Origin of the sequence: Streptomyces sp. NPDC001828, assembly GCF_042892175.1 — a bacterium.
Classification (GTDB): Bacteria; Actinomycetota; Actinomycetes; order Streptomycetales; family Streptomycetaceae; genus Streptomyces.
The window spans coordinates 341,255-396,079 of record NZ_JBIATV010000008.1 but is presented as its reverse complement, the minus strand read 5'-3'; the positions used below and the strand labels follow the sequence as shown (position 1 = coordinate 396,079).

At 69.9% G+C, this 54,825-nt stretch carries 59 protein-coding genes and 1 pseudogene (2 of these 60 only partly in view); 24 read left to right on the top strand and 36 right to left on the bottom strand.

Annotated elements, in window-relative coordinates; all coding sequences use genetic code 11:
- Window positions 1-902, top strand: partial view of an aromatic acid exporter family protein gene (locus ACFYZA_RS23980; RefSeq protein ID WP_388492677.1) — the 3' portion only. The gene continues 259 nt to the left of window position 1, outside the view; 902 of the gene's 1,161 nt are visible here — the last part of the coding sequence; the start codon falls outside the window, past its left edge; it ends in the stop codon at window positions 900-902.
- 249 nt (window positions 903-1,151) lie between these two features.
- Here ACFYZA_RS23980 and ACFYZA_RS23975 read toward each other — a convergent pair whose 3' ends face one another.
- Entirely contained in the window at window positions 1,152-1,802 is a 651-nt protein-coding gene (locus ACFYZA_RS23975; RefSeq protein WP_388492675.1) for a type III effector protein, read from the bottom strand.
- Between the two features lie 128 nt (window positions 1,803-1,930).
- On the opposite strand from ACFYZA_RS23975, the gene ACFYZA_RS23970 reads away from it, so the two are divergent.
- The 3 genes from ACFYZA_RS23970 to ACFYZA_RS23960 all read left to right on the top strand — a co-directional run bounded on the left by ACFYZA_RS23970 (window position 1,931) and on the right by ACFYZA_RS23960 (window position 3,435).
- Window positions 1,931-2,365 (top strand): Hsp20/alpha crystallin family protein, encoded by a 435-nt coding sequence (locus tag ACFYZA_RS23970; RefSeq protein ID WP_388492673.1) that lies wholly within the window; start codon window positions 1,931-1,933, stop codon window positions 2,363-2,365.
- 139 nt (window positions 2,366-2,504) lie between these two features.
- The gene (locus ACFYZA_RS23965) at window positions 2,505-2,900 is read left to right on the top strand and encodes a DUF2267 domain-containing protein (protein WP_388492671.1); all 396 of its coding nucleotides are present in this window, start codon (window positions 2,505-2,507) and stop codon (window positions 2,898-2,900) included.
- Between the two features lie 103 nt (window positions 2,901-3,003).
- On the top strand, window positions 3,004-3,435 hold the full coding sequence (locus ACFYZA_RS23960; protein ID WP_388492669.1) for a DUF2267 domain-containing protein: 432 nt from the start codon (window positions 3,004-3,006) through the stop codon (window positions 3,433-3,435).
- 280 nt (window positions 3,436-3,715) lie between these two features.
- Here the strand turns inward: ACFYZA_RS23960 and ACFYZA_RS23955 are convergent, their stop codons facing one another.
- The 5 genes from ACFYZA_RS23955 to ACFYZA_RS23935 form a co-directional block, all read right to left on the bottom strand.
- Window positions 3,716-4,114 carry a molybdopterin-binding protein gene (locus ACFYZA_RS23955; protein WP_388492716.1) on the bottom strand — a complete coding sequence of 133 codons (399 nt, stop codon included), beginning with the start codon at window positions 4,112-4,114 and terminating at the stop codon, window positions 3,716-3,718.
- A 142-nt stretch (window positions 4,115-4,256) separates the two neighbouring features.
- The gene (locus ACFYZA_RS23950; protein WP_388492667.1) at window positions 4,257-4,976 is read right to left on the bottom strand and encodes a glycosyltransferase; all 720 of its coding nucleotides are present in this window, start codon (window positions 4,974-4,976) and stop codon (window positions 4,257-4,259) included.
- The gene (locus ACFYZA_RS23945; protein ID WP_388492715.1) at window positions 4,973-5,560 is read right to left on the bottom strand and encodes a class I SAM-dependent methyltransferase; all 588 of its coding nucleotides are present in this window, start codon (window positions 5,558-5,560) and stop codon (window positions 4,973-4,975) included. Before ACFYZA_RS23945 ends, ACFYZA_RS23950 begins: the two co-directional genes overlap by 4 nt.
- 35 nt (window positions 5,561-5,595) lie before the next feature.
- On the bottom strand, window positions 5,596-6,360 hold the full coding sequence (locus tag ACFYZA_RS23940; protein WP_388492665.1) for a PIG-L deacetylase family protein: 765 nt from the start codon (window positions 6,358-6,360) through the stop codon (window positions 5,596-5,598).
- Window positions 6,357-7,400, bottom strand: coding sequence for an acyl-CoA dehydrogenase (locus ACFYZA_RS23935; RefSeq protein WP_388492663.1), 1,044 nt, complete (start codon window positions 7,398-7,400; stop codon window positions 6,357-6,359). The genes ACFYZA_RS23940 and ACFYZA_RS23935 overlap by 4 nt, the downstream gene beginning before the upstream one ends.
- Before the next feature lie 437 nt (window positions 7,401-7,837).
- Here ACFYZA_RS23935 and ACFYZA_RS23930 point away from each other — a divergent pair, with 437 nt between their 5' ends.
- On the top strand, window positions 7,838-8,791 hold the full coding sequence (locus ACFYZA_RS23930; protein WP_388492661.1) for an SDR family NAD(P)-dependent oxidoreductase: 954 nt from the start codon (window positions 7,838-7,840) through the stop codon (window positions 8,789-8,791).
- A gap of 154 nt (window positions 8,792-8,945) precedes the next feature.
- Here ACFYZA_RS23930 and ACFYZA_RS23925 read toward each other — a convergent pair whose 3' ends face one another.
- From ACFYZA_RS23925 to ACFYZA_RS23910, 4 genes are all read right to left on the bottom strand, one after another.
- Window positions 8,946-9,449 (bottom strand): STAS domain-containing protein, encoded by a 504-nt coding sequence (locus ACFYZA_RS23925; protein ID WP_388492659.1) that lies wholly within the window; start codon window positions 9,447-9,449, stop codon window positions 8,946-8,948.
- A 374-nt stretch (window positions 9,450-9,823) separates the two neighbouring features.
- The gene (locus ACFYZA_RS23920) at window positions 9,824-10,024 is read right to left on the bottom strand and encodes a transposase family protein (RefSeq protein ID WP_388492713.1); all 201 of its coding nucleotides are present in this window, start codon (window positions 10,022-10,024) and stop codon (window positions 9,824-9,826) included.
- 365 nt (window positions 10,025-10,389) lie between these two features.
- Entirely contained in the window at window positions 10,390-10,797 is a 408-nt protein-coding gene (locus ACFYZA_RS23915) for an acyl-CoA thioesterase (protein WP_388492657.1), read from the bottom strand.
- A 105-nt stretch (window positions 10,798-10,902) separates the two neighbouring features.
- Window positions 10,903-12,339 (bottom strand): helix-turn-helix domain-containing protein, encoded by a 1,437-nt coding sequence (locus ACFYZA_RS23910; RefSeq protein ID WP_388492656.1) that lies wholly within the window; start codon window positions 12,337-12,339, stop codon window positions 10,903-10,905.
- 846 nt (window positions 12,340-13,185) lie between these two features.
- On the opposite strand from ACFYZA_RS23910, the gene ACFYZA_RS23905 reads away from it, so the two are divergent.
- The 3 genes from ACFYZA_RS23905 to ACFYZA_RS23895 are packed head-to-tail and all read left to right on the top strand — an operon-like array spanning window position 13,186 to window position 15,418.
- Window positions 13,186-13,698, top strand: a complete 513-nt coding sequence (locus ACFYZA_RS23905; RefSeq protein WP_388492654.1) for a hypothetical protein — start codon at window positions 13,186-13,188, stop codon at window positions 13,696-13,698.
- A complete protein-coding gene (locus tag ACFYZA_RS23900; protein WP_388492652.1) occupies window positions 13,685-14,965 on the top strand; it encodes an MAB_1171c family putative transporter in 1,281 nt (426 codons plus the stop codon). The genes ACFYZA_RS23905 and ACFYZA_RS23900 overlap by 14 nt, the downstream gene beginning before the upstream one ends.
- Before the next feature lie 6 nt (window positions 14,966-14,971).
- Window positions 14,972-15,418, top strand: a complete 447-nt coding sequence (locus ACFYZA_RS23895; protein WP_388492650.1) for an NUDIX domain-containing protein — start codon at window positions 14,972-14,974, stop codon at window positions 15,416-15,418.
- A gap of 63 nt (window positions 15,419-15,481) precedes the next feature.
- Here the strand turns inward: ACFYZA_RS23895 and ACFYZA_RS23890 are convergent, their stop codons facing one another.
- Window positions 15,482-16,387, bottom strand: coding sequence for a helix-turn-helix domain-containing protein (locus tag ACFYZA_RS23890; protein WP_388492648.1), 906 nt, complete (start codon window positions 16,385-16,387; stop codon window positions 15,482-15,484).
- A gap of 626 nt (window positions 16,388-17,013) precedes the next feature.
- Here ACFYZA_RS23890 and ACFYZA_RS23885 point away from each other — a divergent pair.
- From ACFYZA_RS23885 to ACFYZA_RS23845, 9 genes are all read left to right on the top strand, one after another.
- Complete coding sequence (locus tag ACFYZA_RS23885; protein ID WP_388492646.1) at window positions 17,014-17,904, top strand: helix-turn-helix domain-containing protein; 891 nt, start codon at window positions 17,014-17,016, stop codon at window positions 17,902-17,904.
- Window positions 17,905-17,906: 2 nt separating this feature from the next.
- Window positions 17,907-18,623 (top strand): hypothetical protein, encoded by a 717-nt coding sequence (locus ACFYZA_RS23880; RefSeq protein WP_388492644.1) that lies wholly within the window; start codon window positions 17,907-17,909, stop codon window positions 18,621-18,623.
- A gap of 163 nt (window positions 18,624-18,786) precedes the next feature.
- Window positions 18,787-19,416, top strand: coding sequence for a WhiB family transcriptional regulator (locus tag ACFYZA_RS23875; RefSeq protein ID WP_388492642.1), 630 nt, complete (start codon window positions 18,787-18,789; stop codon window positions 19,414-19,416).
- The gene (locus ACFYZA_RS23870) at window positions 19,413-21,053 is read left to right on the top strand and encodes a hypothetical protein (protein ID WP_388492641.1); all 1,641 of its coding nucleotides are present in this window, start codon (window positions 19,413-19,415) and stop codon (window positions 21,051-21,053) included. Before ACFYZA_RS23875 ends, ACFYZA_RS23870 begins: the two co-directional genes overlap by 4 nt.
- Window positions 21,050-21,241 (top strand): hypothetical protein, encoded by a 192-nt coding sequence (locus ACFYZA_RS23865; protein ID WP_388492639.1) that lies wholly within the window; start codon window positions 21,050-21,052, stop codon window positions 21,239-21,241. The genes ACFYZA_RS23870 and ACFYZA_RS23865 overlap by 4 nt, the downstream gene beginning before the upstream one ends.
- A 35-nt stretch (window positions 21,242-21,276) precedes the next feature.
- Entirely contained in the window at window positions 21,277-21,939 is a 663-nt protein-coding gene (locus ACFYZA_RS23860; protein ID WP_388492712.1) for a MobC family plasmid mobilization relaxosome protein, read from the top strand.
- 15 nt (window positions 21,940-21,954) lie between these two features.
- The gene (locus tag ACFYZA_RS23855) at window positions 21,955-23,688 is read left to right on the top strand and encodes a relaxase/mobilization nuclease domain-containing protein (RefSeq protein ID WP_388492637.1); all 1,734 of its coding nucleotides are present in this window, start codon (window positions 21,955-21,957) and stop codon (window positions 23,686-23,688) included.
- A gap of 434 nt (window positions 23,689-24,122) precedes the next feature.
- The gene (locus tag ACFYZA_RS23850; RefSeq protein ID WP_388492635.1) at window positions 24,123-24,566 is read left to right on the top strand and encodes a hypothetical protein; all 444 of its coding nucleotides are present in this window, start codon (window positions 24,123-24,125) and stop codon (window positions 24,564-24,566) included.
- Between the two features lie 531 nt (window positions 24,567-25,097).
- Window positions 25,098-25,355 (top strand): hypothetical protein, encoded by a 258-nt coding sequence (locus ACFYZA_RS23845; protein ID WP_388492634.1) that lies wholly within the window; start codon window positions 25,098-25,100, stop codon window positions 25,353-25,355.
- Window positions 25,356-25,966: 611 nt separating this feature from the next.
- On the opposite strand, the gene ACFYZA_RS23840 is transcribed toward ACFYZA_RS23845, so the two are convergent.
- From ACFYZA_RS23840 to ACFYZA_RS23830, 3 genes are all read right to left on the bottom strand, one after another.
- The gene (locus ACFYZA_RS23840) at window positions 25,967-26,788 is read right to left on the bottom strand and encodes a DUF317 domain-containing protein (protein WP_388492632.1); all 822 of its coding nucleotides are present in this window, start codon (window positions 26,786-26,788) and stop codon (window positions 25,967-25,969) included.
- Window positions 26,789-26,803: 15 nt separating this feature from the next.
- Entirely contained in the window at window positions 26,804-27,094 is a 291-nt protein-coding gene (locus tag ACFYZA_RS23835; RefSeq protein ID WP_388492630.1) for a hypothetical protein, read from the bottom strand.
- A 99-nt stretch (window positions 27,095-27,193) separates the two neighbouring features.
- Window positions 27,194-27,547 (bottom strand): DUF317 domain-containing protein, encoded by a 354-nt coding sequence (locus tag ACFYZA_RS23830; RefSeq protein WP_388492629.1) that lies wholly within the window; start codon window positions 27,545-27,547, stop codon window positions 27,194-27,196.
- Between the two features lie 336 nt (window positions 27,548-27,883).
- On the opposite strand from ACFYZA_RS23830, the gene ACFYZA_RS23825 reads away from it, so the two are divergent.
- From ACFYZA_RS23825 to ACFYZA_RS23815, 3 genes are all read left to right on the top strand, one after another.
- Window positions 27,884-28,852, top strand: a complete 969-nt coding sequence (locus ACFYZA_RS23825) for an AraC family transcriptional regulator (RefSeq protein ID WP_388492627.1) — start codon at window positions 27,884-27,886, stop codon at window positions 28,850-28,852.
- A gap of 281 nt (window positions 28,853-29,133) precedes the next feature.
- Window positions 29,134-31,470: a cytochrome P450 gene (locus ACFYZA_RS23820; RefSeq protein ID WP_388492626.1), complete on the top strand. Its 2,337-nt coding sequence runs from the start codon at window positions 29,134-29,136 to the stop codon at window positions 31,468-31,470.
- Window positions 31,471-31,544: 74 nt separating this feature from the next.
- Window positions 31,545-31,850: a hypothetical protein gene (locus tag ACFYZA_RS23815; protein WP_388492624.1), complete on the top strand. Its 306-nt coding sequence runs from the start codon at window positions 31,545-31,547 to the stop codon at window positions 31,848-31,850.
- A gap of 1 nt (window position 31,851) precedes the next feature.
- Here the strand turns inward: ACFYZA_RS23815 and ACFYZA_RS23810 are convergent, their stop codons facing one another.
- On the bottom strand, window positions 31,852-32,208 hold the full coding sequence (locus tag ACFYZA_RS23810) for a nuclear transport factor 2 family protein (RefSeq protein ID WP_388492622.1): 357 nt from the start codon (window positions 32,206-32,208) through the stop codon (window positions 31,852-31,854).
- A gap of 35 nt (window positions 32,209-32,243) precedes the next feature.
- Window positions 32,244-32,996 (bottom strand): SDR family oxidoreductase, encoded by a 753-nt coding sequence (locus ACFYZA_RS23805; RefSeq protein ID WP_388492620.1) that lies wholly within the window; start codon window positions 32,994-32,996, stop codon window positions 32,244-32,246.
- Between the two features lie 142 nt (window positions 32,997-33,138).
- Between ACFYZA_RS23805 and ACFYZA_RS23800 the strand changes: the two genes are divergently transcribed.
- Entirely contained in the window at window positions 33,139-33,981 is an 843-nt protein-coding gene (locus ACFYZA_RS23800) for a helix-turn-helix domain-containing protein (protein WP_388492619.1), read from the top strand.
- 32 nt (window positions 33,982-34,013) lie between these two features.
- The gene (locus ACFYZA_RS23795) at window positions 34,014-34,631 is read left to right on the top strand and encodes a TetR/AcrR family transcriptional regulator (protein ID WP_388492617.1); all 618 of its coding nucleotides are present in this window, start codon (window positions 34,014-34,016) and stop codon (window positions 34,629-34,631) included.
- 48 nt (window positions 34,632-34,679) lie between these two features.
- Here the strand turns inward: ACFYZA_RS23795 and ACFYZA_RS23790 are convergent, their stop codons facing one another.
- Complete coding sequence (locus tag ACFYZA_RS23790; RefSeq protein WP_388492616.1) at window positions 34,680-35,570, bottom strand: helix-turn-helix transcriptional regulator; 891 nt, start codon at window positions 35,568-35,570, stop codon at window positions 34,680-34,682.
- 182 nt (window positions 35,571-35,752) lie between these two features.
- On the opposite strand from ACFYZA_RS23790, the gene ACFYZA_RS23785 reads away from it, so the two are divergent.
- Window positions 35,753-36,676 carry an alpha/beta hydrolase gene (locus tag ACFYZA_RS23785; protein ID WP_388492615.1) on the top strand — a complete coding sequence of 308 codons (924 nt, stop codon included), beginning with the start codon at window positions 35,753-35,755 and terminating at the stop codon, window positions 36,674-36,676.
- Between the two features lie 309 nt (window positions 36,677-36,985).
- Here the strand turns inward: ACFYZA_RS23785 and ACFYZA_RS23780 are convergent, their stop codons facing one another.
- From ACFYZA_RS23780 to ACFYZA_RS23690, 19 genes and pseudogenes are all read right to left on the bottom strand, one after another.
- Window positions 36,986-37,483: a VOC family protein gene (locus tag ACFYZA_RS23780; RefSeq protein WP_388492614.1), complete on the bottom strand. Its 498-nt coding sequence runs from the start codon at window positions 37,481-37,483 to the stop codon at window positions 36,986-36,988.
- Between the two features lie 2 nt (window positions 37,484-37,485).
- Window positions 37,486-38,760 (bottom strand): amidohydrolase family protein, encoded by a 1,275-nt coding sequence (locus ACFYZA_RS23775; RefSeq protein ID WP_388492612.1) that lies wholly within the window; start codon window positions 38,758-38,760, stop codon window positions 37,486-37,488.
- 66 nt (window positions 38,761-38,826) lie between these two features.
- A complete protein-coding gene (locus tag ACFYZA_RS23770) occupies window positions 38,827-40,293 on the bottom strand; it encodes an FAD-dependent monooxygenase (RefSeq protein ID WP_388492611.1) in 1,467 nt (488 codons plus the stop codon).
- 738 nt (window positions 40,294-41,031) lie between these two features.
- Entirely contained in the window at window positions 41,032-42,015 is a 984-nt protein-coding gene (locus ACFYZA_RS23765; protein WP_388492609.1) for a SpaA isopeptide-forming pilin-related protein, read from the bottom strand.
- Between the two features lie 60 nt (window positions 42,016-42,075).
- Window positions 42,076-42,387: a hypothetical protein gene (locus tag ACFYZA_RS23760; RefSeq protein ID WP_388492607.1), complete on the bottom strand. Its 312-nt coding sequence runs from the start codon at window positions 42,385-42,387 to the stop codon at window positions 42,076-42,078.
- A gap of 189 nt (window positions 42,388-42,576) precedes the next feature.
- Window positions 42,577-43,066: pseudogene (locus ACFYZA_RS23755) on the bottom strand (hypothetical protein).
- A gap of 30 nt (window positions 43,067-43,096) precedes the next feature.
- Complete coding sequence (locus ACFYZA_RS23750) at window positions 43,097-43,969, bottom strand: DUF317 domain-containing protein (protein WP_388492606.1); 873 nt, start codon at window positions 43,967-43,969, stop codon at window positions 43,097-43,099.
- On the bottom strand, window positions 43,966-45,195 hold the full coding sequence (locus tag ACFYZA_RS23745) for an ATP-grasp domain-containing protein (protein ID WP_388492605.1): 1,230 nt from the start codon (window positions 45,193-45,195) through the stop codon (window positions 43,966-43,968). Before ACFYZA_RS23745 ends, ACFYZA_RS23750 begins: the two co-directional genes overlap by 4 nt.
- Before the next feature lie 265 nt (window positions 45,196-45,460).
- Window positions 45,461-46,696: an MFS transporter gene (locus tag ACFYZA_RS23740; RefSeq protein ID WP_388492604.1), complete on the bottom strand. Its 1,236-nt coding sequence runs from the start codon at window positions 46,694-46,696 to the stop codon at window positions 45,461-45,463.
- The gene (locus ACFYZA_RS23735) at window positions 46,693-47,211 is read right to left on the bottom strand and encodes a regulator (RefSeq protein ID WP_388492603.1); all 519 of its coding nucleotides are present in this window, start codon (window positions 47,209-47,211) and stop codon (window positions 46,693-46,695) included. Before ACFYZA_RS23735 ends, ACFYZA_RS23740 begins: the two co-directional genes overlap by 4 nt.
- Window positions 47,208-48,050 carry a winged helix-turn-helix transcriptional regulator gene (locus ACFYZA_RS23730; protein ID WP_388492602.1) on the bottom strand — a complete coding sequence of 281 codons (843 nt, stop codon included), beginning with the start codon at window positions 48,048-48,050 and terminating at the stop codon, window positions 47,208-47,210. The genes ACFYZA_RS23735 and ACFYZA_RS23730 overlap by 4 nt, the downstream gene beginning before the upstream one ends.
- A gap of 43 nt (window positions 48,051-48,093) precedes the next feature.
- Window positions 48,094-48,507, bottom strand: coding sequence for a hypothetical protein (locus ACFYZA_RS23725; protein ID WP_388492601.1), 414 nt, complete (start codon window positions 48,505-48,507; stop codon window positions 48,094-48,096).
- Between the two features lie 10 nt (window positions 48,508-48,517).
- A complete protein-coding gene (locus tag ACFYZA_RS23720) occupies window positions 48,518-48,961 on the bottom strand; it encodes a hypothetical protein (RefSeq protein WP_388492599.1) in 444 nt (147 codons plus the stop codon).
- Window positions 48,958-49,440, bottom strand: coding sequence for a hypothetical protein (locus ACFYZA_RS23715; protein WP_388492597.1), 483 nt, complete (start codon window positions 49,438-49,440; stop codon window positions 48,958-48,960). The genes ACFYZA_RS23720 and ACFYZA_RS23715 overlap by 4 nt, the downstream gene beginning before the upstream one ends.
- Before the next feature lie 449 nt (window positions 49,441-49,889).
- The gene (locus tag ACFYZA_RS23710; protein ID WP_388492596.1) at window positions 49,890-50,630 is read right to left on the bottom strand and encodes a hypothetical protein; all 741 of its coding nucleotides are present in this window, start codon (window positions 50,628-50,630) and stop codon (window positions 49,890-49,892) included.
- Between the two features lie 19 nt (window positions 50,631-50,649).
- Complete coding sequence (locus tag ACFYZA_RS23705; protein WP_388492595.1) at window positions 50,650-51,348, bottom strand: hypothetical protein; 699 nt, start codon at window positions 51,346-51,348, stop codon at window positions 50,650-50,652.
- Window positions 51,349-51,367: 19 nt separating this feature from the next.
- Complete coding sequence (locus ACFYZA_RS23700) at window positions 51,368-51,853, bottom strand: hypothetical protein (protein ID WP_388492594.1); 486 nt, start codon at window positions 51,851-51,853, stop codon at window positions 51,368-51,370.
- Window positions 51,850-52,401 (bottom strand): DUF4913 domain-containing protein, encoded by a 552-nt coding sequence (locus ACFYZA_RS23695; RefSeq protein WP_388492711.1) that lies wholly within the window; start codon window positions 52,399-52,401, stop codon window positions 51,850-51,852. Before ACFYZA_RS23695 ends, ACFYZA_RS23700 begins: the two co-directional genes overlap by 4 nt.
- Before the next feature lie 237 nt (window positions 52,402-52,638).
- Entirely contained in the window at window positions 52,639-53,394 is a 756-nt protein-coding gene (locus ACFYZA_RS23690; RefSeq protein ID WP_388492593.1) for a DNA-methyltransferase, read from the bottom strand.
- Between the two features lie 509 nt (window positions 53,395-53,903).
- On the opposite strand from ACFYZA_RS23690, the gene ACFYZA_RS23685 reads away from it, so the two are divergent.
- Window positions 53,904-54,825, top strand: the 5' portion of a protein-coding gene (locus tag ACFYZA_RS23685) for a C40 family peptidase (RefSeq protein WP_388492592.1). Its footprint extends 197 nt past the window's final position; only the first 922 of its 1,119 coding nucleotides appear in the window; its start codon is at window positions 53,904-53,906; the stop codon falls past the right edge of the window.

Here is a 54,825-nt window from a genome sequence, read left to right as displayed (position 1 = left end):
TCACGTCCGGCACCCTCATCGCCGCGGCGGCGGTGTCGGTGACACACAGCACCACGGCCGCGATCGCGCTGGCGCTGCCCCTCACCACGCTGCTGGGGAACTACACGCGCTTCGGCGAACAGGGGCTCTACGCCTCCAGCACCGCCCTGTTCGTCCTCACCTACGGCACCTACAGCGCCACCGACATCGGACACCGGCTTATGGAGAGCCTGCTCGGAGCGGTGGTCGGGATCGTCGTGAACGCCCTGGTCCTGCCGCCGGTGCATCTGCGCGGGGTCCGCGACGTGCTACCCGGGCCGCCGCGGCAAGCCGCCCGGCTGGCCCGGCTGATGGCCGACGACCTGGAGGCCGGCCACGGCTCCGACCACGCACAGCAGTGGAAGGCGCAGTCCGACCGCCTCACCCAGGCACTCGCCGATCTGCGTAGTGCCCGTAGCTGGACCCAGGAGAGCCTGCGGTTCAACCCTGGGCACCGCCTGCGCCGCCCGCCCGGCGCCCTTCCCGCTCCCGCCTGGGATACAAGCTGGGAGCGGATCGCGCACCACTTGAGCTCGCTGGCCGGACTGCTCGCCGAAGGCACCCGTGATGAGCCGGCCCTCGCCGCTCCCCCGACCGACGTACCCGCCCGCGCAGCTCAGCTGCTGCGCGCGGTCGCCGACGTGTGCGACGGAAACGTACTGAACCTCACCGAGCCTTGGCACGAACAGGACGACGGAATTGAGGAGGCGACACAGCGGGCCCGTGACGCGCTGGAGCAGCTGAAGCTCTTCCTCCTGGCCCAGGACGACCGCGAGACCGAGGCCGTCGTCGGCGCCCTGGTCGCCCGTGCCCAACAGCTCATCCACGACCTCAGCCACCTGAATCAGCCCAGTACGAGCACAGAGACCTCTCTGAGGCAATAAGCGCAGGTAGATACGGGGTCCGCTCGGGAGCGCAGTGGGCACCCACGCACGTTGGCGGACGCTGCTGCAAGCCGGGCCGAGCGCAGAACCGGAGCTACACTTGAGGCCCTGCTACGCGCCCGGCAGCGCGGTCCCTGCGAGCATCCGGCGAACGGACACCGCGCAGGGCAGCCCTCCTACCGTGCGTCGGAGCCCCGGCTGGCATAGCGCTCGTGCTTCTGGCCCCGGTGCCTGCGTGCGATCCCTGATTCAGTGTGGTCCGTTGCCGGCCCAGCGGAGTTGGTCGGCGTGGTCGGTGATGGTGGTGACGCGGGCCGCGAGGTCCGGGTGGTCGGCTTCCAGGTGTATGCGCGTGTCGGCGAGCGGGGCGACGAGGAGGGCCGCGTCGTTTTCGGCGAGCGTGTCGTTGAGCTTGGCCAGCGAGGTGCGGGCGCGGGCGGGGAGATCCGTCAGTGCGCTGATCTGGCCTGCCAGTTGGCGCAGTTCACCGGCGTTGGTCCGGGCCCAGGCGGTGACGGTGCGATCGGCAGCTCGGCGGTCGCGGGTGGCCTGTACCCGCTGCTCGCCGGTCTCGCCGGGGGCTCCCGGACGTACGCGCAGGTAGCGGCGCTCGGCGGCCTGGCGGCTGGCGACGCCCAGCGGGCCGGCGAGATCGGCCCAGCTGGAGCCCGCGGCTCGGGCCGCTTCGATCAGGCCTGGCTCCCACCCGGCGAGCTGGTCCCGCAGTTCCCGCAGCATGAGCAGAGCGGCCAGCGCCTGCTCAGCGCTGGCCCGCCCACCCTTCGACGGCGGCCCCGTCTGGGGAGTCTGGGCGGTGTGCACGGCTTCGTTGATCGTGTTCAGCGCTGCTTCCGCGGCGAAGAACGAGGTGGGGTCGCGGGGCTCCGAGGAGACACTCACGAGGGCTCCTTCCGGTCGTCACTGTTTGGATGACATCGGAACTTGTCATCGTTTCGATGACATGTTACAACGGAGGCAGACCAAGCGCATTGGCAGTCACTGCCAGACCAATTGGAGGTGTTTTCGCGATGTTGATGCGCACCGACCCGTTCCGCGAACTCGACCGTCTCGCCCAGCAGCTCACGGGCACGACCGGCACGTGGTCCAGGCCCTCGGCGATGCCGATGGACGCCTACCGCGAAGGCGAGGAGTACGTGATCGCCCTCGACCTGCCCGGCGTCGCGAAGGACGCGATCGACATCGACGTCGAGCGGAACATGCTCACCGTCAGGGCCGAGCGCCGCCCCGCCGTGAAGGCAGACGACGTACAGATGGAGCTCTCCGAGCGGCCGCTGGGTGTCTTCTCCCGCCAGCTGGTGCTCGCCGACACCCTCGACACCGAGCGCATCACCGCCGACTACGAGGCGGGCGTGCTGACCCTGCGGATCCCCATCGCCGAGCGCGCCAAGCCCCGCAAGATCACCATCGGCGGACAGGCCGAGCACAAGCAGATCAGCGGCTGACAAGCCCGCCTTCGGCCGAACCTACGACGGGGGACGGGCCCGCTCCCTCAGGTCCCGTTCCCCCACACAGGAACTCGCTCCCCGCATTTCTCCGTGTCCCGAATCCCGTCCCTCGCATCACGACGCAAAGGGGGAAGTGATGACCATGCGTTGGGAAGCGTTCCTCACCCAGGTGCAGGAGCGCGGCGAGTACACCACACCCCAGGAAGCCGAGCGCGCTGCGCGTACGGTGCTGGCGCTGCTGGGCGCGCATCTGGTGGGTGAGGTCCGGGCCGAGCTTGCCGCCCGGCTCCCCGAGACCTTCGCCCTGATTCTCCTCAACCCGCTGCGGGCCACCGAGCCCCTCCCGCCGGAGCGCTTCCTACGGGCGACCGCCGCGTGGATCGAGGGAGCCACCGAACACACCGCGACCTGGGACGTCAGCGCCGTCCTGAGCGTGACCGCCGACGCGGCAGGCGAAGACCTGACGAACCGCGTCCTGCTCCAACTTCCCCCGGGCTACGACCTCCTCTTCGGCCGCCCCCAGCACACGTAGGGCGCCGATCAGGCACCCCCCCCCTGACCCTGCGCCAGACCGGCTGCCGCCCCCAGCCGGTTCTGCCGCCCCTCCCCTGCAAGCGAAAGGCAACCGCTTTCCGATGTTCTCGCTGCGTGAACCCGCCGCCCAGACCGGCATGACCTTTCACCAGATGACCGAGAGAATCCGCTACGAAGGCGCCTACCCCACCCGGGAACAGGCAGAAGACGTCACGCGAGCGGTACTGGGCGCACTCGGCCGTCAGCTCACCGGCGCTGAACGCGTCGAGCTCGCAGCCCGCCTTCCCGTCGAAGCCGCCCTCGACCTCACCTCCCAGATCCCCGACGCCCAACGGCTCACCGGATGGAGTTTCGTCAAAGACCTCGCGACCCGCAGCGGCGGCACACTTGCGACAGCCCGCTGGGACACGGGGACGGTCCTGCGCATCGTCGGACACCTCGCCGGCCCCGACCTCCTGGACCGCATCCTCACCCAGCTCCCCTCCGGATACGCCCTGCTATTCGGCCGCGCCGAACTCACCCAGGCCGCCTAGCAGACGTCAAGCCCAGGCAGATAACAGGGCCAGGGCCAGGAAACGGCATCGTGCAGCTGCCCGGTGCTGAGAATCCCACCCCTCAGTGCAGACCGCGGTTCCGTTGGCCTCTGTCCTACAGTGCCCGAATCCTTGCCGCTGCCTCCGCGACCACGACTGCGGAATGGATAAATCTACATAGAAATACACGTGCGCAGCCCGCCCCAAGGCCTGGCACCACCTGGGGAAAGCTCGTGGCCTCCGGCGGCTGAGGGGGGCCACAGCGTACGGGGCAGACAGGTCAGGTGCGGTCAACGTGGACGCTGGTGGACTTCACCCGGGCGGTTGCCTCCATCCCGACCTGAAGGCCCAATTCCTCGACCGCCTCGCGGGTCAGCAGCGACACGAGCCGGTGCGGGCCGGACTGGATCTCCACCTGGGCGTCGATCGCACCGAGCTTTACCCCGGTCACGATGCCGGGAAAGGCGTTGCGCGTCGAGGTGGTGGACGGCTCGTCGTCGCGAGCGGCGTTCTCCTGAGCCAGTTGCACACAGAACGCGGCCAGGCCGACCCCGTCGACCACCCGACGGGTCCCGTCGTGATGCGTGGGGAAGCGTCCGGCATCCGCCCACCGGCGCGCGGTATCGGTGCTGACGCCGAGAAGGACCGCAGCTTGACCGATCGTGTATGAGGTACTCACAGCGGCCACCGTAGCCTCCCCGCGCCGCGCCTTGCCTGTGTCCCGTCGCTCCATCGCATGGGCCCGTACGGCGCGGTGAACAGTCTGTCTTTCCCCGGTGAGTGCCGGCCTTCTTGCCCTGAGGGCGTGGTGAGGCCTGCCGTTATTCGACGGCGGTCTGGCCGTGAGTGCGCAGGGCCAGGCTGGTCAGGTGGTCCGCGAATCCGCCGTGCGCGCGGCCTTTCAGGCGCGGCGAGGTGCGAACCGGGCAGGCGTCGGTGGCGAGAACGCGGTGCCCTGCCTGTCGCAGAGCGGCGATCAGGGCGTGGTCCTCGCCGACGCCGAGGGGTGGAAAGCCGCCGGCAGCGAGGTAGGCGGCCGCGGTGAGGCCGAGGTTGGCGCCGTGGACGTGCGGGTGGTCCCATGTGCCGCGGTGCGGCTTGCTGGTCTCGTACCCGATCTGGTGGACGGGTGTGAGGGGTGAGGCGGGTGGCAGTGCGACGGTGCCGACCACGGCTTCCCAGCCTTCCCGGGCGCGGGCCAGTTGGTGGGCGAGCCAGTTCGCCGGGACCTCGCTGTCGGCGTCGGTGGTGGCGATCCACACGTGGCCGGGGGGCGTGTCCAGTTCGCGCAGGGCGTGGGTCACTCCGGCGGCACGGGCGCGTCCCGGGTTGCGGCAGGACACGGCGACCACTTCGGCGCGGGCTTCGCGTGCGAGGCGGGCGGTGCGGTCTGTGCACGCATCGGCGACGACGACGGTGAGGACGCGGACCTGGTGCAGGCCCGGGTGCCGGCCCGCGGTGCGGACTGCCTTGAGAGCGGCCGGCAGCAGGGTTTCCTCGTTGCAGGCGGGGATGATGACGGCGACGGCCCGGATGCTCACGCCAGGCCCTCCCGCTCGGCGGGTGTGGGCGGCCTGCTGCCATCCGGCCGCAGGCGCTGATGGATCTGCAGGACGAAGTCGTTCTCACGGTGATCGGCCAGCAGATGCATCCCCGGCAACCGGGACAGGGTTTCGGCGATGCCGCTCCCGGTGGAGAGGTGCTCGTCGACAGGGTGGTTCCAGTGCACGGTGGCCAGGGTGCCGCCGGGCTCCAGGGCTGTGACCGTGTGTTCCAGCACGCTGTCCAGTGTGGCGGCGTCGAGGTAGTAGAGCAGTTCGGAGAGCACGATCAGGTCGAAGGTGCCCTCGGGCCACTGTGCGGGAATGGTCATCTGCTGGACGGTCACCTGGCGAAACTCTCTGGTGCGCTGCTGCGCGGTGCTGACGGCGTCGGCGACGCGGTCGCAGGCGAGCACCGTGTCGCAGCGGGTCGCCAGCCTTCGGGTGAGTTCCCCTACGGAGCAGGCGGGTTCGAAGGCTCTGCGGTAGTGCTCCTGCGGCAGGGCCGCAACGGTCAGGTCGTATTTGCGCCGCTCGTACCAGCGCTCCGCGAGATGCCAGGGGTCGGCTGTATGGCGGTACATGTCGTCGAAGTACGCCGCGGGCGTCGAGTCTGCGGTCACGTGAAGAACACCTCGATGTCGCGCAAATGGTGGGCGAGTTCGTCGGGAGGCAGGACCGCGGCATCGGCCTCGCCCGGGCCCAGCGGATGGATCTGGGAGACGAAGCAGCCCACTGACTTCCGTTTGAGCTCCGGGATACGGTCCGCCAAAGCGACCGCCACGGCACGGTCCCATGGCACGCGGACATCGTCCGGCCGGGCCCAGTGCCACATCCACACCGGATACATCCAGCAGTCCACGGCCGCGGCTCGGGCCGCGGCCAGTGCGGCCCGGCCGGCGGCCTCGTGATCGCTGTGCACGTCACCGGTCCAGGGCGCCAGACACAGCCGCGCCCCCTTGAGGAGCGGCTCGATCGCTGCCGCGACCTCGTCCTCGTGGGCACCGACCCGGGTGTCGGCGACCTGGAGGCGGACCACGTCCGCGTCGGGTGCGCCGAGGGTCGTCAGCGCCTCGCGCAGTTCCTTGGCCCGGATGGCGGCCAGCTGGGCGGGGGTGACGCGGCTGCTGTGAGGGTGGGACGCTTCGCCGTCGGTGACGGACACCACGGTGAATCGGGCACCGGCGGCTGCCAGGCGGGCGATGGTCCCGCCCGCGCCGAGGACCTCGTCGTCCGGGTGGGCGGCCACGATCACGATCCGCCCGTCGTGCGGCAGGGCCGCTGCCGGCAGCCGCTCCAGTCCGCTCCAGGCACGCCATACCCGCTCCGGCGTGCCAGGGGCCTGGATCGCGTCCGCGGGCGAGCCGGGCGTCGATCCGGTCACTGCCACTCCCCCGATTCCGCGGCGAGCCGTCCGAGTTCCGCGAGGTTGCGTTCACCGTGGTGCTGGCGGATGTAGACGGCGAGGTCGGTCGCGTGACGGGTATGGACCGGGTTGTGGCACAGCGGTTCGGCGCCGGTGGCGCGGCCGACGTGGGTGAGGACATCGGCGCAGACGGATTCGATAAAACCGCGCACCCGCAGGCTCCGCATGCGGCCCGCGCCTACCGTGTCGTCCGGGTCCTTGTCGATCTCGTCCGCGGCCTGGGCCAGGACGGCGCCGGCCGCGTGCAGGCGCATGTCGACCGCGCCCAGATGGGCATCGGTCAACGGGTTCGCGCCGCGCTGAGCCGCCATGGCGGCCAGGGTGCGCGCCACGGCCCGGGCCCCGCCGTACCAGCAGGCCGCGACGCCAATGCCACCGTGCTGGAACCCAGGCCGCTCCACGTAGGCCTCCACGCCGCCGACCGGGATCGCGCGCACATCGGTGAAGATCACGTCGGCGCTGTCGCTGGCCGCCATGCCCAGCGCCTGCCAGCTCCCCTCCACCGGCCGGCAGCCCGCCGAGCCGGAGCCGAGGCCGGTCCTGACGGCGAAGAGCCGGCGGCCATCGTCGGCCAGCGCGGTCACCAGCGCGTTGGTGCAGCTGTGCGCCCCCGAGCAGTAGCGCTTGCGCCCGCTGATCACCCAGCCGTCCGCGCCGAGCGAGGCAGTAAGCCCCGGCCCGGGCGGCTCGGCAGCCCACACCCCCCACCGCTCACCGGGGGCAGCTACCGGCCCGCCCAGCTCGGCCAGGATCGCGACCGCGTCGACATGCCCCTCCACCAGGCGCACCAGCGAGAGATCCTCCTCGGCCACCTGGGCCAGCGCCAGGAACCTCTGCACGGTCCGGCCCGTCCCAGGCAGCGGAACGTCCAGCCTCCCACTCGCGATCTCATCCACGCAGCGGGCGAACGCGGCCGCCACCTCCCGGCAATGGCCGGCCGACGTAGCGGCAGCCCCTGCACCCGGCAGCGCTGGCCCTGCACATTCGGTGTCTTGCATCGCGGTCCTTCCTGCCCAGGCACGCTGCGGGTGCGGGCTCGCATACGGCTCTCGTGGCGTACCCCTGGGACGGCAGACGATGCGTGTGCCCTACGGGGCATCCCGAGAGTGAGGCCGCCTTTCATCCTCGCCAGCGGTCCGGCTGTCCGCATCGCGGCGCGGCAAGCCATACACCGACCAGACCGCGCGGGCGCCAACCAGCGCGCAGGGCGCGGATCTCCTCCTTCTGACGGGGCATCTGCACATACCAGCGCCCGATAATGGGCCAGAGCAGCGACCGACCCGCTCACAAGGGACTACCACGCTGCGGTCCCGGGCGTCTTCGCGCTCCGGACGGATCGCAGTGGGCAGGTCCGGATGTTCTGATGAGGGTAGGGGCGGTATCCGGGGGAACTGGAAGCACGCCGTGCAGACCGCGCTCTACCCGGGAGACGTTGATGTCGCGTTCCAATCGATTCGCCGGCCGTACGGCCCTTGTGACAGGGAGCTCGCGCGGCCTGGGCCTCCTCCTCGCTCGCGAACTCGCCGACCACGGCTGCCGCATCATGCTCTGTGCCCGGGGAACTGACGGCCTCGCGGCGGCGGAGGAAAAGTTGCGACAACGCGGCGCAGACGTCGCCACGCAGACCTGTGACATCACCAGTCCCGACACACCCCAGCTCCTTCTGGATGCCGTCCACGACCGGTTCGGACGTCTGGACATCCTCGTCAACAACGCGGGCATCATCCAGGTCGGCCCCATGACCACCTTCGAGGAACAGGATTTCCGCGAGGCGATGGAAGCGATGTTCTTCGCCCCCTTGCGTCTCGCGAAGGCGGCTCTGCCCGATCTGCGGGCCGGCGCAGGAACGCTGGTGAGCATCTCCTCGATCGGCGGCAGGATCGCCGCACCCCATCTACTCCCCTACGCCGCAGCCAAGTTCGCCCACGCAGGGTTCTCCGAGGGCCTACGAGCGGAGATCACCCAATCGGGCGTGAGCGTGACGACCGTCTTCCCGGGACTCATGCGCACCGGCTCACACACTGCGGCCCGCTTCTCCGGACGCCCGGGCGCCGAGTACAGCTGGTTCGCGGCGGCGGCCTCCCTGCCCCTGCTGTCCATGGACGCTGAGCGCGCGGCCCGGGCCATCGTCCGCGCCGCCGAACGCCGACGTCCCGAACTCGTCCTGACACCGGCCGCGAAAGCCGCCGTGCGCCTCAAGGGCCTGGCACCCGCCACAACAGCACGCCTGCTGAGCACCGCAGGACGCCTGCTGCCCACACCCGGCAAGCAGCCCTTGCACAACGTCACCGGCACCCAGGCCTCACGCCACTCCAACCTGCCTGGATGGATCAACGCCCTCGGAGACAAGGCCGGTCGCCGATTTGGCGAGCCCAGGACTGAAAGCTAACGAGTGCAGGAAACCCTGATCGTCCAACCTTTGCGGTTGAACAAAGAGACTCCTGGTGCCGGGAAAAGACGTGGGTAACGGGCCTTTTCCTCGATCGAAGAGCGCGCCTGAACGTCCCTGTCCTGGGAGTGCAACCTTGGAGCCGTCGTGGCAGTCACCGGCCCTCCAACGTGCTGGGCGCCCTGAGCAAGGTGTGGGCGCCGCTGCTGTGCAGGAACTGGGTGACCCGGTGGCTGGCGGCGGTGATGCGCAGGCGGCGGCCGGCCCGCTGAGCAGCGAGGTAAGCGGCCAGGAGCGCATCCAGACCGTGACGGTCGCAGTCGGTGACTTGCGCGAGGTCGATCAGGAGGGTGCTGCGCTGCGAGGTCAGGGCGGTGATCAGCATCTCGTGGAGCACGTCAGCGCTCTGCGCGTCGATGTCTCCGCGGACACGGACCTCCACCGTCGCGGAGTCCGGACCGGGCCGGACCTCGACCTCGAGGGCGGGGTCGCCCCCGTGGGCGGACGCGGTCATCGCCGCCTCCCCTCGCATGAGGCTGCTGGGTACTTCTATCAGCATGGTCAGCAGATTCCCGGCGCACGTCAAGAAGTACACGAAACAGCCGCCGCGCTGGCCCGTAGGACCCGACCGCTGGTCCAGGTCTGCGGCCTCACTCATGCAGCCGGGGCTTCGTCCACGGCGTGCATACCCGCATCGCTCGCGCATCTCCTCGTACCACTCGGGCGGGTTTTTCTTGAACTTGCGGTGTGGCGGCGTCACTACGCGCCCGCCGGTCTGGGTACCCAGCCCCTGGTAGCCGACATCGGCCAAGATCTCCACGGCGGGCCCACGACGAGTGGCTTGACCAGGCCCAGCTTCCAGGCGTGGGTGATGTCCGCGCAGCTGTCCGGCTCGGCCGGGTTGCAGAACAGCAGCCGCCCCTCGGCGTCCGTGACGACCAGCGACTACACAGCGTCCTGCTTGTTCTGCCGGAGATGAACCTCTCCCGGTTCCTGCGCCCGGCAGCCGGACAGCGCACACGGGCCTCGGTCTCATCGATGATCCCGGTGCCCCCATCGGCGCCGATGTAGTCGATGGCCTCGGCGAGGGTGCGCAGCCGCAGACCGGGCGCGATCGTGCAGCCCCGCTCGGCGAGCAGTGGCCGCACCACCGATCGCACGTGTAATGGTGGAGCGGTCGACACCGAACCAGCAGGCCAGCACGTCATGCGTGACGCCATGCCGGAGAAGCACCAGCGTGGCCAACAGACGGTCGACAAAGACTAGTTTGTGTTTGGCCCCGGCACCCAGGGCTCGGCGGCGAGGCCGCGCGCGATGAGTGCCGCCTGGTGACGCTCGTGCCACAACGGGCCGATCTCAGCAAAGAGTTCAGCGATCACGTCGGGCGACAGCCCCGTGATCCGCTTGCTTCGGATGATTGCCGCACAAACCCGGTTCCCCACCACAGACCATAATCAACGACCAAGGTCTCGGCGCGCCACCGCCAACCATGCACGAGCTCGTACGGCCCGTGAACTTCCAGCACCGTCCGACGATTACGCCACGAGATCAGCACGCTACGCAGCCAGGGCGCCACTACGGGCCCAGCGACAGTGAGGTCAGACCACGCTGTATCGCGCGAAGAAGTCGGCTTCGGCTTCGGAGATGCGTCGCGGTGTGCTCGTTTCCAAGTTGTAGGCGGCCATCTTGGTCACGGCTTCGGCGTACGTGGTCACGCCGTCCCGGATGGCGTAGCCCAACTCAAGTCGCGCGCCACGGCAGGTGATGACCCAGACGTCCACGCTGACAGGCTCGTCGCGGTATTCCAGTGGCGTCTTGTAGTCGATGACGGACTGCTTCACCACGAAGGCGTGTCGTCGCCGCTCGGACTCGTCGGCCGGCATTAGCTCCTGGACCATGCGGGTCCGCGCTTCCTCGATGTACTGGAGGAATTTGGCGTTGTTGATGTGCCCGTAGGCATCCATGTCGGCCCAGCGTAGGGGGCACTGGTAGGTGTAGCGGTACACGGGTGAACTCCTTCTGAGGGAAGGGAAAACAGCCTCCAGCCATCGCCGATATGGCGACTACTACGTAAGCGATAGAAGTCATTACGTCTGAGGGCTGGCGAGAAGTCAGCTGGCTTCGCAGGACGAGTTCTTCGGCTCCGGCGGGAGGCAGTCCGACCCGAACAGCTCCGCGAGGATCTCGCGCAGTATGCCCTGCTCCAGGTCACGGTCGCCGAGAAGCTGCGCTATACGGGCCACAGCAGAGTCATGGTCAAGCGGAAGAGCCAAGCGAACCAGCTTCTTCATTTCCGCTCGCCGCTCCCCGACCCAGTTCTCCCGCGGAATCCGCGCTATGACCGTGCGCGGAGCGACCTGCGTGACGCCCCAGCGGCCGGGTGTCTCCGCAACAGCCCACACGACGCTGCGTTTCGTCGGCGATAGCGTCAGCTGCGCATCTCGGCCCAAGAGGCGGCTAAGGGCCGGCAGCGGTACAGCGCCACCTCCCGCCTGGGCCGCAGCCTCCTCTGCACTGTTCACCACGAGGCGGGCATGGCGGGTGCCCTTGGCGCGGTGGCGTTCGGCCGCAGAGATCCGCTCTTGAGCAAGGTCCTTCTCGTGCGGCGCGTTGTGCGTTTCGTCCGCCCAAGCGCCTCTCGCGCCGCCGAGTGCGTCCTGCTTGGCATCCAGGTCGGCCTCGACCCAGGTCATGACGACAAAGCGGCAGTCAGGCATGATCGCCGGGTAGGCCACGTGGCTGACGATCTCGATCGTCCGATAGTCCAGCGTGGGGACCGTTGCAAGGAAAACATGACCGTCACGGTGTACGACCATGTCGCGGTCCGTGTCCCAGATCTCACGGATCTCGGGGTTCGCCTTGACATCGTCGATCAGTTCAAGGAGGTCAGGGTCATCCCCGTGGGTGGTCTGCGCGAAGCGCAGCATGCGGACGAAGACTCGTGCGTGCTTGTGCCAGTCGTGGTATGTGGCGCGTCCCTCCTCGGTGGTGAGTGCCCAGCGGATCAGGTTGGCTTTGGGCTCCATCACCCAGGGCCAGATCTCGGCCATCGCCTGGTTGTAGGCGAGGATGTTCCAGTTTCTGTCGGACAGGTAGGTCGGCGAGGGCATCTGCCGGTCGATGAGCAGACGCAGTGCCGGACCGACTTCGGGCTGCCCCTCCGCCGTTGAGTTACGGAGATATGCGCCGACGCTATAGAGCATCAGTGCGTGGCGTCCGTCAGCGTCCAGTTGCAGGACCGCCGCCAAGGCATCGCACTGCGCCTGGTCGAACTTCGGGGTGGCTCCCCGCTCGATGGACCCATACGTTCGCAGGCTGATGCCCAGAGCCCGGGCCACAGGTCCTTGATTGAGGCCGCGGGCATTCCGCCACTGTTTGAGCATCCCGCCGAAGCCGATGTACTGGCCGGATACGCCCTTGGGCGGCTCGGTCGGGGCCTTTTGCCCGGCGGCCTTCCCGACGTCGCCGGAACCGCCGCCATCTCGCCGCATCGCGGCCATCAACATCGCCCTCTCAGTCTTCGCGCCCGCATGCCGGGTTTCAGGCATGAAAAAAGGAGGCCGCCTGATCGCCAGCCCCCTCACTGCCCCCGTACGACCATACTGGACATTTTGACCTACATCACCCCCGTGGCTCACGCCACAACTCAAGGGGTCAAGGCCATCGCAACAGGAAACGTCGCAGGTCAAGCGGCATGGGCATCCAATCGCGAATCAGGCATCCGGCCTCACGGCAGGGTCCAGGCAAGGGAATCGGCAAATATTTGCCGATTTTCGTTCACTCCAGAGAACAGCCCTTACCTGTAGCCCACAGGGAAAGATCATCCGTGCTCCACAGCGCGCCAATTAGCGCTGATGGAAGGCGACTTGCGCCTCCTCGCATGCTGCGACGGAAAGCTAATCGCGGTTAGACCAACACAGCCAAACCGGGACATTGGTGCGCCGTTGACTACCGCTAAGTCCCTGGCTTGAATCTTTTCATCAGCGGGTTCGACCGATCCGCTCTCACTTAGCTCACCTGCCAGGGTGATCGTTTTCCTTGAACCTGATTCACAGATCGGTCGGAGGCGGAGGTCCGGTGTCTGGCGTGCCTCAGGCGCCGAGCCTCACGACTGGCCCTTGCCGTGCGGACGGGGGTCACAGCACGACCCGCTTCACTACGCCAGCTGCTGGCGCGACGGCGGGGGATGAGTGGAAGGAAGACCTATGTGGTGGCGAGACGGCAGCCCGGCGGTGCGGTCAGGGTCGCTCTTCTCGAAGATGTCCCGTCGGCCAAACGAGCGGCTGCGTACGGGCTGGAGGCAAGGTCGACCAGTTAGGAAGAACGCAGGTCCAGGCTGGGGGACGGTTGATCGGCTTTCGCTTCGCCAGGAGTGCCGGAGGCTACTGGCCGAGATGCCGGTGCCTCGCCCCTTCTCTCTGGACGCTCTGATCGCCGGCATCGAGGCCGAGCGCGGCCGGCGCATCAAGCTGGTCGCGATCCCGGACCACCTGCTGGCCAACACGGACGTATGCGGCCTGTGGCTCCGACTGAACGATACTCCGGTCGACTTGATTCTCTACGTCGAAGGCACCACAGCCTTTCACCGCCAAAGGATCATCCTCCACGAGCTCGCTCATCTGTGGTGTGACGACGTCGGCGAGCCCAGTTTCACGGCCCTGGCCAGGCTTCTGCCTGACCTTCCTCCGAACGTGCTGCACCGCCTCACGGAAAGCGGCCGGGGTATGGCCCGGCATCGCTACGACACCGCGGTCGAGAGGCGGGCCGAGATGCTGGCTGACCTGCTTCACCACGAGGCATACGGCACCGACTACATCGAGGACTCCGTGCTCCGGCATCTCGACGAGGACTTGTCGTACCTCAACTTCACCCCCCGCACTCCCCGGAAGAACCGTGCCCGTCTCTAATGCGTTCGTCTGCCTCATCATCGCGCTCCTGATCCTGCAGGCCGCTATCCGTCTGCCGGGCGTGCTGCGCGGCCGCCGTCGTGAGCGCTCACTGTGGGGCGCCTTCGTCACCTTCGCCGTGGCGTGGTGGCTACGCACGGACAGCGGTCGCGCCGTGATCGACCCACTCGGCATCAACGACCTCCCCACCCTCCTCAAACACGTCTTGGCAATCCTCGGTATCTGCGTGCTCCTGACGTACATCACCGACGTCTACAAGGACGAGGACGCCACCGCACGCCACATCAAGATCACCTCCTGGGTGCACCGCGTCGCCGCCCGGGCTTCGCTGGCCACCGTGCTATGCCTGGTTGCCGTGTTTGCCCTCGCCCTGAACCGCTCGAAGACCGCCGCTGACAGCCCCTACTTCATGGGCCGGCACGCCGGCGAACCGGGCCTCGCCCTGTATCTGGGCCTGTTCAACTGCTACATGGCGTCAGCCGCCGCAGTGTGCTCCTACCAGTGGGGGCGGGCAGCACGGCTCGCGCGGCGCCGTAGCTTGCGAGCCGGGCTGACCATGATGGCCGTCGGTATGGCGCTGCTCGTCCTCTACGCCGCCCTGCGCACCGTCTACCTCGTGGCGATCACGGTCCATCCCGCCGCCGACGTGGCCGGCACAGCGCAGGAGCACGTCACGGACGCCCTGCTGTATGCGGCGTTCCTGCTGTGGCTGCTCGGCTCCATTACGCCCGCCACCCGGGCGTTCGCCTCCAGGGCCCGCGCTCTGAAGGCCATCGTCGGCCTGCACTCTCTCTGGCGGGACCTGGTCCTGGCCGTCGACGGCGTCGCCCTGCACCAGCCGAGCAGACTCCGAAGAGCGCATCACGTCGGTGCAGCCGTAAACACGGTGCGCGACATCGTCTCCCATGACGCCACGCCTCAGATCCGCCTGGGCCGCTACGTCACAGAGATTCGCGATGCCACTCACGAACTGCGCCGCCGCGCTCCCTCCGACCTCTTCCAGCGCGCTCGTCGGCTGGCGGAAGCAGAGGGACGCACCGCACTGGAGGCCAACGCCGCTGCCGAGGCGTACTGGCTGAAGGCGGCGCTCGCTACTGTCCACGCGCCGGCCGGGGTTCCCGTTGCCTTTCACACGGTGGGCGACGACTTCGCCTCAGAGGTTCCGTGGCTGCTGCGCGTCGCGCGCGCGTACCGGCAGGCCAGCCCCCACACGACCGCAATCCTGGATGCCGTGGCGCCCGCCTCGGTCTCCCCCACCGCAAAGTAGACGACCATGACTGCACTGACCGCCTCGGCCGCTGCCGTGTTCTTCAATCACGACGGCGAGGTCCTCATCGTCAACCCGACGTACAAGGATCACTGGAACTTGCCCGGAGGCGGTGTCGACGTCGATCAGGGAGAGACCCCCTACGATGCAGCCGTCCGAGAAGTCCGCGAGGAACTCGGAATTTCCCCGGCCATCGGGCGACTGCTGGTCCACGCATGGATCACAGTTCCTGGCAGGGGCGCGCAGGTGCTCTACGTCTTCGACGGCGGCATCCTGAGCCCCAACGATCAGGCGGCGATCACCCTGCAGGAGAGTGAGTTGAGCGAGTACCGCTTCTGCCCGCCCCGCGGCATGGACGACGGGCTCATCCCCCCGCACCTGGCCGACGTGTGGCAGCAGGTTCTCGAAGCACGCGACACGCAACGGATCGGTTACGTCCCCGTGCGGCTGTGAATGACCGGCCCGGCTGCGCCGTTAGGTGTGGGCCGGGCCGCCAGCCCTTGTCTGGCGCGGCGGTTAGGCCGGCCGACGCTGGTCGTGGTGCTCGGCAGCTTCGGTCCGGGCCTTGCCGACCTCCTGGTTGATGAAGGCCAGAAGCTCAGCCGAAAGACCGCTCTCTGCACCGCCTCGGGCGGCAATAGCAGCGACCTGATTCTTGAGCGCGAGCGTCTCCGCGATGATCCGCTGGACACCGGCATCGCCGGACCTGAAGATCAGCGGCGTGGTGTCCAGGGCCTCCGCGAGGGCGTCGAGAACATCGTCGGACGCACGGGCGACCGCACCTGTCCTCAGCCCACACACCAGGTCAGCCGTCAGGACGGGAGCCGTGACCCTGTTGTTGCCGCGCTCGGCGATCTCGGCGTCCGACAACGGGTCCGGCAGCTGCTGCAGGAGATACGTGATCTTCCCGTCAAGCGTGGCGGGCAGCGTCGTGTCGCTTGCCCCGCCGTAGGCTTCCGCTTCCGGTTCGCCCGGCTCCGGAACGTCGTGTCCGAACGAGCGTTCCTGCGCTCGCCGGAGGGCCTCTACGCTCACACCGTAGGCATCGGCCACGCCCTGTTCATACTCGGCCGCCAGCCTCCGCTGCGCGGTCTCCGCCGCGGCCACGGGGCCCGCCGTACTCGTCCTGGTCAGCTCTCGGGTCGCGGTCTGGGAATAGCCGGCGTCCGCCCGCAGGTCCTTGAGATCGGGACGCCCCACGCGCGGGAACAGGCGGTCCAGGTCACAGGAAAGGGCCTCGGCCAGCCGCGGCAGCTTCTCCGGGTCGGGCACCGATCGGCCTGTCTCCCAGGCGCTCACGCGCGCAGCGCTGACGCCCACGACGCGCGCGACGTCGCTCTGCTTGAGACGTCTCTCCCTGCGCGCGAGCAGCAGCTCCTGTGCCTCGAACCGACGGCCCGGCATCCACACGTCCTTCCACATCAATCCGAGGGTGTCCGGACCACTGTAGCCACTTGATCCGTAGACCAAACGAGGATAGTTTCATTTCACCGACGAGGTCAGGGTTTCGAGCTTGCGCCCCATCGCCGCGCCATCCGTATGCCTTCGCCGCCTCCGGCTTGAGCCGGAGGCGGCGAGATATGCAGACCGTCCATCCTGACAGGAGCCGCCACCGCGCGACGTCACTCGCTGCAACTAGTACAGAGATTAAGAACCAAGTCTGGATCTTGACGCCGCGCCCTGCGTATGTTCGTCGTCCCCCGGGCACCCCGCCCGGCACGAGAGATACACGGTGGCCCACAGGCCGAACGACCAGAGTCCGAAAACAGCGACGGCGCCCAGAGCGGCAACTCATGGACGCCGAACGCTAAGCGGCATACGCGCCCCGGCAAGGGCGGCGATTGCCCACCATCACCACGCTGAGTCCTTCCTAGGGGCGCACCAGCGTGGCAACACTGCAAAGGGGATTCTTGCATGCCTCCTGCCCTGCGCAAAAGGCCCTTCCGCCTGGCCTGCGCGGCAGCCACCCCCGCCTCGGCGCCTCAGTGCCCCGAGCCGGACGGCACCACGCTGGCCACGGCTAGCCGCCCGATCCTCGGGGGCAGCCGATGAGCAGCGAAGCCCGTGAATGGGTGTGGGAGCACAGCTCCAGCCGAGGCGCCGCGCGCCTGGTCCTGCTCTCGATCGCCGACCGAGTGGCCGACGACCAGTGCATCTCCTGGGCCTCCCTGTCCAGCCTGGCCAAGCGCACCCGCGCCTCTGTCTCCACGGTGCGCGACGCCATCGAGCGCCTCCTCATGGCCGGGGAGCTGGAGCAGCTCGACGACCTCGTCGGCCCGCAGCGCAGCACGGTCTACCGCCTCCCCCAAGCCGCCGAAGCAATCTCGAACGCTCAGAGCGAGCAGCAAGAGGACGGCAACACGGCGGCGTCCGGTGAGCCCGCCGCCCCCGTGACGCTCCGGCTCTCTGCGCTGCGGCGATACGGAATCCGCCCGCGTGAAATGCCGGATTCCCCGGCCTGGGGCCGGAAACCGGCAGTACCGGAGACCGGCAGGTCGAGGCGGAAACCGGCACAGCGACGTACCGGCCACCGGCACGGCGATGTACCGGCCACCGGCACACAGAACCGTAGTGAACCTGATTTGAACCGGAGGTACAGCAGTGGTGGTGCCGCCATCCTCCCGGCTGCCGAGTGGCAGATCGACCCGGCCACCCACACCTGGACCCGCCAGCAGGGACACCTGGATCGCCTCGGCGAGGAAGGGCTGCGAGCCGCCGACGCGAAATGGCGTGCCCACCGGGCGGGCCATGCTCCGAGGCCCGCGGATGGCTGGGCTGCCGACTGGCGCTCCTGGGTCACTCGGGAGCACACCCCCAGCCGCCCGAACATCTACGCCGCGTCCGGCAACACCGCCGCGCAGGGGGGCATGACGCGGACTGAGGCCCACACCGCCGCCCTCTTGGCCGCACTCGGCGAACCGACGGGAACGGAGGGCTGACCGTGGACCGCCGCGAAATAGCCGCCCTGCTGGCCTACATCGGCCGACTCGATCCGCGTACCATCCGCACCGATCGAGGCGAAGCGGGCGACCAGCTCGCCCAATGGCACGAACTGCTCGGCGGGGTGCCCATGGCCACCCCGCACGGATGGGACGTCCGCGTCACCGCCCGCCAGCACATCCGCACCTCGCCGTTCCCGATCCTGCCTGCGGACCTGGCCCGGCCCTGGGACAGCTACCGCCGCGATCGTCTGGCGAGGCACACCGACCCGACACCATCCGTCGATCCGGACGATCAGGCCGCCTGGACCGCCGCGCTGACGGGCGCCCGCCGCGCTGTCGCCGCAGGCGCCGCGCAGCCCGCCCAGGCCAAGGCGATCACCACGGGGCGGGACGGGGCCGACCCCGAGCTGGAGGCTCGGCTCCGGCAGATTGGCTCCTGCATCCCACCGGCCGCACGCGCCGCGCTCGCGCCCTACCGTCCCGCACGCGCAGCACGAGAGGCCGCCGTCGCAAAGGGAATGCCCGACGCCCTGAACGTGCGATGCGAATGGTGCCAGGCCCAGCCGAACGAGCCCTGCACCCGCCGCAGGATCGGCCCCGACGGTGGGGCCCGCGGAACCGCCCCGCGCGCCACCCCGCACCCCGGCCGCCTCGAACTCGCCGCCGCTCAGCAGACACAGAGCACCGAGCAGGACCAGCAGCCCGCTCTGGCCTGACCGGCATACCCCGCGCGTGCATCCCTGCCGCTGCACCGCCACCCGACCTCACTGTCCCCGCATCGGCTGCGGCGCACGCCCACGTGCCGCAGCCGGCACCCGACGCCGCACCCGCCGAAGACCGCTCCAGCAGGCCGGCGCGGCAGCACATCGGAGACCTGCCTTGCGCTACATCACCACCCACGACGCGCCGACCACCGGCCTGCGCGGCATCGGAGACACCAGCTGGCATACCCGCGGGGCGTGCCACGGCCTGGACGTCGATGACGCCGACGCCGTGTTCTTCCCCGGACCCCGGGATCACGATGAGATCGCGGAGGCGAAGGAGTTGTGCGGCTGGTGTCCCGTGCGCCGCGGCTGCCTGGACTTCGCCCTGGAGAACGTCCTCAAGGAAGGCGTTTGGGGCGGCCTGACTGAAGCGGAGCGGCGCCCCCTGCACGACAACCTGCATCGGCGCCTGGACTACCGGCGTGTGACCGCCTTCTTCCAGGGGCGCGACGTGCATCTGACCGAGGCCGAGCGGAAGGTCGCCATCGACCACGCCTACGTGCGGGGCTGGCGGCCCGACCGGCTCGCCGCCGCCCTGCAGATCAGCCACAAGCACGCCCGAGACCTGCTCCGGCAGGCAGCCAACAAGGTCCTCGACCGCGACCGCAACTACGGCGTGCCCCGCCCCAAGAAGAAGCGGAAGAAGACCTCCACGGCCACGGGTGTCCTGACGCACCCAGCTCCCGCCGCCCAGCAGCCCGCAGACCGCACCGCGGCGCCGGCCCCTCTTGGAAAGGCCGCATGAACCACCCCGTACTCGCCTTTGGTGCTACCTCGGACCTCCCCCAACTCCTGGTCGCGATCGTGTCCGCCGCCTTGGCGCTCATGGTGACTGCCTGGGCTGTCCGGTGGCGGGGAACCCGATCGCGGAAACGTCTGGGCGGTCCGGCGGTCAAGGTCGCTGCCATCGCAGCTCTGGGCTGCACCGCCTACTCGGCGGACACAAGCTGGCGCTTCGCCGCCGACTACCTCAACATGGCCGGCGCCGCCGAGAGGGCCGGCATGTTCGCCGCAGCTGAACTCGCCCTGTTCGCGACCGCGTTGATGGCCCGGCAGAACCTGGCCGTCCAAGGCGCTCCCGGTCTGCCGGGCACGCTGGTCTGGGTGATCACCACGGTGCAGGTGATTCCGGCCTACGCCGAGAGCGGCCCGATCGGCGGGACGGTCCGCGCCTTTGTCGGGCCGGTCATGGCGGCGATGCTGTGGCACCTGGCCATGGGCATCGAACTGCGACTGCGCACCCCCGGCGCCGCTTCGAATGGACTGATCGCCGTCCTGGGCCGGGAAGCACGTGAGCGGCTGCTGTCGCGCCTGGGTATCGCCGCGCGGGACCGCGACGCCGCACAGATCACTCAAGACCGGGCCACAGTCCGCGCGGTCACCCTCGCCGCACGCCTCGCAGAGCGCACACCCGAGCAGCAGGAAAGCCGTCGCGGCCGACGGCTGACCCGGCGGCTGTCGAAGGCCGTCGGTAAGGCCTCGGTCGGCACCAACCCCCTCCAGCGGGCGCAGCTGCTCGACCAGCTCGCCGCGCGGCGACACGCACTCGCGCTCGCCACGATCTCGCTCCCTTCGCCTTGGTCCCCGGCGCACGGCAGCACATCGGCTGTCACGGTCCCCGCACAGCCAGCATCGAGTACCTCGGCCCCCGTCCCCGGTCCCGGAGATTCCGACGAGCTGGTCCCGGACCGGGGACCGGGAACTCCTTGGGGGCCGGTTCCCGCTGGGGTGGATCTCGAAGCCAAGGTCGACTCGGGGACCGAGGACCATGAAACGGAGAGGCACGCCGGGTCCAAGCCACGTGACGTCGGCGCGGTCCCGGGGACCGAACTCGCCGATACGGATGCCGCAGCACGGGGCGCCGGGGCCACGGGAACCGGCTGCGACGGGCGAGAAGTAGCAGGTCAGGGCGCTAATTCTCGACTGGGACCAGGCCTCGCCAAGTCCGGGACCGCAGGAGCTGCGAACCGAGGAGCGACCGCCACCGAGTCCGGGACCACGACCACCCAGGACCCAGGACCGACCGCCACCCAGTCCGGGACCGGGACCACCCAGGACCCAGGACACAAGGTTCCGCTCCGCCGGAAGCCGGTCCGGAAGTCGCAGACGAAGGCCACGGCCAAGCGCGTCGGGTCCCGCTCTGCGCACACGGAGCGCACGACACGTGCGCTGAGCGAGTCCGAACGCCAGCTCGTCCGTGATGTGAGCCCCCACGTCCCCGCCCTGCTCGCCAGAGACGGCAATGCCGCGGTCACCCGCGTGCAGCTGCGAGAGATCATCCGCCGCCATGGCCTGACGGGGGTCGGCAACGACCGACTCGGCCTCGTCCTCCGAGAGCTGCGGAACGAGGACACCACTACGAAGAGGAGCACCACGCGATGAGGACCTGCCATCAGTTCGACACCGTTCGCGCGGAGTACGAGCGAGAGATCGGCTTCATGCTCGCTCACTCCGAGCGACACGCGGGCAGGCCGGCGGCGAAGTCCAGCGCGAAGCACGCCGCCTCGACGAAGCAGCGGATGGCCCGCGCGCTCAACAGCCACGTCGGGCGCTGCCCCGAGTGCGGCTGAACTCGCAAATCCCCAGCTTTTCGCGAACCAGACCGATGTTCTGGCCTGGCCGCGACCACCACCCGCTCCACGAGGTCCGAATCGTCATGACGAAAGTCCGTAAGTACGGCTCCGCCCCGGAACCTGATCCCGACTCCAACTCGGTCTCGGGGCGAGCAAGTTATCCCCTTGGATACTCCGCCATGAGCGGAGTATCCAAGGGTTCCCCTGCCCCTGGGGGGCAGGGGTTCGTCCGGCGCCGGGGGACGCCAGACGAGGAGGCTGCGACCAAGGGCGGATCGCAGCCCGAGGGGCCAAAGGAAGGACTCCAGCAGCCACGCACGCGCCGCCGCAAGTATCAGCGTCGCCAGCGCCCGCACGTCCGCAACACCCGCTTCAGTAACGACGAACTCACCCTCGTGACTGCGGGCGCGAAGGCCGCTGGCCTCACCCTCGCCGGCTTCCTCGCCCGTGCCGCTCTCTCCGCCGCCCGTGACCTGGAACGGACCGCAAGTGCTGTTGCCGACGAACGGGAGGTGATCGCCGAGTTCTTCGCCGCCCGACGGCACCTCGGCCACATCGGCAGCAACCTGAACCAGATCGCCCGAGCGTTCAACACCGGCGCGCAACCGGGTCAGCTCGACGTGGTCATCGAGGCCACCGAGCGCGCCGTCCAGCGCGTCCAGCAGGTCACAGACCGGCTCCTCGACCAAGGCTAGGACCAACCCACTTCCATGATCCCTAGGATCCAGAAGCGCGGACAGCGCACCATCGGGCTCCTCTACTACCTATATGGCCCTGGGAAGTTCGAAGAGCACACCGATCCCCACCTTGTCGCGTCCTGGGACCACAACGCACCCGACCCCGGCCGCGACGACACCGCGACCCTCAAACAGCTCCAGCAACTGCTGGATCAACCCGTCGAGAACATTGACCCGTCGCAACGCCCGAAGAAGCACGTGTGGCACCTTTCCGTGCGCAATGGCAGCGAGGACCGGATCCTTTCGGATGAGGAGTGGGGCGACGTTGCCCGGCGTATGGTCGCCGCAGCCGGGGTCGACGCCTCCCAGACAGAGGCGGGCTGCAGGTGGGCGGCCGTCCGTCATGCCGACGACCACATCCACATCGTCGCCACTCTTGTCCGCGAAGACGGATACAGCCCTGACCTGGATAACGACGCCAGCCGAGTGCAGGCCCAGGCCAGGGCGCTCGAAGCAGAGCTGGGTCTGCGACGCCTCAAGAAGGGTGACGGCACCGGAGCGAAGCGGCCCACCAGCGCCGAGCGCCACAAGGCCGAGCGGCAAGGTCGCGAGCGCACCGCCCGCGAGGAACTACGCGAAGCCGTAAGACGTGCGGTGAGCGGGGCCCGGAGCGACGAGGAGTTCTTCGACCGGCTCGCCGCCGCCGGCCTCCTGATCCGCAAGCGCGCGGCGCCCTCCGGCGACCTGCTCGGATACAAGGTCGCTTTGCCCGACGACCTCAACAAGGACGGCGAGCCCGTCTTCTATCCGGGCGCTCGCCTGGCTCCCGACCTGTCGCTGCCGCGCATCCGCGAGCGCTGGTCCGCCGACGCCGCCTCCTCCCCGAACGACGATGTCATCCGTCCGGGGCCGGTCGGTCCGGCCGCCGCGCGCCGCGGAACGGCCTCGGCCGTGTGGCAGACCGTTCTCGTCTTCGAACACGGCGAAGACGCGGTCGCCGCAGCCCACATCGCCGCGGCCGGTGAAGTCCTGGACGCCCTCGCGAAGACCTCGGCCGCCCACACCCGCCGTGAACTGCGCGACGCCGCAACGGCTTTCGAGCGGGCCTCCCGCTCCCACGTTCGTGCCGTACACGGGCACGATCGCGCCCTGCGGCAAGCCGCCCGCGACCTCGTCCAGGGCGGCACGGCACTCGGCCGCGGAGAGGACGGCGCCGCCACGGCGATGGCCATCGACATGCTGTTTTTCCTGATCACCGCCGCCGCGCACTGGCACGCCCGCAAGGGCCATGCGCAGCAGGCCGAGGCCGCCACCCGGGCCGCTCAGCACCTGCGCACCGCCTACCAGGCCGCCGCCGCCCAGCCCGTCGGCGTTCTCTACGAGCGCGGTCGGCGCCTGAACCGGCAGCTGCTCCAGCGCCAGACCACGCTGCTGCGCGGGGCTCTGCCCGAGCTGGCCGAACAGATCCTCGCGGAGCCCGGCTGGTACGCCCTGGCCGCCACCGTCGCGGAAGCCGAAGCCGCCGGCCACGACCCTGCCACTCTGCTCTCCGACGCTGCCGCACAGCGCGAACTCGGTACCGCAGACTCCGTCAGCGACGTGCTCGTATGGCGGCTGCGGCGGGCCGCAGACCTGCCCGCCGACGCCTCCCATCTTCCCGAGACCAACGTCGCAGCGACCCGGCCTGCGCGGCGCGGGACGAGTACCAGGCCCTCCGCGTCCGGCGGGCGGCGTAGCAGCGAGGACACTGCGCGCCCGAGCCGTTAGACCCCCTCGATGCTTTCATTCGCCTCGGCGCACCACGGAGAGAAGCGACAAGGCCACCGTCCCACCCGCGATCCACAACATGATCGTGCGCCCCATCGGACCCGGGCGGTGGCCGGGTCCGATGGGGAGGCTGCCTGGGTCCGTGCACCCGCCGGACGGCCCATGCCGTAGGCGGGGTGAGTCGAGCCAGTAGGCGCCGTGCAGTTGGGCGGTCCAAGGGGACGATGTCGTGTGGTCGGGCACACTGTGGCAACGCCCCCCGGGTCCGAGACACGCATTGTGGCCAACTCGTCACCTGGGCAGGTGAGAAGCGCGAGCACCCCTGCTGACCTGGCCGGAGAGACTGTGGACTTCATGAATTGAAACCGGCTGGGGCGTGGGGCACGATCATGAAGCGCGCAGGACGAGGTGACGAGGCAGAGGAGGACGCGAGGGTGTTTCACCGCATACGCCGACGGGCCAAGGAACCGACCGACGCCCAAAGGAAGTTCGCCGAGCTGCACGCGCAGCTGCAGGGCCAGGTCCCGCCCGGCTTCGGAGTGCCGGCACCTGAGCCGGAGGCCGCCGCGCCGGTGGCCGTCGTGGACGAATTCCTTCCGCCGGAGCTGCGTGTGCCGAGCCACGACCAAGTCGACGGCCGGATGATGCCCTGGGCGCAGCCCCTCGTCCTCGACGGCGAGATGGCCGCCTGCGCCGAGTGCGGCGCGTACCGGGACTGGCTCATCCTGTCCACTCGCGGCGAGATCTGGCTGCGCTGCCGGGCAGGCCACCAGCAGCGGGAGACCCGCATCGACACCGCCTGGTACAACCGGCACTCCGGCCCTGCGGACGCGACGCACGCCACGTTCGAGGACGGCCTGCGCCACCTCGGGTACTGACCACCACTCCTACGACCCCACCGGGCCCGCGGGCCCGCGCTGACCACCCGTCGCCCAGCACCAAGGGGTCAGTTCCGTCATGCGCGTTCGCGTCACCACCACCGCCCTCGGCATCACCGCCGCCCTCCTCGTCCTGCCCGCCTGCTCTCCCGACACCACCGGAGCCCAGCACCCGGCAACAGAGCAGGCGGCCACACCGTCCGACCGCACTCAGGAAACCTCTGTGCTCTCCTCTGCCGCGCTCACGTCCCGCCTGCTCGAGCAGAGCGACCTCGGCAACGGCTACCTACCCAAGCCGCAGCATCCAGCCCAGCACGACGACGTGACCGTCCTCGGCTGCCCGGCCCTGAGCAAGCTGGGCGGCAACGCGGCGACCGGCGGACCACTCGCCTTCCCGTACAAGCACTCGCCTTCCCGTACAAGGCGAAGGCGGCCTTCACCTACGGCGGCACCGCCTCGGAGATCTCCGAGGAGCTGTACAGCGACAGCGCGAAGAAGCTGTCCGACGCCATCACCCGGATCTTCGCCGCCATGACCGGCTGCCCGACCTACCAGGTCATCTCCGGCGGCACCCTGGTTGACGTCGCCTCGCAGAAGCTGACCGCTCCCAACACCGTCGGTGACCAGCAGTTGAGCCAGCTCTTGACGTTCACCAGCGCAGGGCGGAGCAGCGTGGTCAAGCAGACCGCGATCCGCAGCGGCAACCTGCTGGTAATCGTCTCCGGCTCCCCAGCCCTCGTCGACCGTCACCTCGACAAGGCCCTCACCATGGCCACGGCGACGAACTGATCCTGCCCGTCCCCGTCCTGTGATGCTGCCCTCGACCGCCATGGTCGGGGGCAGCATCGTCACTGGCTAATGCGCTGAGCGGCGCGAGCGGCCTGACCCGGCACCCGGGCGCGGACCTGGCCGGGCTGGACATAGAGCACGTTCGGGTTACGACTATGCGGCCCGTAGCCGCTAGACGCGTGTAGATAAGCCCCGACCGGAACGTGCCAGTTCCAGAACCAAGCGTCCTGCTGCCACCCGGTGTCGCACCAGGGCACGACGGCTTTTGAACCACGACGACCGCGTTGATAGACCCGTGTGACCTGAAGGGGTTGCCCCTGGCCGGAGCTGCGGTGCTGCTGGAACACCTTCCACTGCGCCGCGAGGACGGCCGTGCGCTTACGCCCAGAACGGACCGTCAACGCGATCGCCACGGCGACGACGAGAACAACGACCAGAAGGCTCCGACGCTGGGTTGCATGGCGGCATCCTGCACCGTTCCATCACGGGGCGCCAATTGCCCCCGGCGTGGCAAACCCCTTGGCCAGTTCACACCTTGGAAGCAGGAAGGTCCGGCACCCCCCAACTGGGTTGGTGCCGGACTGCGTTCGTCGAGTGAAGCGGGCGGAGTGTTATACGGCCGGAGCCCGCAGGAGACGTTCCCGGGTGGCCTCGGGCAGAACCCGCCGCAGGACCGGCGCGGTCGAGCTGAGGGAAGCGGCGAAGGCGGCAACCAGGTCGTGCGGGACGCAGGCGGCGAACGAGGCCGCCCACAGACACGGCGCTCCGAGCGCGGGCTCGGCCCACGCCTGCCATCCAGAGAGTCCCGTGGCGTCGTCCTCGGCAGACATGATCCGCGGGTCGGCGTCCTGAACGAGGGGCGGGACCTCGCCGAGGCTGACGTGCGAGGTGAACGTCGTATCCGTCGCAGCCGCTTGAGGCTGGTCGATGTCGCGGAGCCATCCATGGGCGGCGACTGCGTCGAGGACCAGCTCAGGTCCGGCGAGCGGAACGGCCGGCCGGTCGCTCGCGTCGAGCGCGACGAGGAAGTCGACCACCGCTTCACCGGGGACGTCGCGGGTGAAATAGGCGGACCACTGGGCAAGCGGGCTGCTCGCCTCGGCCCGAGCCGAGACCTGCCAGGCGACCGGCTGCCCGCCCAAATGGAACGGCTCGTCAGCCAGACCCCACTGGGCCCAGCGAAGAGCGTCGGGGCTGATGTGCAGGACAGTGCTCCGCAGGACCTGGCGGTCCTCCGGTGCGTCGTCCGGCTCTAGGCGTCCGCGGATGATCGTCAGGCTCGTCCAGCCCAGGCCGGCGAGTGTGTCGGCGACCACGTCGTAGAGGCGCCCGTCGTCACCGGCAAGGTGCCGGGGACCGACCCAGAACGCAGGCGGCCCGCCGTACGGGTTGGACGAGTCGGGCGGGAAGTCGGGGTACAGGGGCGCCTCCAAGGGCTCGGTGCGTATCTAGTTGCCGCCGGCACGGCGGCGGGGGCGGTGCGGGGGTGCCTGGACGGGGCCCTGCCACGTCAGGGCAATGGCGACCTCGGGTGGCAGGTGGCCGAGCTGCGCGCCCTCGTCCTGCCCTTCGGCGAGGTAGACGACGGTCCGGCCGGTCTCATCGACCGACTGCAGGACCTGCCCGAGGCGGTGAGCCATCGGGAAGAACGGGTTCATGGCCTGGCGGACCGGAGCGTCCCGGTCGCAGCCGGACAACAGGTCGATGAGACCGCCGACGGTCATCTCCGGGGACGTCATGAACAACCTCCTGGGGTGCGGGCAACGGGTGCGCGGAGCGGACCACCGCTAGGGCGGCCAGCTCGCTGAAGGGGGCACAGCCTCTCGGTGTTCGAGGTGTCACAGACGGCGCGAGGTCTCCAGCACGCGCGCTACGGCGGCGGCGACAATGTCGGCCGGCGTATCGGTGTCGAACGACACGTGGTATCCGCGCACCTTGGCGGTGCCCGTGACCGCGATCTTCCATCCCTCGCCGTCCGTACCGGGCCGGCCCAGCGGGAACCAGCCGAGGTAGAAGCGGCCGTCCTTGCTGCTGACGTGTGCGTCCGCACGGTCATCGACGACGAGATGGAAGTCTTCGGCGGAGAACTGGTCCATGACCAAGGTCGGCTGGCCGGGACCGAGTTGCCACTGCCGCAGCCGGAGCGCTTCGACGGTGGTGGAGAAACCGGGGCCCACAGGGGCTACGGTCACAGGCAATCACCTCTCTGACCTGGGGTTTCTTGCAAGGTCGTCTACCTTGACATGCCCTCTTACCCGTTGGCGAGTCCTTCCGCGATCTTTCCTGTCTGCCCCCGGCGAACTGGTGGCAGACAACTCATGTAGGGCCTCAAATTCTGTGACCGAATCTCACGAACGGTAGCCGAGTAGCGGCCGAGCGGCCACAGATCTGAGGTCGCCTGGAGCAAATCTCGCTATTCCACATGCGGAACATGGTGCAGCGGAGGTGCTGTCGAATGTCACCTTCCACAGGTTGGAGAAGGTGAATGCCAGCTTGCCCACCGGTGCGACGTGCGCGACAGTCCGCACATGGCTGCACCGCTGTCCCCGTCCCTCCCCGCGTCAACGACCTGGGGAGATCCCATCACGGAGACCCTCGAACTGACCGGCGCCCGCTGTGCCTTGTCCCGTGGCCTCGTGGCCGCGGGGGACTGGGCGCTTGCCTTTCCGGCGCCGGGGCGTCTCAAGATCCAGGTGGTGATCCACGGTGTTGTGTGGCTGGTGATAGAGGGCATCGAGCATCCGGTCCGGCTGGAAGCGGGTGACATCGCCGTCTTCGCCGGGGACCGCCGCTACACCCTCGCGAGCGATCCGGCCGTGCCGGCGATCGACGCGCTGCCCGTACTCCGGGCGACCACCGACACCTTCTTCCACGTCGGGGACGAAGGGCGGGACGCGGTCACGATCGGCGGCCACATCGACCTCAACACCACCGGCAAGGACCTGCTCCTGAGCGCGCTCCCGCCCATGATGCACGTCGGCGCCGCCACGGCCGAGGCGCCCGCGGCCTGCTGGCTCATGGACCGGACGCTCCACGAGATGCGGTCGGACGCCCCGGGCGCCGCCTTCGCGGCAGACCACCTGGCGCAACTGCTCTTCGTACAGGTCCTGCGTGTCTTCCTGGCCAACGCGAACGCGGACACCTATCCGACGGGCTGGCTGCGCGCCCTCGCCGACGAACGCGTCGCCCCCGCGCTGCGGCTCATGCACGGGGACCCGGCCCGCTCCTGGAGCCTGACCGAGCTCGCCCGCGCCACGGCGATGTCCCGTACCAGCTTCGCCCAGCGGTTCAAGGAGGTCGCGGGCCTGCCGCCGCTGACGTATCTGTGCGTCTGGCGCATGCGTCTGGCCCGGCACATCCTGCGCCGCGAGGACACGCCCGTGGCGGCCATCGCCGCCTCCCTGGGCTACGGCTCCGAGAGCGCTTTCAGCAACGCCTTCAAGCGCACCACCGGAGTGGCCCCGCGCCGCTACCGGGAGGCCGCACGGGCCAACTGAGCCCGCCGAGGCAACGGGCACAGCCCTCTCGCGGCAACGTCCAGGTGGTGCGGCGGGGCTCGGCGCGCCGGGGGCAGGACGCGGTCAGGACGCCTGCCCCGGTGGCGGACTCTCGCGCAAGAAGCCTGAACGGCTGCGCATTCAATCCCGCTGGCCGACAGACCTAGCCTGGCTCTGCGGGCGGCGGAACCCGATCCGGGGCCGCCGCAGCACCCGCTCGTCATCAACTGCCGCGCCGGAAACTTCGCCCGCGCGGGAACGCGCTCTCCTAGGACGACAACGTGACAACGGACGCCCCCGCACACCTGCCGCCCTGTACTACCGTCGCCATCGCGCCGGGGTGCCTGCCCCTGGTGGGGCACTCCCTGGCCCTGCTGCGCGACCCGATCGGCATACTGCAGTCGATCCGCCCCCTGGGCGACCTGGTGGAAATCCGGCTCGGCACCCTGTCCGTATACGCAGTGAACTCACCGGCGCTCCTGCGGGAGATGCTCGTCACCGACGCCGTCTCCTACGAGAAGGGCCGCTACTTCCAGAAGTCGCGCCCCTTCCTCGGCAACGGACTGCCCAACTCCGAGGGGGATTTCCACCGCCGCCAGCGCCGTCTGATGATCCCCGCCTTCCATCGCGAGAAGCTCAATGCCTACACCGGCGTCATGCGTCTGAGCGCCACCACGTACTCCGAAGCCTGGACACCGGGCAGCACGATCGACGTGGCCTCCGAGATGTACGCGATCGGCAGCGAGGCCGTGGCGAAAGCGCTTTTCGGCAGCACGTTGGGCAACGAGGAGGTGCGTCTCATCCGGCGCTGGCTGCCCACCTACGTGCACGAGTTGATGCGCCGCGTCGTCTCACCGATGGACTGGCTGGACCGGCTCCCCACCCCAGGCAATCGGCGCTTCAGCGAGTCGGGCACCCAGTTGCGCAAGGTCGTCGACCGGCTGATCCGCGAACGCCTCGACGACGAGCGGCCCCGCGCGGACCTCCTCGGCATGCTGATGGCCGCACGCGACGCCGACACGGGCGAACCGATGAGCCCGGACCAGCTCCACGACGAGGTCATGACCGTCATGGCCGCCGGGATCGAAACCGCTTCCACGAGCCTCACCTGGCTCTTCCACGAAGTCGGCTCCCGTCCCGGGATCGAGCGCAGGCTCCACGCCGAGCTCGACGAGGTCCTCGGATCGAGGCCGGTCACCTTCGAGGATCTGCCGAAGCTCGTCTTCACACAGAACCTGGTCAGAGAGACCCTCCGGCTGCGCAGTCCGGCCTGGATCCTGATGCGCCAGCCCGCCCGCCCCGGCGTAGTGCTCGGCGGAGTGGAGATCCCCGAGGGGACCGAGCTCCTGTTCAGCCCGCTCACCATCCACCGCGATCCCGGCCTCTACCCGAATCCGATGGAGTTCGACCCGGACCGATGGCTGACCGCCGACCCTCGCGGCTGGGCCTTCCTGCCGTTCGGCGCGGGACCCCGCAAGTGCATCGGCGACCACTTCGCCCTTACCGAGATGGCCACGGTGGTCGCCACTGTCGCCGCCCGCTGGCGGCTGGTACCGCTCTCAAAGCAGCCGCCCCGCGAGGTCCCCGGCGCTGTACTGGTGCCGAGCCAGTTGCGGATGTCCCCGCAGCCTCGCGCCGCAGGGACCCGAAGCGGCGGGACACGGCGTGACGCCGGCCTCCAACTCCCCTTCCCCGCAAGGATCAGCCCCGATGCCGCACGCGCGGCCGCCGAACACCTGCAGTGGCCACGGTCCTTCGGCCTGCTGGCCACCGACGCGGCCGCAGAGCGCCACGCCCGCGCGCACTACGCCGAACTCGCCGCCCGCTTCCACCCCACCGCGACCGGGCCGGATCTCGCTCTGGGCGTCGACCAGATGAGCTGGTTCTTCTGCTTCGACGATGCCTTCGACGGCCCGGCCGGCCGCCACCCCGAACAGGCCCGCGCTCTGGTCGACGCGGTCGCAGCCGTTCTGGACCAGCCTCCCGCCGCCGGCGCGCCCCCGCTGGCCCGTGCCTTCAGGGACCTTTGGCTACGCAGCCGCGAGGGCATGTCGCCGTCCTGGCGGGAGCGGGCGGCCGCACACTGGCGGGCGTACCTGTACGGGCACGTCGAAGAGGCCGCCCACCGGCGCTCCGGAATCCCGCTGACCGTTGACGAGTACCTGCGGTTGCGCCGCGACACCATCGGCGTGCAGCCCACGCTCGACCTGGCCGAGCGGATCGGCCACTACGAGCTGACTGCCGAGCTCTTCACCTCGGACACGGTGGTCGCGCTGCGCACCCTGGCCGCCGAGATCGACTCCCTGCACAACGACCTCTACTCACGGTCCAAGGAGGAAGCCGGTGCGGATCCGCACAATCTCCTGCTGATCCTCCAGCGCACGGACACGGTGGAGGACGACGACGCCTGCGCCAGGGTGCTGGCCATGCTGCACGAGCGCATCGCCCGCTTCCGCGGTCTGGAAGGCGACTTGCGCACCCACGACAGTGTCGCCCGGCTCGCCCCTCACGACCGCACCACCCTGGACCGCTACCTCAGGGACGCCCTCCACGCCGTCATGCGCGGCCCCTACGACTGGGCACCACGAACCGGGCGCTACGGCTCAGGCCCGTTGTAATCACCGGCGAAAGCCCGGACGCCGCTCGCCCGCTCAGCGTCATGGCGGCGGCACGAACCAGAAAGGCACAGCACATGAAGATCCGAAAGGCGGCCCTCGCCGCCGTCATGGGTGCGGTGGTGCTCGGCACCACCCACGCGACCGTCGCCGTCGCCGCGCAGGCTCCCGCATCCCTCGGCCTGAGTGCCACCAATTGCGGCGAGGCCGTGCGCAACACCCGGGCCGATCTGCAGAAGGCGGGCGCCCCGACCAACGCGACGGACTGGCAGTCGGTGCGCAACGCGGCGCAGAACTACCTCAACAGTCACCCGTGGAACGGCCCGGGGACTCAAGCTCTCCATCAGGACGTCAACGACCTCAACCGGCTCTGCGCACCGTGAGTCAGATCTCGTTGTTCCACATGCGGAACGTGGTGCAGCGGCCGTTGCCGTCGAACGTCACCGTCCAGAGGTTGGCGAAGGTGCCCAACTCCTTGTAGCGGCCGGTGCCCTGGATGGCCGCGGTGTCGCCGTTGATGGTGAGGATGGACCAGTCGAATGCCCAGCCTCCCTCCTGCCAGGGGGTGCGGCTCTGCCAGCCCTCGACGATGGCGTCGCGGCCGATCCAATCCGTTGCGTAGGGCCACTCGTGGTATTCGGCGTGCGGGGTGAACAGCGTGGCGATGTCCTTCCGCGTGCTGCTGGCCCAAGCCCTCAGGTATCCCTCGACCCAGCTGCGTACCTGATTTTCCGTCACCATGCCAACTGCCTTCCCGTGCACGGGCGTTGAGCGGATCAGCCCTGGGCGGCGGGGCGGACGACGAGTTCGTTCACGTCGACGTCCGACGGCTGGCCGATGGCGTAGTGGACCGCCTCGCCGATCGCCGCCGCGGGGATCGCGATGGCCATCTGGCCCGCGACCGCGTCCTTGGTGTCCTGGTCGGCGATGGTGTCGGCCAGTTCGCTGCGGGTCAGGCCGGGGCTGATCACGGTCACCCGCAGGTGACGGCTCTCCTGACGCAGGCCCTCCGACAGCGCGCGGACCGCGTGCTTGGTGGCGCTGTACACGGCGGCGGTCGGGTCCACGCGTAGTCCGGACACCGACGCGATGTTCACGATGTGCCCAGCGCCCTGGGAGGTCATGGTGGGCAGGACCGCGGCGATGCCGTGCAGGACCCCACGCAGGTTGACGTCGATCATGCGGTCCCACTCGTCGGTCCGCAGCGCGTCGAGGCGGGACAGGGGCATGACTCCAGCGTTGTTGACCAGGACGTCGATCCGGCCGTACTGGTCCAGAGCGGCCTGGACGAAGGCGCGCATGCTGAGCGGATCGGTCACGTCCAGGGCGTGCGGCAGGGCGCTGCCCCCGGCGGCTTCGATGTCCTTGGCGAGGGTCGCGAGGCGGCCCGCGCGGCGCGCGCCGAGGACCACGTGATGCCCGGCCGCCGCCAGCCGCCGGGCGGTCGCTTCGCCGATGCCGCTGCTGGCCCCCGTGATCAGGACGGTCTTCACGGTCTCCGGGGCGGCCGTGCTCAGTGGATGCGTCATGCTCGCTCGTTCCTTCGTCGGACCGGCGGTCTTCGTAGCGGACCGTCCGGTTCCCTCAGCATCGGCCTGATGCCGCGCGGGCGGCAGGAGGGCTCTTCCTGGGTGCCGTACTCCTAGGAAGCTGCGGCGTAGGCTTTTGGGTATGAGCGGCAATGAACTGGGCGCATTCCTGCTGGCACGCCGTTCGCGCGTCAGTCCGCAGGACGCGGGGCTGCCCCGCTCGACGGGCCGCCGGGTCAGCGGGCTGCGGCGCGAGGAGGTCGCCGTCCTCGCCGGGGTCAGCGCCGACTACTACGCCCGCCTGGAGCAGGGCCGCGAACGGCATCCCTCAGGCCAGGTCATCGACGCCCTCGCCAGGGCCCTGAACCTGGACTCCGACGCGTGCTGGCACGCCTACCGCCTGGCCGGCCTCGTCCCGCGCGACGGCGCCCCGGGCGCGGAGCGCGTGGCGCCCCAGCTGCGACAGCTGATGGAGGCGTTTCCGGCGGCGGTCGCCTACGTCGTCAACCGCCGCCTGGACGTTCTCGCCTCGAACGCGCCGGCCACCGCACTGCTGTCACCGCTGGCAGATCCCCGACACATGGTCCGCTCCCTCTTCCGCGACCCCGCCGCACGCACCCTGTTCGTGGAGTGGGACAGCGTGGCGCGCGACACCGTCGCCGCGCTCCGGCTCGCCTACGGCCACGAGCGCCACGACCCCTGCCTCACGGCCCTGATCGCCGAACTCCACGCTGAGAGCGAGGAGTTCACGACCCTGTGGGAACGTCAGGACGTCGGGCGGCTGGGCAGCCGGGTCAAGACCTTCCACCACCCCACGGCAGGCCGGATGACGCTCTCGTACCAGACCTTCGAGGTGCAGGACGCTCCCGGGCAGAGCCTCCTCGTGGGCACCGCCGAGCCCGGCAGTACGAACGCCGACCGCCTGGCGTCGCTCTGTGCCCTGCGGTCACCGGAGCATCGGCAGCCCCTCAGCGCTCCCCAGTAACGGAAACCACCGTTCTTGTTTAGAGTGGGAGCATGCCCCGCTTGAGCGAGGAGCGCCGCGAAGAGCGGCGGCGCCACATCCTCACCAGTGCCTGGAGTTGCTTCTCCCGCAACGGCTTTCACGCCACGTCGATGGATGACGTCATCGCCGCGACTGGCATGTCCTCCAGTGCCGTCTACCGCTACTTCCGCAGCAAGGACGACCTCATCGACGCCGCCGCGGACGAGGCCCTGACCCTGGTCGGGGACCTCTTCGAGCGGCTCCTGGAACGCCGCCCCACTCCCTCGCCCGCAGAGGTCCTGCGGACCATGGCCGCCGAAGCCCACGACCGGGGCGAGGGCCGGCCGTACGACCTGACGCGTATCGCGATCCAGGCGTGGGGCGAGGCACTGCGCAGCCCTGGCCTCGAAGGACGCACCCGCACCTTCTACTTGGGCATGCGCGACAAGCTCGCCGAACTGGCCCGCCGCTGGCGCGAAGAAGGGACCCTGCCGTCCACAGCGGACCCTGAGCAGGTCGCGACGGTCCTCATGACACTCATGCCCGGGCTCTTGGTCGGCCGCCACCTGGTGACGCCGGTCGACGCGGACCGGCTCGTCGGCGGACTCGCCTCCCTCGCCTCCGCGCTGTCCGGCACATCGCATCCGTGATCTTGACGGCGCGTCCCGGCCGGACACGGCTTCGGGCTGCGGCCCGCGCTAGTAGAGGCGCCTTTGGTTCGTGGCGTGGTCGCCCGGCTGCGCAGCCCACTGGAGGAGGAAGCGCAGCGCTTCCTGAGAGGGCGAGCCCGGTGGGGCGGTGTAGGCGACCAGCTGCTGGTCGGGCTGTCTGTCGACGCCGAACTGCTGAACGTCGAGGGTCACGGTGCCGATGACCGGGTGGCGGTAGGTCTTGGTGAGCTGTCTGGGGCCGCGGACCTGGTGGCTCGCCCACCATGCGCGGAAGTCCGGGTCTCGGACAGTAAGTTCAGCGACCAGGTCGGTCAGGGCACGGTCGTTGGGGTTGCATCCGGCCTCCATTCGCAGGACCGCGACGCATTCGCGGGCGGCCCGTGGCCAGTCCGCGTACAGAGACCGATAGGCGTCGTCGAGGAACGTCAGACGGATCAGGTTGCGCTCGGGTGCGGACAGCTCGGCGAAGTCGGTCAGCAGAGCCGCCGCACCCCGGTTCCAGGCCAGCACGTCCATGCGGCGGCTGAGGACCATGGCGGGGATGTCGTGCATACCGTCGAGCAGTTGCCGCAGTTGCGGGTCGACGCACTGCCCGGCGGACGTGCGGGCGCGGGTGGTTTGCGCGACGTCGGCCACGGTGAACAGGTACGCCCGTTCGTCCGGGGCCAGTTGCAGGGCGTCGGCGAGTGCGTCCAGGACCGGGCGGGAGACCCGGCGGGTGCGGCCCTGTTCCAGGCGTACGACGTAGTCGATGCTCACGTGGGCGAGCTGGGCCAGTTCCTCGCGGCGCAGGCCCGGTACGCGACGCAGGCGTCCGTCGTCGAGCAGGCCGATGCGGCGCGGGTCCAGGGCGGCGCGGCGGGCGCGCAAGAAGTCGCCCAGGTCATTGCCTCCTGGAGGGGTCCCCGGCTTGTCCATGGTTTCCAGTGTCCCCCAGGCCGCGGCTGCCTGCCTGGTACTGGTCTGCACAGGCAGGCCCCTCCCTGGCAATGCACTACGGGCAGCGCGATGGTGATGGAGGTAGCCGGCTGGCGTTTTCGGTGCAGGTCACTGGATCGCACCGCTGGGGCCGCCTTCTTCCAAGACCGGAGAGCATCACCATGAAAACGGACGTCACCTATCCCAGCGCCGGCCTGAGGCTTGCCGGCCACCTCTACACCCCCGACAGCGAAGCCGGCGGGCCCCGACCCGCGATCGTGGTGGGTCATCCCGGCAGCGGCGTGAAGGAGCAGGCCGCCGGCCTGTACGCGGGGCGCCTGGCGGAGCAGGGCTTTATTGCCCTCGCGTTCGACGCCGCCTATCAGGGTGAGAGCGAGGGGACCCCGCGCGGCTTGGAGGATCCGGCCCATCGGGTGGAGGACGTCAAGGCCGCGGTCTCATTCCTCAGCACGCGCGGGGATGTCGACCCCGGCCGGATCGGGGCGCTGGGCCTTTGTGCCTCAGGCGGATACGTGCTTTCCGCCGCCGCCGGCGACCACCGCATCAAGGCCGTGGGCACAGTCAGCGCCGTCGACATCGCCCGCCAGTTCCGCCTGGGTGCCGACGGCACCCAGGACCCCAGCGTCATCCAGCGGATGCTTGACGTGGCCGCGGACGCCCGTACCGCTGAGGCTCGTGGTGAGGGCGTGCAGCGCTTTCAACTGTTCCCCGACACCGCCGAGCAGGCCCGTGCGCTGGGCGGGCAGCACGGTTTGGAGGGCTTCGAGTACTACCGCACGGACCGCGCTCGGCACCCGCGCTCGGCGAAATCCTTCACCTGGTCCAGCGTCGACCGGATGGTCAGCTTCGACGCCTTCCGCTTCGTCGACCTGATCGCGCCCCGTCCGCTGCTGATGATCGTTGGAAGCGCATCGGTGACCTCCTGGATGGCGGTGGAAGCGTTCCAGAGCGCCCGCGGTCCCAAGGAACTGCACTGGATCGACGGAGCCAGCCACGTCGACCTCTACGACAAGGAGCAGTACGTCGGCCCCGCGGTCGCAAAGCTCACCGACTTCTTCGGGACCCATCTGGCCAACGCCGAGTAAACCGGCTGCTCTCATCACCGCAGCGCCCCGGCTCGGCCACGACGCGGCCCGCCGCAGCATCCATGGGACGGGAACGGGGTGCCGGGCCCAGAACCCGTACACAGGGGGCGCCTTCCAATTCGGAGTGCCTAGACCTTGCACGGGCAGCATCACAATCTCGATGGTCGCGACCGCCAACGAACGGCGGTGACCGCCACGTTCGCAACATGCTCAGGGGCGGGAACCGGGAGGCCAAGAGACCGTTGTGTCTGGGCAGAGAGGTGAGCCGGCCCGGGATACAGCGTCGCAGCGGTGTCGTCCGTGGCGACGTCATCGGCCTGGTTTCGACTCGGGGGCGGGGCCGGTGCTGAGCCAGGGGGAGTCGTACTCGATACGTGCGGGGTCCAGGCCGTGGGGCGCGGCGGTGTAGAGGCGCAGGCGCAGTCCGTCGGGGTCGGGGACGACCAGAAGCCAGCCCACCAGGGCGACGACCGGCGGGGAGTGCGGAACGTCGAGGGCGTCCAGGTGGGCAGTCCAACGGTCCAGGGCAGTGCGGTCGTTGACGGCCAGGGTGAGGAAGTCGTAGCCGTCGAGGGCGGTGGCGGTGTCCGGGTCCAGACGCAGTTCGAGGCGGGTGCCGAGTCCGGGGACGTCGAGGATGACGGCGAAGAGCGTGCCGTCGGGGCGGCGGTGGTCCAGCTCGGTCAGGCGGTGGGCACCCAGCACCTTGCCGTACCAACGGGCGCTGCGCTCAAGGTCGGTGACGGGCAGCTTGAGGTGATGGATGCCCAGAGGCACGGGATTCGTCGAGGTGCTGCCGGTGGCCATGGCTACTCCTGGATCTGGTACTGGGTCTGTACTGCGCGAGGGGCGGTGCGCTCGACGGGGGTGCCGTTGCGCCACAGGGCGGTGATGCTGCGCAGTGCGGTGACATCGCGGGTAGGGTCCCCGTCGACGAGCAGCAGGTCGGCCCGGAGTCCCGGGGCGATGCGTCCGCGGTCGGTGAGGCCGAACGCGTCGGCGGGCGCGGCGGTGGCGGCCGTCAGGGCCTGGGCGGGGGTGAGTCCGGCGGCTACGAGCAGGGCGAGTTCGCCGTGGTAGCTGATCCCGTGGGTGGTGGGATGACCGTGGCCGCCGGTGCCGTCGGTGCCCGCGAGCAGGGGGACGCCGAGTTGGTACATCCGCAGGGCGGCGTCGGCGGCGTGCCGGGGATCCACTCCGATCGGGCCGATTCGCTGGGCGGGGGCGGTGGTGCGGATCTCGTCCAGGTCCGCCAGCCACTGCGGGTCCGCGTAGGGGTGCAGCCTGGGGTCGTCGGCGAGTTCGTACTCGGCCGGGGTGGTGGTCATGCCGGTGAGTGCGGTCAGGGTGGGCACGACGAACACGCCGCCCGCTGCCGCCGCTTCGATCAGTGCCGGGTCGCTGGGGCCGTCGGCGGGGGCGTGGGCCAGGCCGTCGATGCCGCAGTCGATGGCCTGGCGTGCCGCGTCGCGGGTGAGGGTGTGGGCGACGGTTCGCAGTCCCCGCTCGTGCGCGGCCCGGATGAGGGCGGTGACCGTCTGCGGGGACATGAGGGGCAGCGGCTTGCCGATGGCGGTGCCGTCCTCGATGAAGATCTTCAGGTGGTCGGCGCCTTCGGCGACCCGGGCCGCGACGAAGGCGTCGGCCTCGTCGGGCCCCGCGACCGTGGGGAACGGTTCGATCATGCCGAGCTCGACCAGCTGGCAGGGGTGGCCGCCGGGAGCGGTCGCGCCGGTGGTGGCGACGCGTACGTCGGCCAGGTCGTCCCGCTCATTGGCGGCGGCACGCATCCGACGGGCGGTCCCGGCGGAGCCGCCCATGTCGAGTTCGGTCGTGATCCCGAACAGCAGGGCCTGGCGCAGCTGAGTGGTGTCGGTGGTGTGGGTGTGGGCGTCGATGAGGCCGGGCAGCAGGGTGCGCCCGGCGCCGTCCAGGACCGTCGCCCCGGCGGAGGCCTCCAGGTGGGCCCCGACGGCGGCGATCAGCGGGCCGTCGATGAGGACGTCCTGTGCGGCCACCAGCCGGCTTCCGTCGAAGACAGCCGCCTGACGGATGAGGGTGGGGGAAGTGGCTTGCGTAGTCATGTCCGTGTCTCCTTGAACAGGCCGTTGTCCGGGCGGACTTACTCGGGCAGGTACTGACTGACGGGCCTACTGGGGCAGGTACTGGCCGAGCCGCTCGATGACGGCGGCCGGATCGCTGGGGACTCCGGCGGCGGCCAGGTAGCCGTCGGGGCGCACGAGGAGCGTGGTCGGCAGGCTGGGCACGTACTGGACGGCCAGCGATCCGAGCCCGCTCGCCACTGTGCCGTGCCGTGGTGTGCCGGGCACGGCGAGGGTCCAGTGCAGACCGTTCGGCCGGACGACGAGTGGCGAGACGCGCGTGCCGGGGCGGGGAACGCCGAGGTCGGGCTCGCTGGTGTAGGCGATGTCGAGCTGGGCGAGGGTGGACGCCAGCCAGTCGGTGATGCCGGGGGTGGCCGCCGCTGCCGCGAGCAGCGCGTTGCGACGTCGGCCCGCCGCCGGGTCGGCGAGGGCGGCGATCCGGGCGAACTGGCCGGTAAAGGCGACGAGTTGGGCCGCCACGGGCTGCCGCTCGCGGTGGTAGGTGTCAAGGAGCGCCCCGGGGGCGGCGCCGGACAGGACGGCGTGCAGCTTCCAGGCCAGATTCCCGGCGTCCTGCATCCCGGTGTTCATGCCCTGGGCGCCGGCCGGACTGTGCGTATGGGCGGCATCCCCGGCCAGGAGGACCGGTCCGGCACGGAACCGCTCGGCCACCCGCTCCTGGGCTCGGTAGGTGGAGGCCGCCACGACTTCTCGTACGCGCTGGCGCTCTCCGGCAGGGCCGCGCGTGGCCAACAGCCGCTCGACATCACCCGCATCCGGCGCGGCAGTGCCGGGCGGCACGGGTGCGACCAGACGGTGCAGGCCGTCGGAGAGCGGGGACATCAGCAGCAGCCCCGCCTCCGACAGGTAGAACGCGGCATCCTCGGACGCCGCGCTCTGCCGCCCGGGTGCGAGGCGGACGTCGGCGAGCGCGAACAGCTGCTCCGGCGACTCCCCCGGGAACGCGATCCCGGCCGCCGTACGCACCGTGCTGTGAATGCCGTCGCAGCCCACCAGGTACCGTGCACTCAGCGCACGCACCATGCCGCCCGGGCCGGCCACCGTCGCGGTCACACCCGGGAAGTCGGGGCTGAAGCCCATCAGCCGGTGTTCCCGGTGCACGGTGCCACCCACCTCCACGAGCCGGCGCACCAGGAGTTCCTCGGTGGTCTGCTGGGAGGCCAGCAGCATGTAGGGGTGCGGCGTGTCGAGACGGTCGTAGCAGGCCCGCAGCAGGATCCGGTCCCGATCGCGCAGGCAGAATCCGCGCCCCTTCTTCCCACGCTCGACAAGAGCCGCACCGATACCGATCCGGTCCAGATACTCCAGCGTTCTCGGCTGCACCGCGGCTGCCTTGGATCCGGGCTGGATCCCAGCATTGCGGTCGATCAGGACGTGGTCCACGCCCAGCCGGCGCAGGCTCGCCGCCAGAGCCAGGCCCGTGGGCCCCGCTCCGGAGATCAGAACGTCCGTCCGACACGGAAGGGAGGGGAGTGCTGGGGCCTGCGACATGATGCGCTCCTCGCCGTCCGGCGGGGGTAGCGGCGGCCGGATGAGAACGAGCGGCACCAACCCGACGCCAAACGAAAACGTACGTTTGCGTTTCAATATGAAGGTAGCAGTCGGCCATCCGTAGCGCAAACGATCGTTCCCTTTTTGGCCTCCAGAGGGAGCCCACCCAATCCCCGCGGCGTTGAGCGTCAGCCCCCCCCTAGGCACGACGAGACAATTGAGGCACATGCGTCGGTGGCTCAGCGATGACATCCACATCGGAACCATCGCGATCACGCCAGATGCCTGCAATTCGTCTGACACTGTCCGCATGCTGCCCCCGGCGAGTCTCCCTCGCCGATTAGACCGCCCGCACGCCAGTCCCCCGCACGTCCGGCAAGCAGCTCACCCCTTCTGGACAGCCCATCGCGGTCCGGCCTTCCTATCGCTGGCTGGCCGCAGGAGCGCGTCACTACCGGTCCGAGGGAACAGAGGCATTCCTCAAGGTCGCACTCCACGTATCTCGCCCGAGCCGCCGAAGGGCACCTTCACGAGTGATACTGCGAACGGATCTACTGCCCCGCAGCTTCGAACAACACCCTGGACGCAACAGTGACGCGCATCCTGCGCGAGACAGGCCTGGACAACGTGGCGGCCGCCGACCGCTAATGCCGTCGAACGATGCTGTTCGGCGACGCAAAAGCCCCCGGAACCAGGGGGGGTTCCGAGGGCGCCGCAAAGCGGGTGGGGTGGGCGAAGCTAGCTCTCCACAGAACCGTTGTCGCCATGCTTCGCCGTGCGGCGTCGGCGGGCCAGCGCGATCGCGCCACCGCCCGCTACGAGCAGCGCTACGGCGCCGCCGAGCAGCCAGGGGGTGGCGTCGGCACCCGTGTGAGCAAGGGCGCCTTCCGACGTGGGGGCCGGAGGCCTCGGCACATCATTCGGCACCGGGGGCAGGGAGACCGATGTCGAGGCGGAGGGCGAAGGGGTGGTGGGGGTGTGCGGAGCTGGCGTGGGCGGCGTGCTGGTGTCCGGTGTCGGTGGAGTCGGCTTGGCCGTGGGAGGGGTCGGCTTCGGGCTGGGGGCCTGTTCCTTCTTGGTGTCGGTGAGGGCGACGTTGCCCCGGACGCCGGGCTTGGCGGCGAACTTCTGCGGGGCGGCGTCGAGTTGGTAGCCCTGGGGGGCCTTGACCTCGGTGGCGGTGTAGTTGGTGCCGGCACGCGAGGAGACGGGGAGGGTGGCCTTGGCCGTTCCGTCCTTGCCGGTGGTCAGGGTGACCGGCGTGCCGCCGGTGGTGGGGGCGATGTTGATGACGGCGCCTGCGAGGGGCTGGCCGGTGCTCTTGTCGGTCTTCTTGACGGTCACCTCGGCGGGCATGAACGGATCGATCACAGTGACGGGGGTGCCGGCGCCGGCGGTCACGATGACGTCCTGGTCGGGTACGACGTCAAGGAGCGGGCTGCCGCTGGAGGTCTCCTTGAGCCGGTAGACGCCTACCTCCAAGCTCTTGAAGACGAGCTTGCCGTCCGCGTCGGTCTTGCCGCTGGCGGCTTCCTTGCCGGTGCTGTCGAGCAGGGTGAAGGAGACACCGCCGATCGCGGTGCCGCCGGTGTCCTGCTTGAGGATCTGGATGCCGCCGGTGTCAGGAGCATGGGCGAAAGCGCTCGGGGCGGAGATCAAGGTGATGGTCGTCGTGGTGGCGACTGCGATGGCAGGGGCGAGGCGCCGGGAGGAGATGCGCAAGTGGAGATTCTCCTGGTTGTTCGGCAGGCCGCAGGGCCCGGTGGGTGGGGATCGGCCGGTTCAGCGGGAATGGCCGGGGGCTCGGCTTGCGGGTGGTGAGGCTGGGCGCGGCGGTGCGGTCATCGCGTAGCGGCGGGCCGCCGCCCGCACGAGTCGCTGCTGTTCCTCGACTGGGCTCTGCTCGATGCGGGCCAGGCCCTGAGCGATCTTGCGCCCGAAGGGTGAGTCGATGGTGTCGCCGGCCTCTTGAACGATCTGCCAGGCGGCCGAGGCTTCGACCACGGCGCTGTATTCGGCCGGGATGCCGAGCATGTCGACGGCGTGGAACCGCGCTTCGCGCAAGACCTCAGCGAGGGGAACGTCGTCGTTCATGACGTCCTCGATGATGTCGAGCAGGATGAGTGTGGCCCGGTGCACTGGTCTTGAGAGGCAGGGTCGGCGAGCCAGAGTGCGCCCGGTTCCGGGGGCGAGGATGGCGGGTCACCGGGAGGTGGAGGCGGCTGGGGAGGCTGACGGCGGGAGGGCAGCCAGCGGGGCGGCGACATGGGGCTCCGTGGGGGTTCAACGGGCTCGGGAGCCGTTGTGCGGGGCTGAAGGGGCGGGTGCCGGGATTGCGGTCCGTCCAGGGGCGCGGCTCGGGGCGGATTCGGTCCAGGTGCCGGGGAACCAGACGGCGGCGTACTGCTTAATGGCGTCGCGCAGGCCGGTGGTGACGGCCCCGTCCCACGGCGGGCGGCCTGGGCGGTGATAGTTGTCGAACGTGCCGTACTGCTTCGTGTTCGGCCGGATGGTGCTGGCCTCGTCGCGGCGGTGGAAGGTGCCGTGTTCCACGAAGCCGAGGGCCACCGCGTCGATTTCTCCACGGTCCGGGTGGACGACCGCGACACGCAGCCCGCCGTAGGTGTCCGCGTGGATGGTGCGGGTGAAGTCGATGCGCAGCCGCAGGGGTGCGCCGGGGGCGGGGGGTGGCGAAGTAGGTGTTGCCCACGACGGCGTGGTCGTGGAAGGGGAGGCACAGCTCGGCGAAGAACTCGGCGGCCTGAAGGGGCAAGTGGGTGCTCCGGTCGGGGTGGGGCTGGTCCTACCGGCGTGGACGAGGCAGGGCCGGTGGGCTGGTCGTGCTCCAGCGCGGGACGCTGGCCGCGGGGAGCGCGGCCGGGCGGCGGGATGCTATGGCCCGGCGCACGTCGAGCGGAGTGGGGGCCGACGGGCTGGGCGGAAGGATCGGGGTGAGTTGGGCCATGCCCTTGATGTAGCTGAAGGTCGCCGCGCGCCACCGGGGAAGCGGAGCCGGGTCGGCGACGCACTTGGTGACAGCGGCGAGCAGGGCGACGGGGGTGTCGGTACTGGCGGTGGCGTACCAGGCTGGCCGGTCGGCGGACTTGCCGGCCCACAGGTGCCAGCGGGCCGCTCGCGTGGTCAGCTCGGCTTCCGGATCGAGGTCGCCGGCGGTGAACTCCAATCCGGCGAGCCCGTCAGGGGCGTTCACTGTGATGACGTCCCAGCGGGGTCGGTCCATCTCCCAGCCCAGGTTCAGGAGCGGCACGATCGTGAGGAAGGGATCGTGCTCGTCCGTCCCGGCGACCGGCCGGGCGAGGTAGGCGTCCGGCCCCTGCTCGTATGCCGTGGCCAGCACGGTGGTGAACGCCTGGACGAACTCCGTGGGGACGCTGTCGTTGAAGCAGACGCCCCAGGCTGGCGGCCCGAACGAGTCCTTGTAGGCGTTGATACGCCAGAGCCCGTCGTCGTCGCCTTCGGGCAGATAGCCCAGGCGTACACGCCGGTCGGGGGCACTGACGTAGACGTTTCCGAGATCGTCGTGCTGAAGCTCCCAGCCGAGGGCGAGCAAGGGGGCGAGGGCGGGGTCGCCGGTCCCGGTGGTGGAGGCGAGATGGCGCGGGGAGATGTACACGTCGCCGTCGAGATCACCAAGATCGTCGGGCTGGTGGCTCATCGGTCCGCCTTCGCGGTGACGGTGATCGCGCCGGCTGCCGTGTCGAGGCGTTCGGTGACTTCGGCGGTGTTGCGGCCGGTGACAATGTAGAACCCGGCCCGGGCGGTGAACAGGTCGCCTACGGGGGGCAGATCGAGGTGGTCGCCGATCTCGCGGATCCACTGGACCTGCCGCAGCCACGGGGTGTGGGCGGCGAACTGCTGGTCGATGTGCCGTGCGGTGAGCGTGCCGGAGGTGTCCGGATAGAGCATGCGGATTCCCGCAGCCCCAGACCGCGTTGGGGTGAGGTCCGGTGCCCGGCCGCAGGCGAGGTCAGCGGCAGCCTTGGGCAGGTCGATGCCGGTGGCGAGGTGGACCAGGTGGCCGATCCTGTCGCCGCCGATGCGTGCGTTGACCTCGATCAGCCGGGGGCGGCCGTCCACGAGGCGCAGCTCGACGTGCTGCACACCGTCGGTGATTCCCAGGGCCCTGACAGCAGCGGCGGCTGCCGGGGTGACCTGGGCCAGGAGTGGGTCGGCGGCATCGACGGTGTGCCCGGTCTCGTCGAAGTACGGTGCGGGGCCGAGGTGTTTGCGGGTGACGGCGACCGCGGTGGTCTCGCCTCGGTGGGTGACGCATTCGACCGAGATCTCCGGCCCGTCGAGGTACTCCTCGACCAGGATTGCGGTGTCCTCGCGGCTGCGGCCCGCGCCGGCCGAGGCGAACGCGAAAGCGGCGGGCAGCTCTTCGGGACGGTCGAGGCGAATCACACCGATGCTGCCGGCGGACGCGGCGGGCTTGATGACGGCGGGGTAGCCCAGCGTCATCGTCGCAAGGCCGGCCTCCAGCAGGGTCCGTGCCTTCATCGAGGCGGCCGACGGCACCCCGTGGCGGGCGAACAGCGTGCGGGCGGTCGCCTTGTTGCGGCAGGCTCGCATCACCTCGACGGACGGCGAGGACAGACCGAGCACGCGGGCGAGGCGTGCGGTGGGGACGAGATGCCACTCGTCCCAGGTCATCACACCGGCGAGGTCGTGCCGCTGCGCCAGGGCCCGGCCACCGGTAAGCAGGGCGGTGGGATCGCTCGGGTCGACGACGGCGTGGTCGACGATGAACGGCTTCTCCCACGACGGCTCGACGCCGGTGAGCAGGACGACGTCATAGGCGGCGGCCACCTGTTCAAGGCAGTAGCCGCGATAGGTCTCATCGCCGGGAGACACGACGAGCACGGTGGGACGAGCGGACAAGAAGGGGTTCTCCGTATCGGTGGACGGCAAGGGCGAGGGAGCGGGGTGTCAGGCCGCTCGGCGGCGGCGCGGCTCGAACGCCGCGGCCCAGTAGGGGTGTTCGTCGATCAGGCGGCGGGCGGCCATGCACTCCGGGGCGCGGTAGACGTGCGGTTGCGTGCGTCGAAGGCGCGCAGCTAGTCGGTGATGCTGCGACCGGTGGCGCGGTGTGATCCGAGGACGGCGGTGGGCATGAGGTTCTCCACAGGCTGGGGATGCGGCGGGGTCAGGTGCGCAGGGCGGGATCGGCGCGCAGCCGGGCGAAGGCGCAGAACAGGCCGAGGGCCTGCATCGCGGCGCATGCGGTGACGACATGCCCCAGAGCGTCGGGCGGCGTGATGGCGGTGAGTACGCCGGCGACGGGGAAGGGCAGCAGGAGGATGAGGATGGTCGCCGACAGGGTGCTGCCGAACCTTTCCGGGGGAATCACGCGGGAGCGCAGGGTGCGCAAGACGACGGTCATGCCGCCTTCGCCCGCCATGAGGATCGCGACCAGGACGAGGTAGGACCGGTAGTCGGGGGCCTGGGCGGCTGCGAGGCAGGCGAGCGAGGCGAGCGCGGCGCAGGCAGCTCCGACCGGCCACAGGCCCAGGCGGTCAATCGCGAACCGGCAGACAGTGACGGCCAGCAGGGTGGCCGCCGCGGCGACGGACCAGACCAGGCCGACGGCGGTAGTGGACTGCCCGAAGTGCTGCACGACGATCACGGGGCCGGCCGCCTGGAGGAGGCCGGTGGCCAGGTTGGACAGGGTCAGCCCGGCCACGAGCCAGCCGAGCGCGGGAAGCGAGCGGATCGTGCGCCAGCCGGTGCGAAGCCCCCCGCCGGGCTGCCCCTTCGGCGCGCGGGCCGGTGTGACGGGCGAGGGCGGGGTGCGCAGGGCGAGCAGCGCGGCGAGCAGCGAGAGCACGGCAATCACCGCCAGCATCGGCGAAGGCCCGGCGAGCAGGAGAACCCCGGCCAGCGCGGGGCCGGTCAGCGTCGCGGTCTGGTCGATGCCGAGCAGGACGGCCTGCACGCGGTGGGCCCGCCGTCCTGCTCGGCGGCCGGCTCCGGCGCCCGCGGTCTCGGCCGCGATGTAACTGAACTCGGTGAGCACGCCGGTCGCCGCCGCGAGCACCATGACGGTCGCGCTCGCCGCAGTGCCGGACGGCTGCAGGTGGAGCAAGACCGCGCCGGCAGCGAGGGCCACCGCGCGTCCCAGAGAGGCGAGATGGAAAACGACGGCCGCTCCGCGCCGGTCGACGATCGATCCGGCCCACCCGAACGCCGCCAGACGCGGGACCCACTCCAGGGCGAACGCCAAGCCCGTCAGCGCGGCGGACCGCGTCGTCGCGAGCACCAGGAGCGGGATGCCGTACGTGGACATCGCGAAAGCCAACGCGTCCGCCGTGCGCGGCAGATAGATGGCACCGGCCAGCCCGGCGGTGTGGCGTGCGTGCCGGGGTGTGACCGCTTGGCTCACGCGGCCCGCTCAGGTTCGGACACCCAAGTGGCGGGGCGATTAACGGCCAGCCACTGGATCAGGAGGGCGCGGGGACGGGCAAGGCCCTCCGCGTCGTCGGCGCTCGTCAGGTGCCCGGCGGCGGACCGGCCGACGCCATCGGCCTGTTCGGTCGCGAGCGAGGGAGTCAGAAGGTCGAGGACGCGACGGATGCGGAGGCTGAACTCGCAGACCGGCGCCGGGTATGCGTACTGGCGGGCCCAGCGCGCAGCCGCGTCGTACACGTCGGCCAACTCCGTGCCGCGGGTGGTGAGCACCAGGCCGGCGCCGGGAACGGTGCGCACGAGACCGTGGGCTCGGGCCGCCTCAGCAGCCCAGCGCAGTTGATGCGAGGACAGGTCGGGGAGGGTGCTGGCGAGTCGTCGCGGCGGGATTGCTCCGTTGTCGTCGATCTCGGTGACCAGCCGGATCAACGGCCGCGAGGCCAGCAGGTCAACGGCCTGGCGTATGTCGGCAGGGGTGAAGGGGGTGGTCATCGGCGCGGGCCTCCCGCCGGGATGGCCTTCGTGGGGCGGGCGGTTGCGGCGTGGGAGAAGATCTCTCGGTTGTGCCACGCGGGAGAGGAACCGGCCGCTCGCGCGGCTGGGAGGGTGGCTGGGGCGGGCCGGGACTGACTGGTGACCCACTGCCTCGGAGCGGGTGTGGCCCGTGTGTGGCCCCAGACCGGGTGGTGGGCCGCTTGGTCGAGGGGCTGCCCTGCGGACCACGCGGACAGGGCGCCGAGCACAGGGCCCAGGCCGTTGCCGGCTGCGGACAGCCGGTAGGGCCGGCCGAGGCCCTCGGTGTCGACCAGGCCGTCGGCGACGAGCTGCCGCAGCGGCGGGTAGATGTTGGTCCAGTCCTTGCTGGGCAGCACGATCGAGGCCAGGGCCCGCCCGCTGGCCTCCTCGCGGGACTTGAGCACCCACAGGATGGAGGCGGCGTGGCGGCGGGTGAGCAGGGTGAGGCTGTCCTCGATCTGCTCGATCGCGGGCAGCGGACGGTCCGCGGGATCCAGGTACTCCTCGGCCCAGTTGACGATCAGCGGCAGGACCGGCAGCAGGGTCACACCGCGCGCGGTGTGACCGTAGGTCACATGCCGTGCGCTGTGCTCGGTGCGCTCAACGAGACCGGCGTCGCACAATGCCTTGACCTTGGGATGGAGCTGTCCGTTCTCCAGCCAGGACACCTTGCCTGCCAGCTCGCTGTACCGCAGGGGCGGTCCGGACAGCGCCAGCAGGATCCGGACGTTCCAGCGCGGAGTGATCATGGCGAGGGCCTCGGTGACGCGGGCGATATCGGCGTCGGTGTCCGGGGGCAGAGTGGTGGTGGCCAAGGCAGGAGCTCCTGGGTGGGTGGAAGGGGGGATCGCCTGAGGGTCAGCGGCTGTGCACAGGACTCGGGGCCGCCACAGGCGGAGCCGGAACGGGCGGAGAGGGAGCCGACGGGTTCGGTGTGAGGGCCGGGACGCGGGCGAGGCTCTGCAGGACGGCGTTGATCGATGTGGCTTGGACCTCGCGAACCGCCACCGCTTCGGCGAGGCGGCGGGTCCAATCGAGGAGGTGGGAGACGTCGTGGCGGCCGATCTGCCGCTCGGGGTGGAGGAGTCGGGCGAGCTGGTCGCGGTGGAAGTCGATGCTGCGCTCAGCGAGGGCGAGGTCTTCGTGCATGCCGAGCAGGGCGGAGAGCATCCCGGGCGGCTGGTCCTGGACGTGAGCTTCGAGGTCGGCGAGCGGGGCGCCGTACAGGTCCTCGATCCGTCCGGCTGTCTCGGCGGATGTGAGGTGGGTCAAGCGGGGGCTTTCACGGTTGGCGGGCCCGGGCCGCCCCGGCGCCCGTGGGTGCCGGTGCGGCGGACGGGGGCAGGCGTGCTGTGGCTCTGAGCTGCGCGGCGGGGACGGGCCGGGCGTGCTGGTCGGGCGGGGGCAGGGTGCGCAGCAGTTCGCCGAGGGCGGCGCGGTAGCCGTCGCGTGCCTTCAGTGCCGCGTCCAGCCACTGCGCGTCGGAGCGGAGTCTGTCTGCCGACAGGTCGCCCATGTCGCGGTCCGGATCCATGTCCGCGTGCAGGTGGTCGCGGACACGGGCGACCTGTTCCTCGGTCAGAGCCAGGAAGGAGCGCAGTTCCAGGGCGCGGACGAGGGTGGGCAAGGCGTCGGTGCCGACGGCCGCCTCATACAGTTCTGGAACCGGTCTCCCGAACGTGTCTTGCAGGTCGGCGTCCATGGTGCTGGCCTTGTCCCGGCTCATCGGGCGGCCCTTGTCGACCGCCACGCCGTGGTCGGCGCGGTTGCGCCCGCAGGCCGGGAGGGAGCGCTGGTCTGCACTGCCGGTCCGGTGCGGGGCCGAAGCCGGGCGAGGCGTTCGGCGGCCAGGCCCTTCTTGCCGGGGGCGTGCGGGCCAAGGAGCCAGCGCACGACCAAGGCCCGGCCGTCGCGCGCGGTGACGGCGTCGTTGACGCGATGGGCGAGGCCCATGGTCGAGTCGTCTATCTCGCTGGGCTGCTTGTCCAGCGCCGCCAGGAGGTCGTCCTCGGCCTGGTCGAGTGCCTGCTGAGATGCGACGAGCATGCCGTGCCACTTGACGACATCGGTGGCCTCCGGATGCGCAGTCGGCGCGGAGGTGACCGCAACTGTCAGCTGGGCCATCGCCATGCCGAAGCGGGCTTCGATCCGTTCGGTGAGCACGCCCACGACGTCCTCGGGGCTGTTGGATATGCCGTCGGACAAGGAGAACTCCTTTACAGATGGCGTCACCTGGAAGGCCAGGCAACAGAATTGGGGCAGCGCCGTTCGTGCGCCGCGAACCGGTAGAGGCGTCTAGTGCCTCTGTGCGGACCGCCGGGCCGTCCTGGAGAGGCCGGGAACCGGTGCCGGCGGCTCGGACGGCCCGGCTGCGGGGGCGGGCGCCGAAGCGAGCGGCGTCTGGCGCGGTGCCGCCGTTTCTCCGCGGTGTGTCGAGGGCAGGCAGTACCGCCAGAGCGCCTGCGCGGAATAGAGCACGGCAGCGGTTGTTGCGATTTGGGTTACGTGCATGCGGAAATACCCCTGCGGACATAGGGATGCGATAGGTGATGCCGCAGCTCGTATTCCGGCTGCTGTCCAAGAGTCCGGAGAATCGCCGGTTTGGCTAACAGGCGATCGTCGGCTATGTTGCGCGGCCCCGCAGCACATAGAGGTCAGCGCGAACGGCCCGGCGGGCGCAGAACTGGGGCCTGTGCCACACCCATCGGGCGGCTGACCGCGGCTGTCGGACGTACCGGTGGGAGTGGGCCGGCCGCGCCGGTGAGCCGGTCGTCGCACCACTGCAGGGCCTCGCCCACTGTGTCGAAACCGCCCTCGCGCAGGGTGTACGTCCACGCGACGTCGTCGACCTCCTCGACCACGACGCGGAACGCACTGGAGGCTTGCTCGTCCAAAGCGCGCAGGGCCACAACGGTGACCATGTCGCCCGGATTGTCGGCGGTGTAGGAATAGCCCATGGCGTAGTGGTCGCCGTCGCGCGCGAGGCGTCGCTCCAGGGCACGGGTGGCTTCGTCCGCGGGCGGTGGGCCCAGCTCGAAGGTGAGGCCGATGGCGTCGTGCGGGCAGCCGCGGTGGATGAGCCAGGACTGTGCCATCGCCGGCAGCGGCAGCAGCTCGCGGTCGAAATTGAACGTTCTCCTCTCCCGGTCCCGCTCCAGGTGCACGGCGACGTACTGCGGCATGCCCGGGTGCCCGTAGGTGGCCGTGCGGTCGAAGAGGACGTAATAGCTGTGCGCGCCGTCATGGTGTTGAGCGAGGGGGACGAGCATGTCCTCGTGGACGCCGACCTTGCGGTAGAAGTCGAGGTACTTGTCCTCGTCGGCATCGAAGTCGTCCAGGCCGAAGTCGACTTGAGGGAGGGGGGTGCGGGCCTGCGCCGGTTCGCTGGGAGACAAAAGAGCCTTTCGGTGGAGATCAACGCCGCTGCGCCGCAGTGGGGAGCGGGGTGCCGACTCGGGCCGGGACGGGCGCTGCCTGGGTGGTGGGCGCACGGCGGGCGGCGAACAGCGCTGCGCGTCCCGCGTCCGTGAGGGCGACCGGCTGACCCGCGTGCACGGGGTGGTCGGTGTCCCGCACGACGAGGCCGGCGTCCTCCAACCGCTGCAACGTGCCGTGGGGGACACGGGTGCCAGAGGCCGATGCGACAGACATCCGGCCGGTCAGCAGGTGCTGGTAGAGCTTGGCGCCGCCGGCGATGGTGAGCAGCGTGGACTGCTCGTCCGTGGAGAGCTGCTTCGTGCGGTGCATCGAGGCTGCTGCGGCGCCCTCCATGGGTTCCAGAGCGGCGATCACCTTCCGGGCGGCGGTATCCCGTGCGCCTGTGGCCTCCTCCAGCTGGTCCACAGTGCGGTCGATGCGCGTGAACAGGGCGTCGTCCACGTCGAAGTCACCGCTGGACAGCCGGTTGAGGAGACGGAGGTAGAAGGCGACGCTCGTCTGCGCGGTGGCCAACTCGCGTTGCAGGTCGACCAGGTGGGCATGGGCTTCGTCAAGAATGCCGCGGTCGCGGAAGGCCCACAGGGTGTCGATGTCGTGGCCGGTGGCGGCTTCAAGGCGGTGGTCGAGTGGGGAGACCGCGCGCCGGAAGGGTGCCGGCGCGGGTTCAGTGGGCATAGGCGACGCTCCGTGGCGTTCAGCGGGCGTGGTGGTGTTCGGGGTTGTATGCGGGACGGGGCAGACCCGGCAGTGCGGCGGACGGTGGACCGGGCCGGGGCACGGGGGCGCGGGTGGTGAGCTGCGGCGGGCGGGAGCGGGCCGCGTGGGTGCGGGCGCTCAGTGGCCGGCGGGTCATCCCCAGGCGGCGGCCGACCTCGTCGTAGACGTCGTTGCCCGCACGCGGCCGGATCGCGACGACGTGGATCTCCTTGCGGTGCGCCGACTCCGCGGGCGCCGGGCGGATGCCGTAGACGACGCGCCACTCTCGTCGCGAGTCCGCGAACAGCTTGCGGTAGCCCTCCAGGTCGCCGTCCAGGCGCAGCCCGAAGCGCTCCGCGTTCACGACTTCCTGCAGGTAGACGAGGGAGAGATCGCGGATGTCGCTGGGGGCCTGAAGGAGATCGCCCAGCGCGCGGGGGTCGAAGCTGAGTGCGAAGGCGGGCTGTCCCTGTCCCTCGGTCATGACGTCGGCTCGTCCGACTGAGCGGCCCCGGCCGCTTCCGTGTTCTCTGCCGTCTCCGTGCGTATGGACGGCGGCGGACCCGGCAGGAGCCGGTGTGCGGGCCTCTCAGGGGAGGTCATGCAGGCCGACAGGGGCCCGCCCGGTGCACGGATCGCCGCGACGGCGTGGGTGAGGAAGTCCCGGTGCCACACAAACAGTCCGGACAAGCCGGCTTCGGGGTCCTTGTGCTGCTGGTAGGCGAGCCACAGGGCATGGAGCCAGGCCACCACGTCGTCGTGCTCCTGCCACTGCAGGCACCAGGGAGCCGCAGTCGTGACCTCAGCCCCGTAGACGGGGAGGAGGAAGTCGTCGACCCAGTCGCTGAGTGCGTCGAGTTCGTCCTCCCGTTCCTCACCCGCGAGTTCGAGGATCGGACGGGGCTCGGGCGGAGCGGCGGGAGGCGGTCCGCCGAATCCCGGCATGCCGAATGCGGCGAACGGTGACCCTCCCGGCACTGGCGCGGACGCGAGATGGTCGAGCTGCTGAGCCTGTTGCGCCGACTGCTCCATGAGCCGCCGTACGCTCGCCTCGATCCCCTCCAGCTGCGGATCCGGAATGCGGACTGGCTCCAACTCGCCGTCGTCAGAGGGGTTTACGGATTCGGGCATGGAAAGCTGAGCCTCCTACAGGACACGGAATGGGAGACGGGCAACAGCGGCAGCGCGCCGGGTGCCCGGCGTGCCGCCCGCCCGCCTGGGGATTGGCGACGACGGCGCCGGCGGCCTTGACCGGGCACTCACTCCGGTTCAGACGGTGAGAACCACGTCGTCCTGTGTGAGGGTCGCGCGGATCGTTTCGGTGAGCCGATCGGCTGCGATCGACGCATAGTGCTCGGTCTTCTCCACGCCGATGAAATCCCGGCCTTCCAGCAGCGCGGCGACGCCCGTGGAGCCGGACCCGGCGCAGAAGTCGAGCACCGTGCCGCCGTCAGGGCTGATCTTGACCAGCTCGCGCATCACCGAGATGGGCTTCTGCGTGATGTGGCGGCGCTGGGCCCCCGATGGCTGCGACGCCGAGTACATGCCCGGCAGATAGACCGGGTTCCGGGAACCGTCGATCGGTCCCTTGGACGCCCAGACGATGAATTCACAGTTCTGGGTGAACCGGCCCTTTTGCGGCCGGGCCTGCGGCTTGTGCCAGGCCAGCACGCCGCGCCACAGCCAGCCGGCGGCCTGGATCGCATCCGTTGTCGTCGGGAGCTGGCGCCAGTCGGTGAACAGCGCCGCGGTTCCCCCGGTCTTCGTGAGCCGGTGGGCTTCGGTCATGATCTGGGTGAGCCAGAAGCCGTAGCTCCTTTGGTCCATGTTCTCGCCGGTGAAGTCGGCGAGTTCGTTCTTGGAATCGGCGGAGGTGTACTTCTGCTTCGCGGAGCGGGAGGTGCGCTCCTTCGCGGTCCTGCCCCCGCTGTTGTACGGCGGGTCGGTGATGACGGAGTCGACGCAACCGTCCGGAAGGCCGGCGAGAACACTGAGGGCGTCGCCCTGGTGCAGGGAAAAAGGCAAAGAGGAACCCCAATTCGGGTACGGAGTAGCGGAGATGACTCACCGCCTCGCACAGAAGTCCTCAGGGGCCGTAAGTGGGTATGCAGAAGCCCGGGGCCGCAGACCGAGGAGGACGAGGGGGAGTTCAAAAACTGTAGAGGCGAATGTGCCGATGACCAAGAAGTGCGCTGCTGGGGTGCCGGATTCCGATACCTCCCGCCGACTTTTTGGCCAACCGCCAATCCGCGCCTACTGTTTCTGAACCGCCCGGCGCACATCGCCGCTGGCAACCCCTGACACATCTCACGGAGATTTTCCGTGCCCCGACGCACCTAGCCAACGTCCGGCCCCGCGGAGCGAGCGGCAACTCGCCCCCATCGGCCGCCCCGATCGCCCACCCCGGCCGCCGCGCCCTTCCGATACGCCTCGCGCACGCGGCACGCCGGACACCGCATCCCGAAGGACACATGCATGACGTATCGCTACCCACCCCTGCCCGAATGCGCTGACCGGCGAGCGGCCCGCTCGGGTTGAAGTGGCTCGCCGCCGGTATCGGCGTCGTCTTCCTTTCTCCGATCATCATCGCCGGCACCGGCATGATGCTGGCCTCTTCCGCCGACGCCGTGCAGCGCAACGGCTCCTTCAGCAGCTGCCTGACCGATCTCGACACGGACCAGGTCGCCGAGCAGGTCGCCAAGATCCTTGACGGCGCGTCCGGACAGAACGTCCGCATTGAGGGTCTGGACCTGCCCGCCGAGCAAGTCCCCAACGCCCGCACGATCGTGGCCGCCGGCCTGTCCCTCGACGTCCCCGCCAAGGGACAGGTCATCGCGCTCGCCACGGCGATGCAGGAGAGCCGGCTGCGCAACCTCAACTACGGCGACAGGGACAGTCTCGGCCTCTTCCAGCAGCGTCCCTCCCAGGGCTGGGGCAGCGCCCAGCAGATCCGCGACCCGGTCTACGCGAGCGAGCAGTTCTACAAGCACCTGCTGAAGGTGAGCGGCTGGCAGCAGATGACGGTGACCCAGGCCGCCCAAGCCGTGCAAAGGTCCGGCCTGCCGGACGCGTACGCGCAGTGGGAAGACCTGGCCACCGCCCTGCAGGGCGCCATCGCCAAGAGTTTTCCCGGCGATGGCAAGAGCGCGGAACAGGGCAAGCAGCCCGCAACCGGTGCGGCCGGCTGCACGCCAAGCCAGGACGGTTCCGGCTTCGGCCGCATCCCCGAGGGCAGGGTTCCCCAGGGCTACGCGATCCCGAAGGACGCCGATCCGAAGGCCCGCACGGCCATCGAGTGGGCGATGCACCAGCTCGGCACGCTCTACCAGTGGGGCGGGTCCTGCACGAACTCGCACGGCCCCGACCCGATGGGCCGCTGCGACTGCTCCAGCCTGATGCAGCAGGCGTACGCGCATGCCGGCATCACGCTCACCCGCACCACGTACACGCAGGTCA

Bases quoted from the DNA above. Each gene is read 5' to 3' on its own strand.
- ACFYZA_RS23775 (WP_388492612.1), bottom strand. From the start codon at position 38,760: ATGACTACGCAAGCCACTTCCCCCACCCTCATCCGTCAGGCGGCTGTC.
- ACFYZA_RS23825 (WP_388492627.1), top strand. From the start codon at position 27,884: ATGGCTGCACCGCTGTCCCCGTCCCTCCCCGCGTCAACGACCTGGGGA.
- ACFYZA_RS23845 (WP_388492634.1), top strand. From the start codon at position 25,098: ATGACCGGCTGCCCGACCTACCAGGTCATCTCCGGCGGCACCCTGGTT.
- ACFYZA_RS23870 (WP_388492641.1), top strand. From the start codon at position 19,413: ATGAACCACCCCGTACTCGCCTTTGGTGCTACCTCGGACCTCCCCCAA.
- ACFYZA_RS23885 (WP_388492646.1), top strand. From the start codon at position 17,014: ATGAGCAGCGAAGCCCGTGAATGGGTGTGGGAGCACAGCTCCAGCCGA.
- ACFYZA_RS23965 (WP_388492671.1), top strand. From the start codon at position 2,505: ATGACCATGCGTTGGGAAGCGTTCCTCACCCAGGTGCAGGAGCGCGGC.
- ACFYZA_RS23780 (WP_388492614.1), bottom strand. From the start codon at position 37,483: ATGGCCACCGGCAGCACCTCGACGAATCCCGTGCCTCTGGGCATCCAT.
- ACFYZA_RS23895 (WP_388492650.1), top strand. From the start codon at position 14,972: ATGACTGCACTGACCGCCTCGGCCGCTGCCGTGTTCTTCAATCACGAC.
- ACFYZA_RS23835 (WP_388492630.1), bottom strand. From the start codon at position 27,094: ATGACGTCCCCGGAGATGACCGTCGGCGGTCTCATCGACCTGTTGTCC.
- ACFYZA_RS23770 (WP_388492611.1), bottom strand. From the start codon at position 40,293: ATGTCGCAGGCCCCAGCACTCCCCTCCCTTCCGTGTCGGACGGACGTT.
- ACFYZA_RS23810 (WP_388492622.1), bottom strand. From the start codon at position 32,208: ATGGTGACGGAAAATCAGGTACGCAGCTGGGTCGAGGGATACCTGAGG.
- ACFYZA_RS23970 (WP_388492673.1), top strand. From the start codon at position 1,931: ATGTTGATGCGCACCGACCCGTTCCGCGAACTCGACCGTCTCGCCCAG.
- ACFYZA_RS23790 (WP_388492616.1), bottom strand. From the start codon at position 35,570: ATGGACAAGCCGGGGACCCCTCCAGGAGGCAATGACCTGGGCGACTTC.
- ACFYZA_RS23910 (WP_388492656.1), bottom strand. From the start codon at position 12,339: ATGCCTGAAACCCGGCATGCGGGCGCGAAGACTGAGAGGGCGATGTTG.
- ACFYZA_RS23890 (WP_388492648.1), bottom strand. From the start codon at position 16,387: ATGTGGAAGGACGTGTGGATGCCGGGCCGTCGGTTCGAGGCACAGGAG.
- ACFYZA_RS23720 (WP_388492599.1), bottom strand. From the start codon at position 48,961: ATGAGCCGGGACAAGGCCAGCACCATGGACGCCGACCTGCAAGACACG.
- ACFYZA_RS23930 (WP_388492661.1), top strand. From the start codon at position 7,838: ATGTCGCGTTCCAATCGATTCGCCGGCCGTACGGCCCTTGTGACAGGG.
- ACFYZA_RS23705 (WP_388492595.1), bottom strand. From the start codon at position 51,348: ATGCCCACTGAACCCGCGCCGGCACCCTTCCGGCGCGCGGTCTCCCCA.
- ACFYZA_RS23750 (WP_388492606.1), bottom strand. From the start codon at position 43,969: ATGAGCCACCAGCCCGACGATCTTGGTGATCTCGACGGCGACGTGTAC.
- ACFYZA_RS23945 (WP_388492715.1), bottom strand. From the start codon at position 5,560: ATGTACCGCCATACAGCCGACCCCTGGCATCTCGCGGAGCGCTGGTAC.
- ACFYZA_RS23735 (WP_388492603.1), bottom strand. From the start codon at position 47,211: ATGACCACCCCCTTCACCCCTGCCGACATACGCCAGGCCGTTGACCTG.
- ACFYZA_RS23800 (WP_388492619.1), top strand. From the start codon at position 33,139: ATGAGCGGCAATGAACTGGGCGCATTCCTGCTGGCACGCCGTTCGCGC.
- ACFYZA_RS23925 (WP_388492659.1), bottom strand. From the start codon at position 9,449: ATGAGTGAGGCCGCAGACCTGGACCAGCGGTCGGGTCCTACGGGCCAG.
- ACFYZA_RS23905 (WP_388492654.1), top strand. From the start codon at position 13,186: ATGCCGGTGCCTCGCCCCTTCTCTCTGGACGCTCTGATCGCCGGCATC.
- ACFYZA_RS23855 (WP_388492637.1), top strand. From the start codon at position 21,955: ATGATCCCTAGGATCCAGAAGCGCGGACAGCGCACCATCGGGCTCCTC.
- ACFYZA_RS23860 (WP_388492712.1), top strand. From the start codon at position 21,277: ATGTTCTGGCCTGGCCGCGACCACCACCCGCTCCACGAGGTCCGAATC.
- ACFYZA_RS23935 (WP_388492663.1), bottom strand. From the start codon at position 7,400: ATGCAAGACACCGAATGTGCAGGGCCAGCGCTGCCGGGTGCAGGGGCT.
- ACFYZA_RS23865 (WP_388492639.1), top strand. From the start codon at position 21,050: ATGAGGACCTGCCATCAGTTCGACACCGTTCGCGCGGAGTACGAGCGA.
- ACFYZA_RS23805 (WP_388492620.1), bottom strand. From the start codon at position 32,996: ATGACGCATCCACTGAGCACGGCCGCCCCGGAGACCGTGAAGACCGTC.
- ACFYZA_RS23785 (WP_388492615.1), top strand. From the start codon at position 35,753: ATGAAAACGGACGTCACCTATCCCAGCGCCGGCCTGAGGCTTGCCGGC.
- ACFYZA_RS23760 (WP_388492607.1), bottom strand. From the start codon at position 42,387: ATGAACGACGACGTTCCCCTCGCTGAGGTCTTGCGCGAAGCGCGGTTC.
- ACFYZA_RS23795 (WP_388492617.1), top strand. From the start codon at position 34,014: ATGCCCCGCTTGAGCGAGGAGCGCCGCGAAGAGCGGCGGCGCCACATC.
- ACFYZA_RS23695 (WP_388492711.1), bottom strand. From the start codon at position 52,401: ATGGAGCAGTCGGCGCAACAGGCTCAGCAGCTCGACCATCTCGCGTCC.
- ACFYZA_RS23960 (WP_388492669.1), top strand. From the start codon at position 3,004: ATGTTCTCGCTGCGTGAACCCGCCGCCCAGACCGGCATGACCTTTCAC.
- ACFYZA_RS23815 (WP_388492624.1), top strand. From the start codon at position 31,545: ATGAAGATCCGAAAGGCGGCCCTCGCCGCCGTCATGGGTGCGGTGGTG.
- ACFYZA_RS23700 (WP_388492594.1), bottom strand. From the start codon at position 51,853: ATGACCGAGGGACAGGGACAGCCCGCCTTCGCACTCAGCTTCGACCCC.